Below are 57,671 nucleotides of genomic sequence, written 5' to 3' on the forward strand. Positions count from 1 at the left end.
CTATTACAACTGGGAAAGGCCACATCAAGGTATAGGCGGTAAAAAACCTATCGAAATGACCACCCTAAACAACATATCTTAAATCATCTGTTTGTCCTCGAATTACTAAACCCTTACAGCAATGACGGTAAAGAGGCTTTCTCGAAATGTCAACCCTCCAATCACTTCCAAGCCGTTGAATAAATCTTATCTTTGGAAAAAATTAATAATTATGTACGAATCTCTAAAGTACCTGCATTCGGGTTTCAGGTTTTTGGTATTGTTGCTGGTGGTGCTGGCTATTGTTCAATCGTTAGCCGGTTGGTTAGGCAAAAAAGCTTACACAGAAGGTAACCGCAAGATCAACCTGTTTGCCATGATATCGGTGCACACGCAACTATTGATTGGATTGGCGGTATACTTTGTAAGTCCTCTGGTGCATTTTGCCAAAACCACAATGAAAGACCCGCTTGCCCGTTATTGGACAGTAGAGCATATTTCTATGATGATATTTGCTATCATCTTGATAACCATAGGACACAGTAAATCAAAAAAAGCATTACTGCCCGAGGGTAAGCACCGTGCTATTGCCATTTTTTACACGTTAGCTGTTGTGGTTATTATCGTAGCTATTATACAGAGTAAAAGACCGTTTTTTGCTATAACAGGCCTATAAAACAATATTTAATTCGGCTTAACGCAGTTATACCGAATTATTGTGCTTTGGAAAAATAATTTCACAAATAATTTGCAAGCTCATATTTCTTCCTATATTTGCTACTGTAAATGACAACAAAATTAAATAACCTAACTTGGTGGCACCTTAACAATAAGGCAGCCCGGTAGGTTTATTGAATTAGAAAAGATTAAGCAATTATAAACCCTGATTTGAGACCCGGCGCCAACCACGCCGGGTTTTTTCGTTTAATTGATTTTTTTAGATACTAATGCAACAGTTTAAATTAAATACCACCTATAAAAAGCTACTGGCCGATACCACCACACCGGTGAGCATTTACCTGCGCCTGCGCGATATATTTCCCAACTCTTTACTGCTCGAAAGTTCGGACTACCACAGCCGCGATAACAGCCTGAGCTTTATTTGCTGCGAACCTATTGCGGGCATGGTGCTTAACAAAGGGGTGCTCACCCAGCAATTCCCCGATGGCAGCGAGGTGAAGTTTGACGAAGGGCAATTTAACCTAGTAGATGAGATAGACGCATTTTTAAAGCGTTTTGAAACCGATACCCTGCCCATTAAAATTATTTCGAACGGTTTGTTCGGCTATTTTACCCACGAAGCGGTAGAGCATTACGAAACCATCCGCCTTAAAAAGGTAGAGCATGATGCCCGGCAGATTCCCGAAATGCAGTACCATGTGTACCGGTACATTATAGCGGTAGACCATTTCAAGAACGAGCTGTATATTTTCCAGAACCAGTATGGCGACACTGCCGATGAGAAAGGCATCGAGAAAATGCAGTACCTGCTCAAGAACAAAGATTTTCCGGAGTATTATTTCCAAAGTAAAGACCAGGAGCAATCTAACCTGACCGACCAGGGCTTTATGGATATTGTGGAAAAAATGAAGCAGCACATTTACCGGGGCGATGTTTTCCAGATCGTACCATCTAGAGCCTTTTCACAGGCTTTTTCGGGAGATGAGTTTAACGTTTACCGGGCGCTGCGTTCAATCAATCCGTCACCATACTTGTTCTATTTCGATTATGGCGATTTCCGCATTTTCGGCTCATCGCCCGAGGCACAGATCACCATTAAAAACCGGGTAGCCAGTATCTTCCCAATAGCAGGAACCTTTAAGCGTACAGGCGATGACGAGAAGGATGCCGAAGCTGCCCGCGCCCTGGAGAATGACCCTAAGGAATCGGCCGAGCACGTCATGCTGGTTGACCTGGCCCGTAACGATCTAAGCCGCCATTGCCAGCAGGTAGAAGTGAAAGCCTTTAAGCAGGTGCAATACTACTCGCACCTTATTCACCTGGTATCGCATGTAAGCGGCGTGTTAAAGCCCGATGTTTCATCGTTCAAGATTGTGGCTGATACTTTTCCGGCCGGTACACTGAGCGGTGCGCCAAAGTTCAGGGCTATGGAAATTATTGATGAGAACGAAAACATCAAGCGCAGTTTCTACAGTGGTGCCATTGGGTACCTAGGTTTCAACGGCGATTTTAATCACGCCATTATGATCCGTTCGTTGTTAAGCAAGAACAACACGCTGCACTACCAGGCCGGTGCCGGCATTGTAGCCGACTCGGTACCCGAAAGCGAACTGAACGAGGTGAATAACAAAGTTGCCGCCCTGCGAAAAGCCATTGAGCTGGCGCAGGAAATTTAGGTTGCGAGGGGCGGGGATGAAAAAGGTGCGGGGAGCGGGGATGAAAGGTGCGGAGAGTGGAGGATGAAAGATGTGCCTGTCAGTCTGAGCTTGTCGAAGACTTAGCGCGAGTACAGGTCTTGGACAAACTCAGACAGACAAAAACCGGAACACGAAATTTAACTCTTATGATGCCCTTAATAAGGCAATTACTGAAAAAGTAATTTTTTGAAGTTTTTTAAAGTTTTTTGAATAAAATGAGTGATTTGATAAATAATAGTGAAGCAGGAAACTCCCCCTTCAGGGGGGCGGGGGGTAAAGTTTTGATCATCGATAATTACGATTCATTTACCTACAATCTGGTACATTTGGTGAACGAGTTGGGCATTGAATGCGAAGTTTGGCGCAACGACCAGTTTAAACTGGAAGATGTTGACAGGTTCGATAAGATCATTTTGTCGCCCGGTCCGGGCATTCCATCTGAGGCTGGTTTGCTGTTGGATGTCATCAAAACCTATGCACCTACTAAGAGTATTTTTGGCGTGTGCTTAGGGCAACAGGCTATAGCTGAGGCGTTTGGTGGTGAACTATATAATTTGAGCCGACCTATGCACGGTATATCAACCCCCATTAAAGTAACCGATGGAGAGGAGCAATTATTCAAGGGTTTGCCCGGCAACATCAGTGTTGGCCGTTATCACTCCTGGGTGGTTTCTGAAAAAGGATTGCCCGAAGTGCTAACCATTACCGCTATCGATGAAAAGGATAACTCAATCATGGCTTTGCGGCATAAAACGCTGGATGTTAGAGGAGTACAGTTTCACCCCGAATCGGTTTTGACAGAGTACGGTAAAGAGATGATGGGCAATTGGTTAGCCCCCCAACCCCCTAAAGAGGGAGTTGAATAGATACTTACACGTCATTGCTTCGTACCTCGCAATGACGTAAATTGCAATTTATGACAATCTTAGATCAAATAGTACAAAAGAAAAAGAAGGAAGTAGCTGCAGCTAAGCTCATTACCTCTTATATACACTTGGAAGAACGCGAGATGTTCGTGCGAGAACCCTTGTCGTTCAAGGAGTTCCTGCTCGACCCTGAACGTTCAGGCATTATTGCCGAATTTAAGCGTAAATCGCCTTCTAAAGGCATTATTAACGACCAGGTAAAGGTTAGGGATGTAACGCAGGGCTATGTAGCGGCGGGTGCTTCGGCCTTATCGGTATTAACCGACAGGCACTTTTTTATGGGTGCTAAGCGCGATCTGCTGGAAGCCCGCAAATTTAACAACATCCCTATCCTGCGTAAGGATTTCATGATTGATGAGTATCAGATCATTGAAGCAAAAACCCTGGGAGCAGACGTTATCTTGCTGATAGCCGCCATTTTAACGCCGGAAGAAGTAAAGCAGTTTGCTGCTTTGGCCAAAAGCATTGGCCTGAATACCCTGCTGGAAGTGCACAACCTCGAAGAACTCGAACGCAGCATTTGCGATAACCTGGATGCTATAGGTGTAAATAACCGCAACCTGGCCGATTTCAGCGTATCGGTAGATACCTCGTTCCAATTAGCCGGGCATATCCCCGCGGGTGTTCTTAAAATTTCGGAGAGCGCCATCAGCAATACGCATGTCATCAGGCAGTTGAAAGAAGCTGGCTTTAATGGTTTCCTCATTGGTGAGAACTTTATGCGTCAGCCCGATCCGGGTTTAGCCATGCAAGAATTTGTGAATGAGTTGCGCTAACCTGCTATAATGGCACCTCATGGCCTTGTTTGCCTGCAACTTAGCCGGTTTTTAGCAAGTTGGCATTTTGATTGTTAGATAACTGTTAATGAAACAAAAATTTTACGATACTGCGTTAAAGCAGGAAACCGCTGTACTGGTAGGTATTATAACTCCAGGACAAACCGACGAGCAAACCAAAGAATACCTGGAAGAGCTTGAGTTTTTGGTGGAGACTGCCGGCGGTAAAACAGTTAAATCGTTTACTCAACGTATGCAACGGCCGGAGCGGGCTACTTTTGTGGGTACCGGTAAGCTGGAAGAGATACAGGCTTACGTTAAAGCCGAAGAGATAGATATGGTGGTATTCGATGATGAATTATCGCCTTCACAATTGCGAAATATAGAAGCCGAGTTAGGCGTCAAAATACTGGACAGGAGTAACTTAATCCTCGATATTTTTGCCGGGCGTGCACAAACCGCGCAGGCTAAAACACAGGTAGAACTGGCTCAGTTACAATACCTTTTACCACGCTTAACCCGTTTATGGACCCACTTAGAGCGTCAAAAAGGTGGGATTGGTATGCGCGGACCTGGTGAGTCGCAAATAGAAACGGATAGGCGTTTGATTTTGAATAAGATTTCTTTGCTGAAAGAAAGGCTGAAAGAGATAGATAAGCAAAACGAAACGCAGCGTAAAAACCGTCATCAGTTAATACGCGTTGCTTTAGTAGGATATACGAACGTAGGTAAATCTACTATTATGAACATGATCTCCAAATCGGAGGTGTTTGCCGAGAATAAGCTTTTTGCAACCTTGGATACCACGGTGAGGAAAGTGGTGATTGAGAACCTGCCTTTTTTACTGTCAGACACGGTAGGGTTCATCCGTAAGCTGCCTCACCATTTGGTAGAATGCTTTAAATCTACCTTGGATGAAGTACGCGAGGCCGATGTACTGGTTCACGTAGTAGATGTATCGCATCCTCATTTCGAAGATCAGATTAACACGGTGAACGAAACGCTGAAAGATATTGGTGCCATTGATAAGCCGGTTATTACCGTGTTTAATAAGATGGATGCCTACCAGCCAACCCAAATTAACCCGGATGAGCCGGAGCAAATGCTAACGCTCGAAGAGTTTAAACATACTTGGATGGCAGCTAATAACAGCCCGGCTATCTTTATATCTGCATTGAAGAAGGAAAATGTAGATGAATTCAGAAAGTTATTATATGATAAGGTTGTAGCCTTGCATACGGTAAGATATCCGTACGATCATTTGTTATACTAAGCAATACCAGCCCCCTGAATAGTGATTACAAAAAAGCACTTCGTTAAACCCGGGATGCTTTTTTTATGGGATAAATTGCAGGTTATCGAAGAAATAGTTGAATCGAATTAGGCTTTAGATTCCGGAAAATTGAGGTAGAAGGTCGTACCCTCACCTATAACGGTTTCATACCATACCCGTCCGCCGGCATTTTCTATAGAGTTTTTTACAAAGGCCAGTCCTAAACCTGTACCCGAACTTTTAGTGGTAAAGTTAGGTTCAAAAATACGTTGGTGCAGGTTTTCGGGGATGCCGTTACCATTGTCCTGTATCTTCAGCAAAATGCTGTTGCGGTTAATGGTGTTGTTCACGTTAATGACGCCTAAACGCTCGGGAGGCATGGCCTCAATAGCATTTTTAAGCAGGTTGTTAAAGCAGCGCAATAGCTGGTCGCGGTCGGCATTAACCATGAACGGTGTTTCGGGCGTCTCATAATTGATCTGCACGTTTTCCATGTGCTTGAATATGGTAATGGCCTGGCCTAAAGTGTCGAACAAGTTTAAACGCTCCATCCGGGTATCAGGCATTTTGGCAAAAGCCGAAAACTCAGAAGCTATAGACGACAAGCTTTCTATCTGTTCCACAAACGATTTACTGAAACGCTCAAACTTTGTATCGAATTTTGGATCTTTATCCTTCCACGATTTTTCGAGCAGCTGTAAGCCCAGTTTAAGTGGCGTAAGCGGGTTTTTAATTTCGTGGGCTACTTGTTTGGCCATTTCGCGCCATGCGCTTTCCCGTTCTGATTGTGCCAGGCGGTTGGCGCTATTCTCCAGAGCCGCAATCATTTTATTATACTCTTTAACCAGAGCGCCAATTTCATCGTGCCTGTCCCACTTTATCGGCTCATTCTTTTTACCGTAAATGGTTTTGCTCAGGTTAAGCTGTATAAAGCTAAGTGGCGTAGTAATTTGCCTGGCTACTAACACCGCAAACATACCTATGGCCAAAAATATGAAGGCGTAGATGTTGATCATGGAGTTTAAGAACGACCCCATACGTTCATAATAATCGGCCTCGTTAGAAAAGTAAGGAAGCTGCAGAAAGGCTACAGTAACGTTGTTGGCATTGCGCACCGGCACATAAGCCGTTTTGTAATTCAATTCTCCAATACGCTCATTATTGATCAGGAGCGATTTTTGCAGCTTGCTCAGCATAATGTAAGCCTTGGCGTGCATGCGTTTGGCTAAAATACCATAGTCGTAAATTTTGGGCTGCGTTGAAAGTACAGCCACGCCATCGGTATTAAAGAGGATGAGATCGGTAGAAAAGTTTTCGGCAAAATTATTGAATTTCACTTGCGTATCTTCATCAATGTGGCCAAGTTCATCTAAAAAGCTGTTCTCAAATTTCGAAGCAATAGCCGTTACCTTATCACTGATCATGTCGTCTTGTTGATCCTGGTATTGAGCTTTAATGGATATGTAAGTAATTATACCTACCAAGGCCAGGGTAACCACAACAGCAAATATCATAGAAAACTGTATGCGGGTGCGGTAAAGTACATGCTCAAAGTGCAGCCCAAAGTTCCAACGGATGCTGTCGGTAGTAATCTTAATTAATGTAATACGGTTCCAGAGCCAACTGAACAATATTACAAATGCGCTGAATGCCAAGAGTACAATAAAGAAGAAGGTAAAGGAGGCTATATACGATAATGAGTTATTATCTACTTTGGATACCACGATAACCTTACGCTGGCTGGGCTGATAAACCAGGTGACTGTACCGGGTTAAACGCTGGTACCAGGGCTTGGTATCATCTTCCTGGTTGCTGTAAGTGGTTTTGAAAAAGTAAGTTTTAAGTTTGCCCTTAAATTCGGTATTGATAACGTTGTAATTATATTTTCCGTTTTGGCTAAGTAACCTATCATCGCTGTAAAAGGCGTACGAATAGTCTTTAAACCTTACATCAGGACTCAACTGGTTATCTACCAGTAATTCTGGAAAGTTACTATTAGAGTGTATAGGTTTTGATTTGAGCTCAACAATTACAGTACCCAAATTAGCGTCTTTATTGTAAACCGGCAGTATGGCAAAGTAGCTTTGAAAACCGAAACGTTCATTTTCGCGGTAGAAATAATTGGATAGCTTAAAGGAGCTTACAATCACCATTTCTTTAAATACATCCAGCACGTAATCATTTTGTGGAGATCGGGGCTGCCCGGCGGCATCAAATTCATATACCTTGCAATCGTAGTCAGAAAGGTAGCCGTCGAAATAAAGCTTTTTAAAGCGGTTTTTTAAGTAACCCGGGCTATAATCATTATCTTTAAAATACCTGGTAAGCACAGGATCGGCCACAATTTGCTTTTCAACCGTGCTGAAAATACGCTTTATCTTAGGGTTGTCTATGTTTTCGAGCTGGGAGATGAGTTGCTTGCGGGTGCCTTTTTCTTTAACCGATTCAAAGTAATTGAGCTTGATAGATGCTATCCATGCGCAGATCAGCACCATGGCCACAAAAGATACGGCATTAAGATCGCCGTGCTGGTAACGGTTGGCGTATACCCTTATAAACACCAGCAAAGCCCATAGCAAGTAAAATACCGTAAAGCTGTAAATAAATGATAGCCCTGTAACCAGCAATATGGCACTTATAAATATACCCAGCTTAACCCGTGGCTTTATGAGCAAATGGGTATCTACCGCCAAAAGTGTATCAACCAGTAAATAAAAAATGAGGAATCCAAAGCACGACATTAGTACGCCCAGCATACTGTATCCCGAAAGGTTAAGCACATTATTTACATCGAAGCTTATTTGCGATTGGATAACCAGCTTATTAAACAGGTGAATTAACAAGGTTGATACGGCAATAAGTAACAATATACCCCCCGAAAAAATAGCGTAACCAGCAACCGTTCCGGGAGTATGCCTGAGTATTTTATTGCGGTGATTGTAAATATAGACCACCAGCCAAAGCATGAACAAAACGTTGAGGCAAAAATCGCCCAGGGAAGGAAAGGTGTTGTTAAGCGAGTATAGACCCGGACTAAACAGATCTGAAACACCCCTGAAATCGGGCAAATGCAGGTATAGGTTAACCCAGCGGATAATAATGATACAAACCGCCATTAATGCAAACGACAGCAAAACCTGCCTTTGGTGCATAAAATAATTACATACACTGGTTACCAGCAGGCACAAGGTAATAAGTGCAGCAAGCCATAAACCCACTTCAATACCAAGGTTAGCATGGTCATGCGATTTAGGGTTGAGCTTTACCGAAAAAAGGTAGGTTTTTTGGAGATTATGTATATGGTAAACATCTTTATCGCCCAGGTCGGCAACTTCAAGGTTATTGTTGTTGAGCAGGCCCGGTTCGAAAGTGTTTTTAAGGTAATGGTTTTGGACTTTGAAATTGCTTTTTACAAAAATGAAGGCAAGGGCTGTAAAATTACCTTCGGTTTTGCGTATGGCTTCATAATAGCCATTATTGAGTTTTACAAACGATGCGCCTTCTTTATATACTTTGAAATTTTCGGGTATAACTTTGATGCCCGTCCAAAAGGCCAGTTTGTTGTTTTTGTAAGTGAGCAGCCAAATGCGCTTTTGTATGGTAACCTCTTCTATCTCGTTGAGCGCTTGCTGGTAGTTTTTATCGGGCAGGACTTTCAGGGCGGCAAAATGTTTTTCGCCAAATAATTTAGCTACTGCGGCTTCGCGCTTATTCAGGTTGCTCTCAAGCTGGCGGGCACTTTTTAAAAAACCATCATTGGGGGTGTGGCTGTTACGTAATACTATTGCCGTTAGCAGTAAGCTGGCAAACAGTAATGCCAATAGTATACGAATTTTAGCGTAGGTAGTCAACGTGGTAGCAGATGTATGTTTATTGCATCAAATATATCATAAAAAACAAAAGCCACTTTAGTTTGTGGCTTTGCAAAATAAAGCCCGGTACTCCAAATGAAACCGGGCATTATATATTTAAATTATACCGTTAAGCTTGCGGTTGCGGCAGCACGGTCTACCTTTTTAACCAAACCCTGCAACACATTGCCCGGCCCAACCTCGGTAAAAGAAGTGGCGCCGTCTTCAAGCATGTGCATTACAGTTTGGGTCCAGCGTACCGGCCCGGTCAACTGGGCAATTAAATTCTTTTTGATCAATGCGGCATCAGTATATGGTTTGGCATCAATGTTTTGGTAAATAGGGCAAACCGGCTCCTGAATGTTAGTATTCACAATGGCATGCTCCAGTTCTACCCGTGCCGATTCCATTAATGGCGAGTGAAAAGCACCGCCCACGTTTAATACCAACGCACGTTTTGCACCTGCAGCCTTCATTTTTTCGCACGCCAGCTCAACACCGGCAATAGTACCTGAAATGACCAGCTGGCCCGGGCAATTGTAATTAGCCGGTACAACTACTTCGCTTACCTGCTCACAAATATCTTCCACGGTAAAATCATCTAACCCTAAAACGGCCGCCATAGTAGAAGGTTGTATTTCGCAGGCTTTTTGCATCGCGTTGGCACGTGCGGCTACTAACTTTAAGCCGTCTTCAAAAGACAGTGCTCCGGCCGATACCAGGGCCGAAAACTCGCCCAAAGAATGACCTGCAACCATTTCGGGCTTAAACTCGTTGCCGGCTACCTTGGCTAAAATAACCGAGTGCAAAAATATGGCGGGTTGGGTAACGTTGGTTTGTTTAAGATCTTCGTCGGTACCACTAAACATCAAGTCGGTAATGCGGAAGCCTAAAATTTCGTTTGCCTGTTCAAATAACTGGCGGGCTTCGTCATGATTATCGTACAGGTCTTTACCCATACCTACAAACTGGGCACCCTGCCCTGGGAATATATATGCTTTCATTGTTAATTAGACCCCCCCAACCCCCTGAAGGGGGAGCTTTTTATACGTTCCCCCTTCAGGGGGTTAGGGGGTTTAGCTTAATTTGCTGGTGATCAACTGTAAAAATTCAGTTCTTGTCTTCTCTTTATAGAACTCGCCGCTAAAGGCCGAAGTGGTAGTTACCGAGTTTTGCTTTTGCACGCCGCGCATGCTCATGCACAGGTGGCGGCATTCTATAACCACACCTACGCCCAGGGGCTGCAAGGTGTCTTGTATACAATCCCTGATTTCGTTGGTTAAGCGTTCCTGTACCTGCAGCCTGCGCGAAAACACATCAACAATGCGCGGTATTTTACTTAAGCCCACCACATGGCCGTTAGGAATGTAAGCTACATGAGCCTTACCAAAAAACGGCAGCATATGGTGTTCACACATAGAGTATACCTCAATGTCTTTCACCACTACCATTTGGCTGTATTCCTCCTTAAACATAGCCGAAGTCAGGATCTCTTTGGCGTTGAGATCGTAGCCTTGGGTAAGATAAAGCATGGCTTTGGCCATACGCTCGGGGGTTTTTAATAAACCTTCACGGGTAGGGTCTTCGCCTATATGTTCTAAAACCTGGTGGTAGTTGGCCGATAGGCTGGTGATGAGCTCCGGGTTGTACCGGTCTATCTTTTTGTAACCGTTTATCCCTGCATCGCGGTCGGGCAGGTTATCGTCGTCGTCAATCATAGTATGCGTTAATCGCCAAAGTATTCGGCACTATTATTTTCGGTTTCAAATAATCTAACGGAGTGCAAAAACACACCATCGTATGCCTCGATAGGTGCCTTTAGCTGGTTAAATATTTCTATACACAAGATTTCGGTGGAGGCCATTTTGCCCTGCATAAAGTCTACATCCTTATTCAGGTTTTTATGATCCAGCTTTTCAATCACGTAATCGTTTATAATTACTTTGAGCTCTTTAAGATCAATTAAGTAGCCTGTGGCATGGGTAATTTCGCCTTTAACGGTTACAAACAAATTATAATTATGGCCGTGCCAGTTGGGGTTGGCACATTTTCCAAAAACTTCCTGGTTTTTTTCAGCGCTCCATTCTTCCCGGTACATCCGGTGTGCGGCATTAAAATGTTCTTTGCGCGTAATATGAATCATCATAACAATTATTGGGTGCAAATATACAAAACAAAAACAGGCAAGTTGTTTTATCTTAGCCAGTATGAAGATATTAGTAGTGGCCGCAACGAGGGAGGAGATAGCCGGCGTTTTAGGGTGCGGGGTGCGGGGTGCGGGGATCGAAGTGTTTGGATTAGGAAGTAAAGTATTTGGTGAAGAAAGCAGGATTTCGGAGCACCCCGAAGCTTCTCCGCACCCCGCACCCCGCTCTTCGCACCTCGATCCCCCCACCCCGCACCCCTCACCTAAAATCCTCATCACCGGCGTGGGCATGGTGGCTACAGCTTTTGCGTTGGGCAGGCATCTGGCAACTCATCAGTACGATTTAGCCATTAACCTGGGCATTGCCGGGAGCTTTGACCGTAACATTCCTCTTGGTACGGTGGTAGAGATTACCGAAGATACTTTTACCGAGTTGGGTGCCGAAGACGATAGCCGTTTTATTACATTGGATGCCTTGGGCTTTGGCCAAACTAAATTTACCGCCACTGCTAAATTAGCTGATTACTATACTAACGATAAGCCATGGAAGGTAACCGCTGCTACGGTAAATACGGTACATGGTGAAGAAGCATCAATAGCGAAACTGCACCAGCGCGCTGCACCACAACTGGAGAGCATGGAAGGTGCGGCTTTCTTTTACGCCTGCCAACAGGCGGGTGTACCGGCGTTGCAAATCAGGGCGGTGTCAAATTATGTAGAAAAGCGTAACCGCGATGCCTGGAAAATAGGGCTGGCCGTTAAAAATCTGAATACCTTTGCGGAGAGCTTGTTAAGTGGTTTAGGGAGCGAAGATTGAAGGTACGAAGAGCGGGGTTTAAAGCCGGACGTTCTGTCTTGATGTATAATCCCCCGCTCCCCGAACCTCTTAACCCTAAAACCAACAAACTATGAAATTAACACTCGGCTTTTCGCCCTGCCCTAACGACACGTTTATTTTTGATGCGTTAATTCATCATAAAATTGATACCGAAGGTTTAGAATTTGAGGTGTTTTATGATGATGTGGAAACGCTTAACCATAAAGCCATACACGGCGAGCTGGATGTAACCAAGCTAAGCTATCATGCCTTTGCTTACGTAGCTAACCAATACGTATTGCTTGATGCCGGCAGTGCCCTGGGCTTTGGTGTTGGTCCGTTGCTAATCTGTAAAGGCGATGAACAAAAGGCTTACGAAGACCTGAAATCTGAAAACCGCACCATCCGCATAGGTATACCGGGTAAATATACCACGGCTAATTTCCTTTTGAGCCTGGCTTTCCCTAATGCGGTGAATAAACAGGAGATCGTATTCTCAGATATTGAACAGGCTTTGCTGGATGATAGGATTGAGGTGGGATTAATAATTCATGAAAACCGCTTTACTTACCAGGACAAAGGGCTTAAAAAAATATTAGACCTGGGCGATTACTGGGAAAAAGAAACCGGCTGTGCCATCCCCTTAGGCGGTATTGTAGCCAACCGTAAATTACCGTTAGACGTGCAGCACAAAGTTAACCGCGTACTGCGCCGCTCGGTAGAGTTTGCCTTTGCCAACCCAAAATCAGGACTGGAGTTTATTAAACAGCACGCTCAGGAAATGAGCGAAGAGGTAATGTACAAGCACATAGACCTGTATGTAAACCAATATTCGCTCGATTTAGGCATAGAAGGTAAAAAAGCAATTCAATTACTGTTTGATACCGCAAAGGAAAAAGAGATCATTCCCGAAATTAAACACGAATTGTTTTTAACGCCGCTGGTTTAAAACTCAACGTGTGCCCTTATGGAGAATACATTTACCGGCCCCCTGTCTTTATTGTAGGCAGGGTTAGCTATAAATTGGTAGTCGGGCGTAAGCCATAATTTCTTTTGATAGGCGTCTATCTTGTAGTAGAGCTCGGCAATCATCTCCGGGCGGTAGTTTAACCTGCCATCGCCAATAATAAAACCATAACCGCCGGCCTCTAAATAATTACGGTGCGGGCCCGAAATGCCGTTGCCTACAAACGCCAGGCCCAATTCGTCGTTACTGCGTTTCCATGAGTTGCCTTTTAATACGCTGCCAAAGCTTAATGAACGGTCAATTTCGGTGAAAAACCAGGTTTCTGTATGGCCATCGTTATAACTGGCCTTTGCAAAAATGCCCAGGCTTGGGGTAATATACTGTTCGGCATTAATGCCAAAGCCCCATTTGCTATGACCATAGTAATTTACGGCATCAATATCGGGTGCTGCAGGGTTGGTGCTCACCGCCTCGCGGTAGTTGCCCATTTTGCCCTTGTTGTAAAAGCCAAGTATCCTTAGCGTACCATTTTGATTGTTCAACAGATAGCGACGTTCGTATTCGAGCGTTTGCGTATTGGCTTTGCTTATTTTTTCATCTAACACCGAGCCGTTGGCTTGGGTGGGTACCATAGTAAAAGCGTAGCGCAGGGTCCAGTTAGGCTGGCCTAATTCGGCAAAGAGGCCCATAATGTAACCGCGCGTGTTAGCCGGATAATCCCATGCACCATTGCTCATGAGTGACCAGTTCATGAACTGGGTACGAGGGTCATGGCTAAAGGTATTGCCATCAAAAAAGTCGCTCATGCCAAATTTACCCGCCGTAAGCGACAGGTAGCGTTTGCTGCGGGTCCCGGCCAGTTGATTGGCTTCATCGTCAAGCGTGTCGCGCCCGGTTCCCCATTCAAAGTTTTGCGTTAAATAAAGGCGGGCTATATAAATTTTAGGTTCGGCACTGCCTACCCTGAAGGTTTCGCCATTTGGAAAGCCGGCCACACCCAGGGTTTGGCTAAAACCTGCACCGCCTGACATTTCGGGGTTAAAGTAAGCCTCTGCACCTTTCCAAAGGCGGGCACCGCCAAATAGCGTAGTGGTTAATGAGGATGCCGTTTCGTGGGTTTTTAACAAGCTGTTTTGGCCGGAGTACGCGGCGCTAAAGGCAGGCTTGGTTTGCGTAATAATTGTTTGCTGAAAGTGCAGGTTAAAGCGTTGTTGTTTAACCGTATCGGTTTGGGCATGCGCGGCCGTGGCTGCGCCCAAAAGCAGTAGAAGTAAAAAGTGTGGTTTCATGCGTAAGTACAAAACTTTATGTAAATGTAAAGCATTTACATAAAGGCTTCGGTCGCTCAGGCAAAGTCTAATCGTATTCTAATACAGCGAAGTAATGGTCGTGACTTTAAGGCGCTAAGCTCGGCCTTCCCATTCGGCATAAAACTGGTCTAAAAAGGTTTCCATAAACGCATGCCGTTGTTCGGCCAGCTTTTGCGCAGTGGCCGTGTTCATCTTATCTTTTAATAAAAGCAGCTTTTCGTAAAAGTGGTTTATGGTAGGGGCGGTAGTGCTCTTATACTCCTCTTTAGTCATATTAAGATTTGCGCTAACCTCTGGGTTATGCATTTCGCGACCCTTAAACCCGCCGTAGTTGAAAGCGCGGGCTACGCCAATAGCACCAATGGCATCCAACCTATCGGCATCCTGCACCACATCCAACTCTGGTGAGCTGAACTTTTTACCCTCGAAACTGGCCTTGAACGACATATGCCTGATAATTTGCGTCACATGCTCAATCACATCGGCATCAACGCTTTGGCTTTGCAAAAAGCTAATAGCCGTACGCGGGCCAATTTCTTCATCGCCGCCATGAAATTTAGCGTCGGCTATGTCATGTAGCAGGGCGGCCAGCTCTACTATCAGCATATTGGCAGGTTCGGTTTGGGCAATGAGTTTGGCATTGTTCCATACCCGTAAAATGTGCCACCAATCGTGCCCGCCTTCGGCGTTTTGCAAGGTTTGGCGCACATAGGCAGCCGTATTTTCGATAAGTAGTTGGGAATTCATGCTGTTATATTTTGCTCGTTGGAGGCAAATATAACAGCATGAATTTAATTATGCGCTCACCGATGATGAACCTACCAGTTGCAATACTTCGGCATCATCGGCTTTGATCAATTCAATCAAATCAACCTCGAGTACCTGGGCAATTTGATAAAGGCGCTCTAAGGTTATTTTGGTATAACCTAATTCAATTTTACTGTAGGCATTTTGAGAGATATTAAGCTTCATGGCCAAATATTCTTGGGTGTAATTTAAATGCTCCCTGATCTTTCTAATATTTACAGCAACAGATTTAATCTTGTTATTAATTATTTCCTTACCCATGTCATCAATCTATATTAATGACATTACTTACGAGGTAAAACAACGTGCGGTTTTAAGAAGATAATTTTATTGATAAAATATTAAATAAATTAACTCAAAAAGTAATTTAGTGCTGATTGTTAGTAAGTTGTAATAATAGCCGGCAGTAAAGTGGTCATATCAAGGGGTACCGGGTTGCTGGCCCAAATGGGTTTGCGTTGGCGGTACGAATCGTAAACCTGCTTTTGCGTGGCAGCACTGGCCTTGCCATCGGGCATAATGAGGTTTACAGTGAAAGAGATCACAAAATCATGCAGTTTTTCATCATCTGGAATGATCCATTTGCGGTCCGATTTCTTCAACGCATCAATAAAAGGAACGGCAATGGTATAATCATCGGCGTAATACACCACAATTTTTTTGATGGCTCCTTTAGGATCGGCAGTGAATTTTAAAACAGCAGTGCCGGTAGCCTTGGTTTTTTTTAGCTCTTCGGGAATAACAACGTTCTTTTTAAAAAAGTCCATCATTACATCCTTACCTCCCTGAAAAGGAAAAGCCATAGTTTGCTGCGCACGGCTGTAGGCGGCCGTTAACAATAAGGCCGCCATAAAAAGTAAACGTTTCATTTATTCTGTTTTAGGTTCGCGTTTGCTGCCTTCGTAAATAGTATACTCTAATAAGCGGCAGTCTAGCTTACCGTTGTAAAATTCAATGCGGCGGGTAGCGGCCAGTCCAATACGTTTGGCCAGGTCGGGGTTACCGGTAAACACATAACCACGGTAACCTTTACACTGCTGCTTCATAAAGTCGCCTATGCGGGCATAGGTACCTTCCAGCTTGGTATGTACACCCAGGCGTTCGCCATACTCAGGGTTAAACATAATTACGCCTTTTTCTTCGGGCACTACGGTATCGGCAAAATCACAAACATCAAAATCAATCAAATGTTCTACACCGGCAGTGTTGGCATTTTTGCGGGCAATATCCACGGCATCGGCCGATATATCGGTGGCAATGATCTTAAAGTTAGTCACCTTTTTAGCTTTATCTTTCAGTTTACGGCGCTCGGCAAAAAATACTTGCTCATCGTAACCCATTACGTGCATAAACCCATAGTTCATCCTGAAAAGGCCCGGGTGCTTATCGGTAGCTAACAACGCGGCCTCAATAGCCAGGGTGCCCGAACCACACATGGGGTTAATAAAGGTGCTTTGCCTGTCCCAACCGGTTGCCATAATGGTAGAGGTAGCCAGGGCTTCCAACATAGGAGCCTTACCAGGTATTTTACGGTAACTGTGTTTGGCCAGGGTTTCGCCGCTGGTATCTACAAAAATATCGGCTTTATCGTCTTGCCAATATAAGTGAACTACCGCTTTATTTAATTCGGGACCGGAGTTTGGGCGTAAGCCTTTTTGTGCTTTAATGCGGTCTACAATGGCATCTTTTACCTTTACGTTGGCATACAAAGGGGTGAGAATATGCTCATTGTTTACATTAGAGGTAATAGAAAAATAGCCGCTAAAATCTATCAGCTTTTCCCATTCTAACTGTACCAGTTCGTTATATAAACGTTGCGGATCGGCAGCCTCAAAGCTGTGCAGCAGGTACAAGATCTGGCTGGCGCAGCGCAGGTTTAAATTGAGGGGGATGCAATCATTGATGGTACCCAGCAGTTCAACACCGGTTTGAAACGTGCGGGTAACTTTATAGCCCAGGGCCTCTACCTCTTGCTGCAGGTAGCCCGAGAGGCGCTTGTTGCAGGTAATTATGATTTTACTTTTGTCTTGAAAAACATTCATGTGGCTGCAAATTTATGAATTAAAAAATGCCCGAAATACAATCTTACTTATTAACTTTACGTTTTACAACTTAGATATGGATATTAAAGGTAAAGTACACGAAGTAGCTCCAACCCAACAGGTTACTGAGTCGTTAAAAAAAAGAGAACTGATTGTTGAATATATTGAGAACCCGCAATACCCCGAATATTTAAAATTTGAGGCTATTCAGGATCGTTGCAATTTACTGGATAACGTACGTGTAGGCGACGACGTAGAGGTTTTTTTTAACCTGCGCGGCCGCCCATGGACCGATAAAACCGGCAAAAAGAGCTATTTTAACTCTATGCAGTTATGGAAAATTAACGTGTTAAGCGGCGGCGCCAGCAGCGCAACCCCAGAGCACGCATCACCTGTAGATATTAATTCTGCACCGGATGATGATGATTTGCCGTTCTAAATAGGAGTCAAGAGTACAGAGTCAGGAATACAGACTTAGATAAAAAAGCCATCTAAAATTAATTTTAGATGGCTTTTTTATTATGCAAGCGTTAAGGTGTCTTGACTCCTGACTCTATACTCCTGACTCTCTTCCTTACTCTTTCACAATTCTCTTCACTGCAGTTTTACCGCCTTGCTTCACTACTAAGTAAAACACACCGTTCAATCCCCAGGTAAAGCTTTTGTTGAATGCTGCTGTAGTGGCTTTTTCTTTCCAGATGATTTTGCCATCGCTATCGGTCAGTTGTACATCGGCAGCGGTTTTTGCCGGGAGGGTAAACGCTAAAGTGGTTTTACCGGCCGAAAACTGCGGCGTAAGCGTTAAATCCTGCAAATCCAGATCGCTTTTTTCTACACCCGACACTTTTTTGGCCGCTTCTGTAAAGGCCTCGGTTACGTGGTAGCTAACATGGGTGCTTATGCCGTCTTTATCGGTATTGTTGTAGTCAAAGTTTTGAGTATTGCCCATGCGCCTTATATGAAGCGGGCTGTTATTAAAGCGCAATGCGCCAAGCTGTCTGTCATGCGTGCCATCAGCTATCCTGAATTCCATATCGGGCAGGTTTCCCATACCATTTATGTTATCGCCTCTAAACTGATCAAGATTTAAAGGTAATCTGCCTTTGTTGACCGAATCGCGCTTATAGGTGTATACACGTACGCCAGAACTATCAAGATCAGCAAAACTAAGTTGCAGGTTTTGAAGGCGAGGGCCTTTTGGTTTTACCGTTTTGTTTATTTCGGTTAAAGCTTCCTGCTTTTCAGCGGGTTTCATGTCCTTTAAATTTTTGCCGTTAAAAGTGGTGTCGTTATTATGGATGGAAATATTTACCTCTTTATGCTTTTGTGCAAACAGCAGTTGCGGCAGGGCAAGGGCTACCACTATACCCGCTGTAAACAGCACTTCGAAACTGGAATTAAATAAACGCTTTTTCATGTTTATGATGTTTAAGTTGAGCAATAAGTAAAGGTAATTATTGTTAATAATCAATAGGTTATAAAGCGGTTCTCAAATTTGTTAAAAATTGTTAAAATGGTGTGCTCCGCCGTATTTTAAGTTAATTTTGTTGAAGCATGAAGAAAAGGAGTATAGGTTTAATTATGAGCTTAATGGGTTTTGCCCTGTTAGGGGTAATAGCCATGCAATACTTTTTTCTGCGCCAGTCATACCAGTTGCAGTCCGAATTATTTGACCGCGATGTGCACGAGGCGCTTAATACCGTAGTATCAAAACTTACCCGGCAGGATGCCAACCAATTTTTGAACAAAAAGGCCGACAGCGTTAAAATAAGCGCGAGCCGCTTTGAGATCAGGATAACCAAAAAAGCACCCAAAGTTACAACGCCTGCCGTGGCCGCTCACCAGCCTACCCATGCAGAAATACGCAAACTGCACGACCGCCGCATAGCCCAGTTAAAAGACAGCCTGCAACGCATTATTTTGCGCGCCAAGGTTGACGAAGAATTGTACGGTACCACGCAGGAGGATATGGTTAACGTACGTTACCGCTTTGAAGAATATACCGACGATTTTGGTAACGTACACCAGCGGATACTGCCGCCAGAGGTTACAAACGTAACCGGCAACGCGGCAAATAAGCGCAAAGGCAAGGTGAACAAATATGATACATCATACTATTCGTACCCCGATCCGCAGCTTGGCCGCCAGGTAGTGGCCGTTACCACCATTAACCCTATTTGGCAGCGCGAGCATAACCGTAAGCTTAAACAGCAGCGTGCCCGTCAAATAAAGGAAATGCTCCGGGCCGATTCGCTTGCCCAGCTTCAGCATATAAGCACCAGCACTACGGTGATGGAAAACCTGGCCGAAGAGTATAAAAAAGCCGATCAGCCTTTAAAAAACCGGATCAATACCTTATGGCTCGATTCGTTGCTGCGCTTTGAACTGGCTAATAAAGGTATTACCCTGCCATTTAGTTACGAGGTAAGCACTACCAATAACGATTCGCTCATATTTTCTAAGGCTTATGATATGATGGGGCAAAAGCCCGTTTTCAATGTATCTGAAACTTACCGCACCCCCATATTTACCCAGGATGTAATTAACGATCCGGGCCGTTTACAGGTTTATTTTCCCGATAAAAATTCGCACATTATTAACACCATGACCTATATGCTGTCTATCAGCGGTGGGTTGTTGCTGGTGCTGATCTTTTGCTTTGGTTATACCATTTTTTCTATACTGCGCCAAAAGAAGATCTCGGAAATGAAAACCGATTTCATCAATAACATGACGCATGAGTTTAAAACGCCGGTATCTACCATTATGATAGCCAGCGAGGCGTTGAAAGACCAGGAGATCATTGCCGATAAGGCCCGCGTTGCCCGTTTGGCTAACATTATTTATGAGGAGAATGAGCGTTTGGGCAGCCACATTGAACGCGTATTAAATATTGCCCGTATTGAAAAGAACGACTTTAGGCTGGATAAAAAGCCGGTGGAGGTGAACGAACTGATTACAGACGTGCTCGACAGTATGCAGCTTAAACTGCAAAAGAACAACGCCGAGGTTGATTTGCACCTGGATGCCGATTACGATGTAATTGAGGCCGACGAACTGCATTTCTCAAACGTAATTTATAACCTGGTTGATAACGCCATTAAATACAGTCGCGAAAATCCGCATCTCACTATATCTACCTTAAATAAGGGCAACCAACTTATTATAAGGGTTGCCGATAAGGGTATAGGCATGAGCCGCGACCAGCAGGCTAAAATATTTGAGCAGTTTTACCGCGTACCCACCGGTAACCTGCACGATGTAAAGGGCTTTGGCCTGGGGCTGAGCTACGTGAACACTATTGTGAAGCGGTTAGAGGGAATGATTAGTGTACGCTCTGAAAAAGAGAAAGGCTCAGAATTTGAACTGAAATTCAACGTAACTGCATGAAAAAAATATTACTGGTAGAAGACGACCCTAACCTGGGTAACCTGTTGCAAGACTACCTGCAGCTGAAAGGTAAGTTTGAAGTAGTGCTGTGTACCGATGGCGATGCCGGTTTAAAAGAGTTTACCAAAAGCGAGTTCGACCTGCTTATTCTGGATGTGATGATGCCTAAGAAAGATGGATTTACTTTGGGTAAAGAAGTTAGGAAAATGAACCAGAACGTGCCTATTATTTTTGCCACGGCCAAAGCCATGATCGAAGATAAAACCCAGGCCTTTGGTTTAGGCGGCGATGACTATATTACCAAGCCCTTTCGTATAGAAGAATTGCTGCTGCGTATTAATGCCCTGCTTAAACGTACGGCAGCAGATGGCGATAAGGAAGAACAAAAGCCAACCCAGTTCAAAGTTGGCAAATACGATTTCGATTTTACCTCGCAGGTTATCAACTCTGATAGTGGCCAGCAAAAGCTTTCTACCAAAGAAGCCGCCCTGCTGCGCCTGCTTTGCCTGCATAAAAACGAAGTGCTTACCCGCGAAGAAGCCTTGCTTAACATCTGGAATGATGATAACTACTTCAACGGCCGCAGCATGGATGTTTTCCTGAGTAAAATTCGCAAGTATTTAAAAGACGACCCGCGTGTAGAGATCATTAACGTGCATGGCAGGGGTTATAAGTTGCTGGTTAATTAGTTTTGTCAGTCTGAGCTTGTCGAAGACCTATACGCTTTGCTAAGTTTTCGACAAGCTCAAACTGACACGTTGGACATAAGGTTTACTATAATTAAAAGTAGATTGTAAGCTTAGATATATCTAAATATCTCTTTTTAATGTCCTTTTAAGTCTAAATTCTATTTTCAGAGGTGTATTCACTGCATCTTTCTCAAATCCATAACCATTGCGCCTGTTTGTAACAAATAAGTTAGGTAAAACTGCGTTTTTGTGCGGTTTTAATTGAATAAGTTTGCGGTAACGCTAATTAACTTATTCAAAATATGAAAAAAACCTTACTTTTTTCGTTGTTAACCGCTGGTATAAGCCTTTCGGCAGCAGCACAAGAAGTGATTGACCAGGCCGCGGTTCAAAAAATACGCGAAGAGGGACTTAATCGCTCCCAAGTGATGAAAACCGCTTTTTATTTAACCGATGTAGCCGGTCCGCGTTTGTCGGGCTCACCGGGTTTAAAAAACGCACAAAACTGGGCAGTAAAAGAATTGCAAGGTTACGGACTGGTTAACGCCAAGTTAGAGCCCTGGGGTAAGTTTGGTAAAGGCTGGCAAGTGAACAAAAACTATGCGGCTATTACGGTGCCTTACTATCATGCTATTATCGCCATCCCTAAAGCATGGACCAGTAGTACTAAAGGCCCTGTAAAAGGCGATGTAATGCTCATCAAAATAGATACCCTTACCGATCTGCCTAAATATAAAGGCCAGTTAAACGGCAAAATTGTAATTATAGATAATAATGCACCTGCGCTGGTGCGCAGCAAGAACCCCGATCTTTCCCGCTATACCGATGAAGAGCTGGCCAAAATGGCTGCTACCACACCGCAACCTGCAGGCGGTCGCGGACCACGGCCGGCCGGTAACCCGCAAATGGCCGCCTTTATGGCTGCCCGTGCCAAGGCTGCAGCTATGCGTGGTGCCATTAGCTCATTTTTACAACAAGAGAACGTGGCTTTAATACTAAGCCAGGGCCGCGGTACCGATGGTACCGTATTTACCACCAATGGTGCATCATACGCCGATACGGCCAAAACGGCCTTGCCCGAGTTGGAGACCAGTGGTGAAGATTTTCTGCGTATAGTACGCTTACTGCGTGCCGGCCAAAAAGTACAAATGGAGGCCGATGTGCAAACCCAGTTTTTCACCAACGATTTGCAAGGCTATAACGTAATTGCCGAAATACCCGGCACCGACAAAAAGCTGAAAGAGCAGGTGGTAATGATAGGCGGTCACTTTGATTCATGGCATGCAGGCACTGGCGCTACCGATAATGCCGCAGGCAGCGCCGTAATGATGGAAGCCATGCGCATATTAAAAGCTACCGGCTTTAAACCAAAACGTACTATCCGTATTGCTTTATGGAGTTCAGAAGAGCAGGGCTTATATGGTTCACGTGGTTATGTAGCAGCTCATTTCGGTAAAAAAGATTCATTAAAGGCCGAGCAATCTAAAGTATCTGCTTACTATAACCTGGATAATGGTACCGGTAAAATACGCGGTGTGTATTTGCAAGGTAACGCAGCTGTTGGCCCAATTTTCCAAAGCTATCTGGAGCCCTTTAAAGATTTAGGTGCTACCACGGTTACCATCAGCAATACCGGCGGCACCGATCACCAGTCGTTCGATGCGGTGAACATCCCGGGTTTCCAGTTCATTCAGGATGGTATGGATTACAACACCCGTACCCACCACAGCAACCAGGATACTTACGATCGCCTGGTAGAGGATGACCTGAAACAAGCAGCTACCATCGTAGCTTCGTTTGTTTACCATACCGCACAACGTGCCGAAATGCTGCCGCGCAAAGAGGCGCCAAAAGCTACCGGCACCAACTAAGATTTTTTAATTTTTATTGTGATTTTGAAAGCAGGTAATCCGCAAGGGATGCCTGCTTTTTTGTTGTGCGGAAAAATGAAGAAATATCTAATTTTTTGGAGATAAAGTGTAATTGCGTCAACAAATATGTAATGCTTTAAACCTTAAATAATGTTGCCTGCGCCAAAAACATAAAAGGTGTAATAATATTTATAGCTTAGTTCCATCAACAATTATATTAGATTGAATCTCTTTTTATACATCTACGCCTCGCTTGTTTTTTGCTTTACCTTGTTGCCATTAGTAAGAAACGATTATTGGATATTCAGGGTATTTGATTACCCTCGTTTACAAAAACTCGTGCTGGTAGCGCTGTGCCTATTTTTTTGGGTAACTTACTTTTCGGGCCCATCGCTTAACTATTGGGTAGGGATAGGTGTATTAAGCGTTATCATTGTTTATTTAATTGTACTTATACTGCCATTTACCCCCTTGAGTAAAAAGCAGGTACTCAATGCTGTTGACGATTTGCCCCAGCAGGGCATTGCCATCATGATCTCCAACGTGTTCGAAGATAACCTGAACACCCGCGGTTGCCTAGAAGAAATACATAAAGCTGATCCTGATCTATTGATCCTGCTTGAAACCAACAAGCGCTGGGAGCAGGAAACGGCCTCATTAGCAAATGATTACCCGCATTTTGTGAGGGTGCCTTTAGAGAACACCTACGGGTTGTTGCTGTATTCTAAGTTACAGTTAGAAGATACGCATATTAAATACCTGGTACAGGATGATATTCCTTCCATTCATACCAAAATACGCTTACGTAACGGGCAGCAGGTTCAGCTTTTTGCCGTACACCCTACGCCGCCTGTTCCACAGGAAAATGTACGGTCTACCGAGCGTGATAAAGAACTATTGCTGGTGGCCGATTTGGCCAAGGCATCCAAACTCCCGGTTATTGTAGCCGGCGATTTGAACGATGTGGCCTGGAGCCATACCACCGAATTGTTCCTGAAAATGAGTGGTTTGTTAGATCCCCGCCGTGGTCGTGGCTTTTTTAATTCATTTCATGCACATTACCCTTTCTTAAGGTTCCCGTTAGATCATGCTTTTTCCTCCGAGCATTTTAAGCTGAAGGAAATCAAGCGCTTATCTAATTTCGGATCCGACCACTTTCCTATATACTTAAAGCTGCAATATGAAGCCCAGGCTGCAGCTCAGCAGGAGCCCATGCACCCTGACATCGACGAGGTGGCCGAAGCGCAGGAGAAAAAATCGAAATTGTAATACCCCGAAGGACAATAACATAATGGAGACACAGATTTTAAAAAAGTGCTTATTAATATTTGCTGGCTTTTGCGCATTGTCGCTATTACACAGCAGTAAGAGCTTAGCGCAGGATGCATTGACGGATAGCAGTAAATCAAAATTTACAAACATTCAGGTGCTGCCTCAGTTTCCGGGAGGTACTCAAGCCTTGCATGATTTTATAGCCAAAAATGTTATTTATCCAAAAAAAGCGCTTAAAAAAGACATTGAAGGACAAGTTGATGTAACATTTGTTGTAGAAAGGGATGGTTCCTTATCTCATGTGAAAACTGTTGGTAATCCCAATCCATTATTGGTTCGTGAGGCAGTCAGGTTAATTAAATCTTCACCTAAATGGTCGCCCGGTATGCAAGATAATAGAACAGTGAGGGTTCAGTATACAGTGCCAATTGTTTTTAGGTTACAGTAATTGTAAGCGCTAATCATTACTCAATTTATGCAAAAAATAGTTGTATTAACCGGCGCAGGCATCAGCGCCGAAAGCGGCCTCAAAACCTTTCGCGATAGCGACGGCTTGTGGGAAGGCTATAATATTGAAGATGTAGCCACGCCGCAGGCTTGGGAGCGTAACCCAGCCTTAGTTCAGCAATTTTACAATGAACGTCGTAAATCGGTTTTAGAGGCCAGCCCCAACGCGGCTCATTACGCATTAGTAAAGCTGCAGGAAAAGTACGACGTTACCATCATTACCCAAAACATTGACGACCTGCATGAGCGTGCCGGTTCAACAAAGGTGGTGCATTTACATGGTATCATTACCCGCTCACAATCGAGCCTTAACGCCGAGTTTACTTATCCTATTAACGGGTGGGAAATTAAGATGGATGAGGTATGCGAACTGGGGTCGCCATTAAGGGCGCATGTGGTGTGGTTTGGCGAAGATGTTCCCATGATAGAAACTGCTGCCCGGCTGTGCAGCACTGCCGACATTTTTATGCTGATAGGTACCTCCCTGGCCGTTTACCCTGCCGCCGGCTTAATTAATTATGTGCCTTCGCCGGTTACGAAATATATAATCGATCCGCATATTCCTTACCTGCAAAGCAACCGTAACATCAGGGCTATAGAACAAAAGGCTACGGTTGGGGTGCCTGCGGTAGTAGCGCAACTATTGGAGGCTGTATGATCTGTATAAGTTCCGGTAGTACAACAGTGAATATGATATAAAAACCATGTCATTGCGAGGAGCGGTAGCGACGTGGCAATCTCTTTATGCTTTGTTACCTAGCGTCGGAGATTGCCACGCTACGCTCGCAATGACATGATGTGAAAAATGGCTTCTATCCGCTTACTCCAGATCCACCCGCTGATGCTGGTACGGGATCTCCACATTTTCAAATCCTTTTTCTTTCAGGCGCTCGGCAAATTTTTGCTGGGTTTCATATTCGCCATGCACCAAGAAGATCTTTTTTACGTTTTTAGGGTCTTGACAGGCTAAAAAGTGCAGCAGGTCTTCATAATCGCCGTGGGCGCTCATGCTTTTAATTACCTGGACTTCGGCTTTTACATCGTACTCATCGCCAAAAATATGTACCACCTTATCGCCGCGGGTTAACCTGCCGCCCAAAGAGTTAGGTTCGCAGTAGCCCACTATCAGTATAGTATTCTTCTCGTTATTGATGTTATTGCGGATATGGTGCCTTACCCGCCCTGCCTCGGCCATGCCAGATGAAGAAATGATGACCATAGGCCGGGTATCGTCGTTTAGTGATTTTGATTCCTCGGTAGATTGTACAAAGTGGAGGCCTTTAAACGCAAACGGGTCCTTGTCCACTTTCATGATCTCGGTTACCAGGTTGTTGTACACCTCGGGATGATCTTTAATTACCTGGGTGGCTTTGTCGCTCAGCGGGCTGTCTACATAATAATTTACATCGGGTAGTGTGCCTTTTAATTCCAGTCCGTTAAGTGCAAATAAAAGCTCTTGTGTACGGCCAACGCTAAAAGCCGGGATAATTACCTTACCGCGCTTTACCACGCAAGTTTGGTGAATAATTTCGCGCAAGGCTTCTTCAATAGGTTCCAGGTCTTTATGCAGCGAGTCGCCGTAAGTAGATTCCAGTAGAATATAATCGGCCTGCGGAAAGGTTTGCGGACTGCGCAAAAGCAAATCTCCGTAACGGCCTACATCGCCGCTAAAAGTAATGGTGGTATGCTTGCCATCTTCCAAAACGGTTAAGTGGATGGCCGCACTGCCTATTACGTGGCCGGCATCGGTAAAGGTGAATTTAATACGCGGGGTAATCTCGTACTCCTCGTTATAGTCTACTATTTTAAACAGGCGCAACGCTTCAATAGCCTGCTCTTCGGTATACAGGGCCGATGATTGCTCACCGCCGTTTTTATGGTGCTTGTTAGCATATTCGGCATCTTGTTCCTGTATCCGGGCCGAATCCATTAGTAAAATACGCGCCAGTTCCATAGTTGGGGCGGTACAGAATATTTGACCATTAAAACCCTCGGCCACCAGTTTAGGAATAAGCCCGCAATGGTCAATATGTGCATGGCTCAGTATCACATAATTTACTTTAAGTGGGTTAAAGCCAAAGTGGTCGTTAAGGTCTTCGGTTTTATCGCCCAGACCCTGAAACATACCGCAATCGAGTAGTATATTGGTTCCGTCGTTTAATTGTACGATGTGTTTACTGCCGGTAACGTTGCGGGCTGCGCCGTGAAAGGTAATATGCATGTAATTTTTATCTGTGTGTTAGGTAAGCAAACAACGGCTTTTTTCTGTGAAATGTTCGGCAAGGCAAAAAATTTGTTTGACTAAGATATTAGTTGTAGCTTTAGGTTTTATTAACTGGCAGGCGGATTTTAAATGTAAACCAGCCTATTATCAACGTTCGACACTATGGAAATTAAGGAGCTAACCCGTGCAGAAGAGCAGCTGATGCATGTGCTTTGGCAAATCAAAAAAGGATACGTTAAAGATGTGATTGAATTGCTGCCCGAGCCTAAGCCGGCTTATAATACCGTATCAACCATTATTCGGATTTTAGAAACCAAGGGTTTTGTAGGGCATACCGCTTATGGCAAAAGCCACGAGTATTATCCTTTTATAAGTAAAGATGAATACCAGAATTTTGCATCGGACAAGCTGCTTACCGGCTATTTTGATAACTCGGTAAAGCGCATGTTTTCGTTTTTCGTACAAAAGGAAAAAATAAATGTGAAAGAGGCCGATGAGATCATGAAACTGATAGAAAAGTTTAAAGACCAATAAACGTATACTTTATGACCTGGTGGCATTACTTATTGCTGAGTAACCTATACCTGATATTGTTTTTCGGGTTTTACGTGTTGCTTTTACAGCGCGAAACGTTTTTTCAGCTCAACCGCATTTACCTGGTAGGTTCGGCGGTAATGTCATTTTTAATTCCCCTTATTCAGCTCGATTGGGTAAAACAGTGGTTTATTACCCAAAAGGTGCAGCAAACCATTTATAACGCAGCGCCCGTTATGGTTTACCATATTAAAGCCGTGCAGCCGCAACACTTAACCATGGGGGAGGTAGTTGGCGGCATTTACGCAGCAGGTATTGTGGTATTATCGGTTAAACTCATTTGGCAGCTGTTTACATTGAGCAGGGTATTACGCAATAAGTTGCCGGTAACCTCTGCCTGGTCGTTCTTCAAAAAAATTAATGTTGATGCTCAGCTTCAAAACTATGAGGCAATTGTGGCACATGAGGAAGTGCATGCGCGCCAATGGCACTCGGCCGATGTATTGCTAATAGAGGTGATCATGATCCTGAACTGGTTTAACCCGGTGGTATATTTTTACCGCCGTGCTGTTAAGCACATACACGAGTTTATTGCCGATAGGGACGCCCTGAAAGCAGGCGCCAGCAAAACCGATTATGCCATGTTGCTGCTGAGCCAAACCTTTGATGCACCAGTGCATCATTTGCTTAACCCGTTTTGGGGTGGCAGTATTTTAAAAAAACGCCTGCAGATGATGCAGAAAAACAAATCGCATTACAGCGCGCTGTTTAAGTACGGCTTTTCGGCACCGTTGTTTGCTTTGATGCTGGCCTTGTCTTCAGCCACCATCAACAACAGCCAGGTGGTAAAAGGCATCCGAAAGGAGGCCGAGCAAATGTTTGCCATAAAAGCCCCGGAAATTGCGGACGTAATACTTGAACCATCCCCAAAAAAGGTGCAGCCGAAACAGCCTGAAGTAATTATGGGGGCGCAGCCCCGGTTCAATATCAATACCGATCTTATTGTGAACGATGCACCACGCGCTGCCGGCCCGGAGGCATTGCCCAAAGCAGATAGCCTGGCCGACAATACACACAACGAAGCATTTAACACTGTTGAAAAGTTGCCGCAGTTTCCGGGTGGTACAGAAACGTTTTACAGTTTTATTGCTAAAAACCTGCGCTACCCCGCAGATGCTTTGGATAAGAACGTTAAAGGCCGTGTAAATGTAACCTTTGTTGTAGAGCGCGATGGCTCTTTGAGCGATATGAAAACGCTGTCCAATCCTCCTGCTATGCTTGGTAATGAAGCATTGCGGGTGATGGCACTTTCACCCAAATGGATTCCGGGTGAACAAAACGGGAAACGGGTTGCTGTGCGGTATACTTTGCCTATTGTATTTACGCCCGATGGTAACCGTACCGACAGCACGGTTACAGTGCAACCACGTCGTTTAGTTTTGAAAAGCGTGAGCAATTTCAAGTTCACTCCTGATAGTTCAGATCAGGCCGCACCTAAAAATAATGTATTGGTGCTGGCCGGTAAAGACAATAAGCTGGTTACCGCTAACGTGGTGTTCCTGGTAGATGGTAAAGAGGTGCCACGCGAAAAAGCGCTTGCCGGGCTTAACCCAGTTAAGATAGAAAGTATATCTGTTTTTAAAAACAACCCAACACGCAGCATCTTCGGTAAGTTATACGATAAAGATGTTGTTGTAATTGCAACCAAGAAATAGTTCTTAAACCTTCACATAAAGTTAAGCCGGCCATTGCCGGCTTTTTTTGTTTAGGCTAAAAAGTGTATTTCATATTAGGAAAATTTAGCGCCGTAAATAGGTGTTTAAACTTGCATAAGTGACCTCACGTGCTTTATTTCAATTTGTTTTAAATTAATGTCAAATTATTAACTTTTATATTATAAATAATTATACCTATAGTTATTGGTAATTAGATAGCTTTAAACGCAAATAATTTTATAAATATTGTAACCTGGTGAAAATTATTACCGTATAAATCTACATGGTTAAAATAAAAGCCGGCCGGCATTAATTAACCAACTGTTAAAAGTAGTGTATTTAAAATCCGGATTTTTTCTGGTTTGATCCTGATGCATCGCCCCTAAGATGCAGTAAGGATTGCTATGCACTGCCCATAATGGTTGCCCTAAGTAATTTAAACTATTGATTTGTATGAAAAAGAATGTCACCAGTCTTCTGATGGTCGGTGTTGTGATTGTGTCGGCCTGCAAAAAAGAGGTTTTAACACAAGACACGCCGGTACCTGAAGAGGTAGCTAAAGTAATTGATGTACCCGCGGCACCGTTTGTACCAGGGTTCAACTACAACACCACACGCGATGTGCAACTCAACATTGTACTGCGTGCTAACAACGATGCGCCGCTGGCCGGCGTAGTGGTAAGTGTTTATTTGCCCAATGCCGCAGGCGAAGCCGTATTTAAGGGTGTAACCGACAAGAATGGCATGTTGAAAGGCAAGCTAACCCTTGCCGGGTCAATAGACCAGGTAGTAATAGACCCCGCTTATATTGGGTTAATGCGTAATGCTTTGGCTTCCATATCAACAAGTAATACCGTAAATGCCATTATAGGTGGTGTAAACGGTTACGGTGGGGATGTAGTTGCTGAAAGCGTTGTGCCACAGTCGGTTGCTTCATCGTCGCATCAAACCAATGCGCTTTTGGCAACCAGCTATGCTTATCCAACGGGTTATACAGCTTCCAACAGTTTTGTAAATACCGCTACGTATCCAAAGGCACTTGGTCGGCCCGTGTATCTTGATGCTACGTCAGATGTACTCGATGCTTCTTTGCTTTCATATATCAACGCGTCATTACCCGAAAATCAACCATTAACTACTACGCACCCTGCTTATTTTGCAAGTACTGCTGCTTCAACGTTAACCGTTACCGCAAAAACAGATGTGTATGTAACTTTTGTATCAGAAGGAGCCAGTAATATGAATACGCTTGCTTACTATACTTACCCAACTAACGATCCGCCATTGGTGGGCGAAAGCTTGCTGCCTGTGCTGGGTGGCATAGGGAACATAACTTACGTATTTCCCAATGCTTCGGCAGTGGGATCGGCAGGTGGTTTAAAAACCGGCGACCGGGTTAAGATCGGTAACTTTTCGGCAGGAACCAGTATAGGATTTGTACTCATCCAAAACGGCTGGAATGGCAGTGGTGTAACTACATCGGGCAAAACAAAATTTTATTCTGGCGATAACATGAACGCAAGTAAGAAGAAGCAGGCTGTTTTATTGTATGATGATGTACATAAAAAGTTCATTTCCAGTTTTGAGGATATTGACCGTTCGCTAACAACTACCGATAATGATTTTAACGATCTGGTATTTTACACCACTTCTTCGGTAGCAGACGCCATATCGACCACTAATGTAGCAACCATAGACAGAGGTGGCGATACCGACGGTGATGGCGTGCAGGATGCGCAAGATATGTTCCCTAATGATGGAACGAGAGCTTTTGTAACCTATTATCCATCAGCAACTGCAACCGGTACCATTGCCTTTGAAGATCACTGGCCAAGTATGGGCGATTATGACATGAACGATTTGGTGGTAAGCTATAAATATGCCTATGAGGTTAATGCACAAAATCAGGTAGTAAACCTCAAAGCCTATTATACTGTACTAGCTGCCGGTACCGGTTACAAACATGGTTTTGGAGTAGAATTGCCCGTACCTGCATCGGTAATAAAATCGGTTACGGGGCAAAGCTTTATGAGTAACTATATTACGATGGCGGCTAACGGTGTTGAGGCGGGTCAGGCTAAAGCGGTTATTATTCCATTTGATAATTATGCCGCTATGATGCCAGGAGCAGGGAGTGCTACGCTCATTAATACCATGAATACGCAGTCCAAAATGGCTTCGCAAACGGCATCTTTAACAATAGCCTTCAATAGTCCGGTTACGATGGCCAGCCTGGCGGTATCTTCATTTAACCCGTTCCTTATTGCCAATTTAGAACGTGGACGTGAAGTGCACTTAATGGGTTACAAACCCACCAATAAGGCCGATATTAAGTTGTTTGACACAGCAGATGATGCCACCGTGCCTGCCAGGAACAAATATTATGTTTCGGTAGAAAACAAGCCCTTTGCTCTTATTTTCAACAGCAGCTTTAGTTATCCTACCGAAAAAACAAGTATTGATAAAGCCTACAAGCAATATAATACTTGGGCTTTTTCTAATGGCGGTACTTATGCCGATTGGTACAGCAACATTGCCTCAAGCTACAGAAATCCAATCTACATATACAATAAATAAATATAAAATGGCGTAGTGCACGGCGTCGTAATACTTAATACCCCCTAAGCTTTAACTCAATAAAAACGAGCTATACTTTTTTAATCAATTAATTAATTTTTATGAAATCAAATTTTACTTATGCGCTTTTAGCAGCAGTGGTAGCACTTTCTGCCTGCAAGAAAGACAACAACCAGCCAACCACCGAGGTGGTTCCGGGTAACAAAATTGCCCCCGATGGCTTTACCTTCAGCACAACAAAAAACGTAACGCTGAATTTAAGCCTTAAAACTAACAACGACCAGCCCATTGCCGGCGTGGTGGTTAACGTGAACTTGCCTACGGGGCAAACCATTTTCAGGGGCCTTACCACAAGCAGCGGTGTGTTGCAAGGTACGGTTACAGTGCCTACTTCAGTATCACAACTGGTAATTGACCCAGCTTACGTGGGTGTTATTCGTAATGCGCAGGCTAAAATTACAGCAAGTAACACCATAACAGCCACATTGGGTGGTAAAGATGGTTACAGCGGCGATATTGTTGCCGATCAAATTAACATGGTAGCATCAAAAGCGGCATCGTCCACAAAAACTAACGGTTTGGTTTTGACCGATTATAGCTATCCAACCAGTTACTCTTCAAGTAATGCTTTTATAAATACAGCTACCTATCCTAAAAATTTAGGCAGGCCGGTATATTTAGAAAGTGCTGCTGATGTAATTGATGCATCTTTACTGTCTTATATTAATGCATCGTTGCCTGAAGGTAGTAAGGTGCAAGATACACACCCGGCATACTTAGCCAGCACAGCAACATCAACCATTAATGTAACCAAAGCTACCGATGTGTATGTGACTTTTGTGTCTGAAGGTGCGCAATACCAAAGTACACTCGCTTACTATACTTACAAAACAGGTTTTCCACCGGTATTTAACGTAGTAGGTACTTTAGCCGGAGGCATTGATAAAATTACTTACGTGTTTCCTAATGCCTCGGCTTACGGATCGGGTGGTGGTTTGAAAGCTGGCGATAAAGTTAAGATAGGTAATTTTGCAGCAGGTACTTCAATTGCTTTTGTATTAATGCAAGATGCCTGGACCGGTAGCGGTGTTGCCACAGGCGGCCAAAAGTTCTCTACTGATGCGGGCTTTAACCCAGAATTGTTGTCGCCGTCATTAAGGAAACATACCGTAACGTTATATGATGATGTACATAACGCGTTTATTACAGGTTTTGAAGATTGTAACCGTCAAACACCTGCTACTAACGTTAACGGTTACGCAGCAGATGATGACTTTAACGATTTAGTGTTTTATACCACAACTTCTGTAAATGATGCTATTTCTCAGGATGGTGTGCCTGCAGTTGATAAAGGCGGCGATACCGATGGCGATGGCGTTCAGGATGTACAGGATGCTTTCCCTAACGATCCTACACGTGCTTATATTACTTATTACCCATCATCAAGCACTTATGCCAATATTGCTTTTGAAGATAACTGGCCTAAAAAAGGCGATTACGATTTGAATGACTTAGTGGTTAGCTACCGTTATACCTTTACCAACAATGCCAGTAACCAGGTGGTTGATTTGAAGGGTGAATATAGTGTGGCTGCATCGGGTGCATCGTTCCACAACGGTTTTGGCGTACAACTGCCGGTAAATGCTTCGGCGGTAAAATCGGTAAGCGGTCAAAGAGCTATAAGCAACTATATTAGTTTAGCTGCTAATGGTGTAGAGGCTGGTCAAACCAAAGCGGTAATTGTACCATTTGATAACCATGAAGCATTGGTTAAAAATCCTGACGGTGCTTACTTTATTAATACCTTAGCTACTAAAGATAAAGTAACCAGCAGTGTGGCTACGGTAAACATCAGCTTTACTTCGCCGGTTGCCGCTTCATCTCTGCAAGTGTCTGCCTTCAATCCATTCCTAATCAGCGATATGCGCCGCGGCTATGAAATTCACCTGCCGGGCTTTGCACCAACCGATAAGGTTACCAAATCGTTATTCGGTACCGATGATGATGCCTCGGTAGAAGCAAGCGGCAAATACTATGTATCTAAAGAGAACTGGCCATGGGCTATCAGCTTCAGCGGTGCTTACAGTCATCCGTTCGAGTTGCAGCCAATTAACAGTGCTTACCTGCGTTTTGGCGAATGGGCTTCATCGGGCGGTGTAAACTTTACCGATTGGTATAGCAACACTGGCAGCGGATACCGTGATGCTTCCAAAATTTATAACAAGTAAAATTCAATTTAAGAATGTACTTATAACCTACATTTTTGAGGTTTTTTGAAATAAAAGGTAATTGTATCAACTTTAAAAACACAAAAGCCGCTTAATTATCAAGCGGCTTTTGTGTTTTATAAATGGATGGTTATTCAATAACCGTAACCTTAAGCATATTGGTTTTGCCTTTAGCAATAATAGGTATAGAAGCGGTATTGATTACCACATCGCCACGTTCTATCATGCTCTCACCAATAAGGATGTTGTTTACATCATTAATGGTTTTGTCGGTGCTTTCTAACTCATCGTAGAAGAAAGCACGTACACCCCAAACCAGGCTTAATGCGTTAAGCAATTGCCTGTTTGGTGTAAAGATATAAGTGTTGGCCTGAGGGCGATGACTTGAAATTTCGAAAGCTGTGTAACCTGTACCGGTCATAGATACGATACCCACTGCATTGGTGTGCTGCGCTAAGTGTACTGCCGACTCGCATACCGCATTACTTAAGTAGTTTGGATGTAATGGGTCGGTAGTGTCTTTAGGGGCGTTAAACGGATAGCCACGTTCTTCTACGTTACGCACAATTTTTGCCATCGTTTCAATAACGATCAGCGGAAACTCACCTACCGAAGTTTCACCGCTCAGCATCACAGCATCGGCACCGTCTAATACTGAGTTAGCTACGTCGTTCACCTCTGCACGGGTTGGGCGGGGGGTAGTAATCATGCTTTCAAGCATCTGCGTAGCTACAATAACCGGTTTAGAAGCGGCACGGCATTTACGGGCAATCATTTTTTGCAGTAATGGTACTTCTTCTAAAGGCATTTCAACACCCAGGTCACCACGGGCTACCATCACACCGTCGGTAGCTTCAATAATAGCATCAATATTATCAATAGCCTCAGGTTTTTCAACCTTGGCAATAACGCGCGATGCTTTACCGCTGCGTGCAATAATGCGTTTTAATTCTACAATGTCTTCGCCGGTACGAACGAACGATAAACCTATCCACTCTACATCATTTTGCAAAGCAAACTGCAGGTTGGTTAAATCTTCTTCGGTTAAGCTGGGGATAGATACCTTGGTATTAGGCAGGTTAACGCCTTTACGGGAGGTTAATATACCACCGTGGATAATTTCGCATAGTACTGTATCCTTACGGTTAGTCTCAATTACCTTTAATTGTAATTTACCATCATCCAACAAAATAATCTCATTGGCTTGCACATCCTGAGGGAAGGTATCGTAAGTGATGTAAATGTTGTTTTCATCACCAATAGCTTCATGGGTAGTAATGTTGATGTGTTTGCCATTCACCAAATGAATGCCACCATCTTTTACTAAACCAATGCGGATTTTTGGTCCTTGCAAATCGGCCAGTATGGCGATGTTGGTTTTGTACTGCTCGTTAATTTCGCGGATCAGATCAATAGTTTTCTGATGATCTTCGGGCCTGCCGTGCGAAAAATTAAGGCGGCAAACATTAACGCCGGCCTTCACCATAGCCAGTAATACATCTTTTTTAGCAGATGCAGGGCCCATGGTAGCCACAATTTTAGTTCTGTTATAAGATAATTTCATATGTTGGTTTTATCTGGTCGTGGTATGTTAACTAAGTTTAAAGTAATTAAGTGTGTAAAGAATACACTTTTAAAATTTCCGCTAAAATAAAAGATTTTCGCGTGATTTTATCTTTTTAGGTTCAATCTTTACGGCGGCCATTATTTCGGGTATTCTGTTGAGGGCGCTTATGATGTTATTCAGGTCGGTATCATCAATAAAATTCTTGATCATAAAAAAGTAGTCTACCTCGCGCATTTCGGGTATTAAAAGGCCTTCAGAGCCCTTGTTGGCAATAAAATAGAAATCGGTTTCGGTGGTTTCCCACTGATAATGGTAGATAGAAAAGAAGGCCGGCTCGGTAATTAACTGAAAAATATCTACGGCTAAGTCTGGTATTTTCTTGAAATTAAAGTTGAGATACTTATTAATAAAGTGACAAACCCGGTAGTCTTTTAAGGGGGTGTTGATCGCGATCAGTACAAAGTCCAGATCTATCTCAAATTTTAAAACCTTTTTGGTCAAAATGAATACATATATTTGAGCTGGTAAAAATACAAAAGAGAAACCGTAGTGGTAAAATTTTGTTGTACCAAATGCATGGATTTTAGATTTGATATTTAACTAAATTTATTTTTCTTTGCACAGAATTTTTATTTAATCATTTAACATAGATTATTATGTCTGATATCGCTTCAAGAGTAAAAGCAATCATCGTGGAAAAATTAGGTGTTGACGAAAGTGAAGTTACACCTGAAGCAAGTTTCACCAACGATTTGGGTGCAGACTCTTTAGACACCGTGGAATTGATCATGGAGTTTGAAAAGGAATTTAACGTAGCTATTCCTGACGATCAGGCCGAAACTATCGGTACAGTTGGTCAAGCTATTGATTACCTGGAAAAAAACGTTAAGTAGGACTCCCTCAGCAATAATAGATGGAGTTTAAACGAGTAGTAGTAACCGGGCTTGGTGCACTTACTCCTATTGGTAATACCGTTTCAGAGTACTGGAACGCGTTACTAAATGGGGTGAGTGGTGCTGCCTTTATTAAAAGTTTTGACACCACGCACTTTAAAACAAAGTTTGCGTGTGAGGTTAAAAATTTTGATGCCGATGCTTTTCTGGGACGCAAAGATGCCCGCAAGCTCGATCCTTTTGTACAATATGCTTTATATTCTACAGAAGAGGCGGTTAAAGATGCAGGATTAGATTTTGATAAACTGGATACCAGCCGTATTGGTGTGATTTGGGGTTCGGGTATTGGAGGCTTAAAAACATTTTTGGATGAAGTAGTAAACTTTGCCAAAGGTGATGGTACGCCACGCTTTAACCCTTTCTTTATTCCAAAAATGATTGCAGATATAGCCCCGGGCCATATCTCAATTAAATATGGTTTAAGAGGACCAAACTTTACTACGGTATCGGCTTGTGCTTCATCCAATAACTCATTAATTGATGCCTTTACCTATATTCGTTTAGGCAGGGCTAACATGTTCATCAGCGGTGGTTCTGAAGCCATTATTAACGAGGCTGGTATTGGTGGTTTTAACGCCATGCATGCCCTAAGCACTCGTAATGATGACCCGGCAACGGCTTCGCGGCCGTTTGACCTTGACCGCGACGGCTTTGTGGCTGGCGAGGGCGCAGGTACCATTATACTGGAAGAACTGGAGCACGCCAAAGCACGTGGTGCAAAAATTTATGCCGAAATGATGGGCGGCGGCATGAGTGCCGATGCTTACCACATGACGGCTCCGCATCCCGAAGGTTTAGGTGCAGCCCTGGTAATGAAAGCAGCTTTAGAAGATGCTAACATGCAGCCATCGGATATTGATTACGTGAACGTTCACGGTACATCTACACCAATTGGCGATCCGCAGGAGGTGAAAGCTATACAACAGGCTTACGGCGACGAGTTATATCGTATCAATATTAGCTCTACCAAATCAATGACCGGGCATTTGCTTGGTGCAGCTGGTGCGGTTGAAGCTATTGCTGCTATTTTAGCAGTGCAAAACGATATTGTTCCACCTACCATTAACCACTTTACCGACGATCCATCTTTTGATCCGCGTATAAACTTTACGTTTAACAAAGCTCAGAAACGTGTGGTTAGAGCGGCACAAAGCAATGGTTTTGGCTTTGGTGGCCATAACGCGTCTGTAATATTCAAAAAATACGAAGAATAAAATTCGTTTTTAATGCCTATCAGCCGGTTATATAAGCTTTATTTATCGCCTCACCGTAAATACGTAAAAACATTAAAGAATTTGCTCGGCTTCGTGCCGGGCAATTTGTCTTTATACCGGTTAGCGTTTAGGCACAAGTCTGTTGCGCAAGCCATAAAAAAGGGTGTTAAAAATAGTAACGAGCGTTTAGAGTTCTTGGGCGATGCTGTTTTAGGCAGCGTAGTTGCCGAGGTGCTCTTTAAAATGTACCCGTATGAGGATGAAGGTTTTTTAACCGAACTCCGTTCTAAAATGGTGAACCGGAACAACCTTAACCAACTTGGCCGCAAACTGGGGTTAGACGGCTTAATACAGTACGATAACCGCATGGTAAACTCAACCCGCCAGGGTTCGTTACTGGGCGATGCTTTTGAGGCGCTGATAGGTGCCGTATACCTCGACAAAGGGTACGATTTTACCAAAGGTTTCCTCATTAACCGTATTATCAAATCACACATTGATATACATACCCTCGAACAAACCGAAACCAATTTCAAGAGCAAGCTTATAGAGTGGTGCCAGCGCCACGGCAAAGATGTATTGTTTGAACTGGCCCAAAACCAGGATGGTGAAAGCAGCAAGCTTTTTACCATACAAGTAAACATCGACGGCGATATTATGGGTTTAGGCAAAGAATTCAGCAAGAAAAACGCCGAAAAACTGGCCGCCGAAAAAGCTTGCGAAGCGCTGGGGATTTAATTCAGGTTTAAGGAAGTTTACTATAGCTCGTAAACCCTAGATTATTTTTCATTATCAGATATTTGTTAGAGCATTCTGCCCCGATAATAGCCTTAAATATAGAATCTGTTTCTGTATCTTTAAAGAGCTAAGCCCTTTAATAGCTTTTAATTAAACACGTAGAATGTTTTTAGAAATGTGGGTGTTTTTGATGGGCAGAGAAAACAGTCTGCAGAGGGCCAAATTTTTATCGCATGAAACAACCTTTACTTCATTATTTGTTCATAGGATTATTAGTCCTCCTTTCTTCAGCTTGTGAGAAAGAGGCCTCTATAACACCCGTGGTTTGGAGTAAACCTATTACCGGGGCAGGAACCGGGAGCGGAACGGGTACCGGTGGAGGTACTACTACACCGGGAACTAATAATACAGGCTACCAACCATTCAATAGCGGCTCATACTGGAAATATGTAACCACAGGGAGCATTACCGATGAGCAAACGCAAACCCTAACAGGTAAAGCGGCCAGCATCAACGGTAAAACCTATTATGAAATGAGCCAAATCTCCAAAACTTTGGGTACCAGTTTAGGTTATTTTAATGCAGATAACGGTGTTTACAAGGTAAGGGCCTCTACCTATATTGACGGTGTTACTGTAGAACTTACTTACCTTGATGCCAATAAAGCAGTAGGTGAAACCTGGACTGCACCTATGACCGATAATGGACAAGTGAATGGTGTTCTGGCCCGTATTTTAGGCAAAATTATTGAAAAAGGCATTAGTCATACCGTATCAGGAAAAAGTTATAGCGATGTAATTCATACACAGGTAGACGTGCAGTACGATATGGGGGGCTTTGGTACTTACAGTACTTACGACATGTACATTGCCAAAGGTATAGGCATTATTGAAACGAGCAATAGCGTGTTTGGTCAAAAGTTTTCAGACGTTAATCTGGTAGAATATAGCATTAAATAGCTCTTATTATATGGCAGAAAATAAGCAAGCATCAGTCTTGAGTCATGTATCGGCAGCTTTGTAAACGCTGCGCCATAAATTCAATTCAACAACTGCCAGCGCACCATCATAGCCCAATTATTGCGCTGCCTAGGGTATGAATAATATTCGTTTAAGCGTGCTTGATCAGTCGCCGGTGCGTAAAGGCGTAACTGCCGCGCATGCAGTGGCCGAAACTGTGGAACTGGCTAAACTAACCGATAAATTAGGTTATACCCGCTTTTGGGTATCTGAACACCATAACACCGGCAGCCTGGCCGGCTCTACCCCCGAAGTGTTGATTGCCCATTTGGCCGGACAAACGCAAAGTATGCGTATAGGTTCGGGAGGTATCATGATGCCTAACCACAGTACACTTAAAGTTGCCGAAAATTTCAGAATGCTGGAAGCTTTGTTTCCTGGTCGTATTGATTTAGGCATGGGCCGTGCACCCGGTACCGACAGGTTAACCGCCAGCATACTTAACCCATCAAACCAATTTCGTGAGCAAGATTTTGTGGAGCAACTGGCCGACCTCCAAAATTATTTTAACGACACGGCCGAAAACGGCCCGGTGGCCGCCAAGATCAGGGCTATACCGCAAGTAGATACCATACCCAACATGTGGTTGTTGAGCAGTAGCGGACAAAGCAGCTTGTTTGCCTCACACTTTGGCATGGGCTTTACATTCGCTCACTTTATTAACCCGGCGGGCGGCTCACAAGCCGTAGAGCTGTACCGCAGCAGGTTTCAACCTTCGGCCGAATTATCGCAGCCCGAGGCTAACGTAGCCATATTTGCGTTTTGTTCTGAAGATGAAGAAAAAGTTAGGCAACACCTGGCTGTAATGGATTATCGCTTTTTGCAATTTGAAAAAGGTGGGCCTATTTTACCTTTAACTTACGAGGATATAAAGGACACTACTTATACGCTGCCTGAGCAGGAGCGCATTAAATATAACCGCAGGCGCGTAATAGCAGGCACACCCGAACAAATGAAGGATATCATTACCAGGCTGGCCAATACCTATAAAGTAGATGAAATTATTTTGGCAACCATAGCCGAAGATTTTGACGACCGCCTGGAGTCTTACCGCTTATTAGCCCAACAATTTGAATTGCAGCCGCAAATATTGAACGAGAGCCATGCTGTTGCTTAATTATAATTTAATACTTCATATTCAAAGCCGGCTCGGTTATGAGCCGGCTTTTATTGTGGATAACTGTTAACATGTTGGATATTAAATGTTACCTTTGCCCAACAAAATTCAACCTTGAATTACTTATAGCAATTATTACTGTAACCATATAAGTTAATCGTGATTATAATTATTTTCTTCTTTGCCCACTGGTTTTTATCCCTGTTCTTTCAAACATTTTATTTACACCGGTACGCCGCTCATAAAATGTATAGTACGCCTAAATTTACCGAGCGTGTTTTTCATTTTCTTACGTTTGTGTGTCAGGGATCCTCGTTTTTAAACCCGCGCGCTTATGCCATTATGCACCGTGAGCACCATGCTTACAGCGATACCGAGAAAGACCCGCATTCACCACACTTTTTTACCGATGTATTTCAAATGATGTACCGTACGGCTATCAGTTTCCGTTTGTACGAGAAACGGGTAAAAGAGCCCGATGCACAATTTAAAGGCAATTACCCTGAATGGCGTTTGCTGGACTACTATGGTTCGCATATTATTACCCGCATAGGCTTTGGCATACTTTATATAGCTTTTTACGCTGCATTTGCTACCGCATGGTGGCAGTGGCTGTTGTTACCTATCCAATTTATTATGGGGCCACTTCACGGTGCTATTGTAAACTGGTGCGGACACAAGTACGGTTATAGCAATTTCGACAATGGCGATAAATCTAAAAACACCACCCCCTTCGACTTTTTAATGCTGGGCGAACTGTTTCAGAACAATCACCATAAACGCCCCAATAGCCCTAACTTTGGAGCCCGCTGGTTTGAAATTGACCCTGTTTACCCGGTCATGAAAGCCCTGCACTGGATGCACATCATCAGGCTGAGGAAACCTTCGCTTGCTTAAGATAGAATCAAGAGTACAGAGTCAAGAATACAGATATAAAGCCGTTAGCAATAACGGCTTTTTTGTTGACTGGTTTTGGGTTGTAACATCTGTATTGTTGACTCTGTACTCTTGATTCTAAAAAACTATCTTTGCCACTCATAAACAAACTACTATGAGTGTATCGGTATTAGCTCAAACTTTGAAAGGTTCTGAGATCATCAAAATAGGTAACGAAATTAATGAGTTAAAACGCCAGGGACAGCAAATTGCCAACCTCACCATTGGCGATTTTGACCCTAATATTTACCCCATCCCCAGCGAATTGCGCGATGGGATAATTGCCGCTTACCAGGATAATCAAACCAACTATCCACCGGCCGATGGCATGCTCGATCTGCGTAAGCAGGTATCGGCTTTTTTGGCAGAGGAGCATGGCATCCAGGTAACCGCTAATGAAGTATTGATCTCGAGCGGTTCGCGGCCTATTATCTATTCTATATTTTTGGCTTTGGTTGACAAAGGCGATAAGGTTATCTATCCTTTACCTTCATGGAACAATAATCACTACTGCCACATTACAGGTGCTGAAGAAATTCAGGTGCCTACCACTGCTGAGAACAACTTTTTACCCAAGGCTGCCGATATTGCACCGCATTTAAAAGGAGCAACGCTACTATGCCTTTGCTCGCCGCAAAACCCAACCGGTACCATGTTTGAAAAGGCTGACCTGGAAGAAATTTGCGACCTGGTAATTGCCGAAAATGCAAGCCGCCAGCCGGGCGAAAAGCCGTTGTACATTATGTATGATCAAATTTATGCCATGCTGACCTTTGGCAAACAACACGTAGATCCGGTTACTTTACGCCCCGAACTGAAAGATTATACCGTATATATTGATGGTGTATCAAAATGTTTGGCTGCTACCGGCGTGCGGGTAGGCTGGGGTTTTGGCCCCGAGAATGTGATCTCCAAAATGCGCTCCATTGTGGGCCATATGGGTGCTTGGGCCCCTAAAGCCGAACAAGTAGCCACCGCTAAGTACTTGCAGCAAGACGAAGCCGTGCACGGCTATCTTAAAAACTTTAGTGGACGCATTCAGGAAGTATTGAGCACCTTGTATCAAGGCTTTCAGCAATTAAAGGCCGAAGGCTTTGCTGTAGATGCCATTGAACCTATGGGCGCTATTTATTTAACCGTTAAAGCTGATTACATTGGCAAAACCACACCAGAGGGCGAAGTGCTCAATTCATCGGCCGACATTAACTTCTATTTGATCAAAACTGCTAAAGTAGCACTGGTACCATTCTCTGCATTTGGCACCGGCGATGATGTGACCTGGTTCCGTGCATCGGTAGGTACTTCAACGCTGGAAGACATTCAAGCCATGATACCACGCATCCGCGAAGCGTTGAGCCAATTGAAGTAGGTTGCTGTTTCATTTCACTAAGACGCCTTTGTCATGTTGAGCTTGTCGAAACATTAGCCGCTTTGCTAAGTATTCGACAAACTCAGACTGACAGGGAATATTATAATAAAAATTGCACTATTGGTAAGTGCCATTTAGTTTGTTCATCTCAAAATTAGCACTATGCCTGCCGGAACGTTATACCTGATCCCCGTGCCACTTGCCGAAGATGCGGCGGCCCAATCTTTTACGCCTTACCTGGTTAATGCCATAAACCACTTGAGCGAGTATATTGTGGAAAATGAAAAAACTGCCCGAAAATTTTTAAAACAGGCCGGTTTAACCATTCCGCAGAGCCAGTTGGTGATTTACGATTACGGCAAGCACCAGCGCAATACCGATCTTAAAGAATTTTTTACCGGCCTGTTAGCTGGTAAAGATACCGGTCTCATGAGCGAAGCAGGCTGCCCTGGTGTAGCCGACCCTGGTGCCGATATTGTGGCCGAAGCTCACAGGCTTGGCATTAAAGTGGTACCCTTGGTTGGCCCAAGCTCTATTTTGCTGGCGCTGATGGCATCCGGTTTTAACGGACAAAGCTTTACCTTTCATGGCTATTTACCTATTGATAAAGAACAGCGCAGCAAGCGTATTAAAGAACTCGAAAGCCAGGCCGAACGCTTGAACCAAACTCAGTTATTTATCGAAACGCCTTTCCGCAACGATTCCTTACTGGCCGAAATATTGAAAAGTTGTAAGCCAACTACCCGCCTGTGTATTGCCTGTAATTTAACTGCGGCCAACGAGTTGGTACAAACCAAAACCATAAACGAGTGGAAAAAGCAAATCCCCGATCTGCGCAAGCAACCTGCCATATTTTTGCTCTACAAATCTTAATAAAGCTCCCTTAACTCAGTTTTTGTAAGCATATTTGAGTTATATGACACCCGTTCCTCCAGGCCCAGCGCAGGTATTGATTGTAGGTGCCGGTCCATCTGGTTTAATGATGGCTGCGCAGTTGCTGCGCTATGGCATCCAGCCGGTAATTATTGATAGCAAGCAGGGTCCAACACATCAATCTAAAGCTTTGGCCGTACAGGCTCGCTCGCTGGAAATCTACCGGCAGTTAGGCATCATTGATACGGTGATTTATGGGGGTAAACAGGTCAAAGGGATAAATTTTCATTACGATGGTGAAGAGCAGGCAACATTTGCCATCGACAATATAGGAATTCATATTACGCCTTTTCCTTATGTGCATATTTATGAACAAAGCAAGAACGAGCGGGCTTTACTCGGCTATTTAACCCAGCATAGCTGCCCCGTATATTGGAACACTACCTTAGTTTCGCTGCAACAAGGTACGGGCGTGGTCAATGTAACCCTGAATAATAAGGAGCAGGAATATAGTTTACTATGCAACTGGCTCATTGGAGCCGATGGTGCACACAGCGCTGTGCGTAAAACCTTAAATATCCCGTTTACCGGCGATACATATCCGCACACGTTTTACCTGGCCGATTTGGTTTTGGGGCAAGACAGCGATTTTATGAACATGCACCTGAGCCAAAAAGGCTTTGTTGCATGTTTCCCTATGCCCGAGAAAAATGCATGCCGTGTGGTGGGCAATCTTACGGCAAAACTCGCTAATAAAGAAGAATTGACGCTTAATGATGTACTGCCCTCCTTACAAAAGATAACAGGCAAGCCTTTGGAAATAGCACAATGCAATTGGTTTACCACTTACGGCCTGCACCACCGCATGGCCGATAAGTTTAGCCAGGGCCGCTGCTATTTAATTGGTGATGCTGCGCACATCCATTCGCCGGTTGGCGGGCAGGGTATGAACACCGGTTTGCAGGATGCTTACAACCTATCGTGGAAACTGGCAGGCGTAATTAACAAGCGTCTCAAACCAAACATATTAGGCACTTACGCGGCCGAACGCATGCCGGTGGCTAAACAACTGCTTAAAACTACCGACAGGGCTTTTAATGTTATTATGTCGCGAAGTATATGGGCCGGTTTGTTTAAAAAGTGGGTACTGCCTGTACTGCTTAAACAAGCCTGGCAAAGCGACAAGCTAAAGTTCGAGTTCTTCAAGCGTATATCGCAAACAGGCATCAACTATCCTCATAGTCCGTTGAGCTTGCATTTAAGTCAACTTAAAACCATCAGGGCCGGTGATAGGTTGCCCTACCTCAAAGTATTTGACGAGAAAAAGCTGCAGGAAACCGACCTGCATGCTTGGTGCAGCAAGCCCGGCTTTACGCTCATTACTATGGGCCTTTTGCAGGAATTATACTTGTTTAGCCTGGCTAAATGGATAACCCAGAACTACAATGGCTGGCTTAATTTCTTTCATCTGCCGTCCTCAGTTAAAAACCAAAAGGTGTTTGATGCTTTCGACATTAAAGAGGGGCAGAACAAAACCATCATTGTACGCCCCGATATGCACATAGGGTTTATTAACGATGTGGTGGATCTGGAAATGATGAAGAATTATTTGGAGAATGTGGTGGGGAGCCCCTCCCAATAGCCCCTCCTAAATCCTCCCCGGTAGGGAGGACTTTAAATATTGCAGGATAGATAAAAGCCCTCCCTCCCGGGGAGGGTTGGGAGGGGCTTACCCGTGTATCGTTTCTCCTTTGCCGTAGTTTTGAATTACTTGTGCTTCGTAGGCTAAAAAGGCAGCCCAGCGGGCGTCTACATCAATAGTGCCGGCATGTTTTTTAGCTAAACGGATAAACATGCTGTAATGCGTGGCTTCGCTTACCATCAGTTCGTGGTAAAATTTGGCCAGTTCCTCATCGTTAATATTTTCAGATAATACCTTAAAGCGTTCGCAGCTGCGAGCCTCTATCATGGCCGAAAACAGCAGCCTATCTATCAGTTGATCTATACGGCTGCCGCCATGTTTCAGGAACTTGAAAAGTTCGCCTACATAACTGTCTTTACGTTCTTTACCTAACACATACCCACGCGCTAAAATAATGTTATGTACCAGCCTGAAGTGCTCCATTTCTTCTTGTGCCAAGGCAATCATTTCCTGTACTACATCGCTCAGGTTAGGGTTCTGAATAATTAAAGTAATGGCATTGGTGGCTGCCTTTTGTTCGCAATAAGCATGGTCGGTCAGGATCTCTTCAATGTTACTTTCTACAACGTTTTTTACCCAACGCGGGTCGGTAGGTAATTGTAGTTTCAGGATGGTTTTCTCGCTCACAAGAGCAAAGATAGTGAAGATAGAGTACAGAATATAGAGTCAGGAATACAGACTTTAACTTCTGAATTAGATGTAGCGAATTACCATATTGGCACCGCCTCCCTTTTTATCATAGTAAGCGCCAATTTCGCCCTATGGATAATTTCTGTGAACACCAACTTCGATTGTAAGCCAGTTTTCATATAGGGCATATTTTTGCAGTTCTTCCTTTTCACTCCATGCATCCCAGGAAGAAGGCTCATAAGTTTGAAACTGAAAGCTAAAAGAGATACTTTTCAGCCTTTCGCCCAAAAAAGCCAGATCAAACTTAAAGTACTTATCCTGTATTTTAACGTTTTCAAGCTGATAATGCATCCACCCGTTTTTCAGATCTAAAAATTTCACTTCCTCGTGCTTAAAGTAATTGAAAAGTTGAGACGGAACTGTTTGTACACATAGAATGAGGTTTTCGGATAGTATTATTTGCCCTTTTAATAGATCAAACCCGGGCATTACTATCGGTACAAATTCTTGCTCTCAATAAATTTCAATACGGCATCTGGCACAAAGTACTGTACGTTTTTTTTATCGGCAATAGACTGGCGAATGAAGGTGGCGGAGAGTTCCATGAGCGGGGTCATGGTGATGGTTACGGAGGGGTGCGAGGCCAGTTCGGCATTTTCGTAACCGGGGCGTGGGTACACAAACACTTTATAATCGCGCAAAATGAGCTTATAATTTTTCCACTTATGCAGGCCGGCAAGGTTGTCAGAACCCATAATGAGCACAAACTCGTGCTGTGGGTATTGCGCGGTTAAATGAGTCAACGTATCAATAGTGTAAGAAGGCTGTGGAAGCTTGATCTCTACATCGCTTACCTCGAGGTTGTCGGAGTTGTCAGTAGCCAGGCGGGCCATCTCCAGGCGGTCGTACGTGTTAATTAGCCCGCCGTATTTTTTAAAAGGATTTTGAGGCGTAACCACCAGCCAAACCTTATCCAGGTCGGTATGGTTAGCCATGTAATTGGCAATGATGAGGTGCCCAATATGAATGGGATTAAAAGAACCGAAAAGCAAGCCTATTTTCATGTGTTTCAGTTTGCAGTTAAGTTACTAATAAAATGCGTTGTAAACAATTGTGAATAAAGGCAAAGCCTAACTCACTAAGCTTTTAAAAAATCTCCAACCAGTTGTTCCGCCTCTTTGCAGGCCGTTTCCAAGTCGTAGTTTTTCAGGATCACGTCAAATTTAGGAGCGTAGTTTAGTTCCTTTTCGGCTTTTTCAAAGCGTTCCTGTAGTTTTTCTACACTATCGGTTCCACGGCCGGTCAGGCGTTCTTTTAATACCTCTAACGATGGAGGTTGTACAAATATAGCCAATGCCTGGTCCTGATATTTGCGCTTTAAGTGCAGGCCGCCTTCTACGTCAATATCAAAAATAACGGTTTTGCCTTTAGCCCATATGCGTTCAATCTCCTGGCGCAGGGTACCGTAAAACGTACCGGTATATACCTCTTCAAACTCTACAAATTGCTTTTTGGCAATACGGTGCAAAAACTCTTTAATGGTAATAAAGTAATAATCTTTAGCATGCACTTCATCTCCGCGGCGCTCGCGGGTGGTGGCAGATATAGAAAATTCAAGTTCGGGAAACTTGGTAAGCAAATGATGTACGATGGTGGTTTTACCAGCGCCTGAGGGAGCAGAAAAAATAAGCAGTTTACCCATTTTGTTTGGTGAGTGGTTGATTAGGTGAGTGGTTGATTAAGTTTTCAAAAACTACTTAACTCAATCAACCGCTTAACTGCTCAACTATAATACATTCAATAATTGTTCTTTTATTTTTTCCAGTTCTTCTTTCATGCCTACAACCAGCTTTTGCATGGCGGCATCGTTAGCTTTAGAACCCAGGGTGTTGATCTCGCGACCAATTTCCTGCGATATAAAGCCCAGCTTTTTACCGTTGGCATCTGCGCTTTGCAGGGTTTCTAAAAAGTAAAGGCAATGGGTTTTTAAACGCACCTTTTCTTCGGTTATGTCCAGCTTATCTATGTAGTAAATAAGCTCTTGCTCAAAGCGGTTTTTGTCAATATTGTCGCTGCCTACGGCATCGGCCAGGTATTGGTTTAAACGTTCGCGTATAAGGGGTATGCGCTTTGGCTCTTCTATCTCCACCAGTTCGAGGTTGGTCATAATGGTTTTGATACGGCCGGTTACTTCCTGCTGCAATACGTTACCTTCATCGGCCCTAAACTGCTGAAAGTTGGTTAAAGCCTGTTTAAAGGTATTGTCTACCAGCTTCCACTCATCTTCGGTAATGGTGTCTTCAGCATATTTCACTACCTCTGGCAAACCTAAAGCTAACTGCAGCAGATTACCACCGGGCTCGTTCAGTTCATCGGCCACGGCCTTTAACTGGTCGTAGTAATGTTTAAGGAGTTTGGCATCAATACCGGCTGCTTTAACTGCTGAGCCTGCTTGCTCCACGTTAATGCTCAGGTTTACTTTGCCGCGTTCAATTTGCTTATTGCACTCGGTACGCAACTGAAATTCTTTTTCAGAAAAAGCTTTGGGAATCCTGAGCGAAAGTTCGAGAAATTTGCTGTTCAGGGATTTGATCTCAACGGTGTACTTGGTGCTGCCCGAATCGTGCGTAGCAATTCCATACCCTGTCATGGATTTTATCATGTGCAAAGATAGAAATTTGGTTGATTAGTTCATGAGTTGATTTGTTGATTGGTTAGTGAGCCCTTTAAAGCTTAACCTTTTTTAACAAATGGCTGACTGTGTTAATGCGTAACTTTACAGCCAAATATGATTTTATTGCGACGGCTTTTACAGGTAACACTTTTTACAACAGGAACAATTTTGTTACCTCTGGCTGCCTTTTCGCAAAGCTTAATTCCTATTACGGGCATTACTTATAATAACAAAACATCGGGCCGGGTGGCGCAGGTAACTATTACTAACCTGCAGCACCCCCTGGTAGTATTTAGCAACGATGTAGGGAGTTTTAGCATTAGCGCTGCGCCTACCGATACCCTTTTATTTGCCAAGCCCGGTTTTACTGAACAGCGGCTGGTGGTTAAAGAACAACAGCAAATATTAGTTTACCTGGTACCCGCCCTGCAACTGGACGAAGTGCAGGTTAAAGCCAAAACCCGCAAGCAGGAGCAGCAGGATGTACTGGATGTATACCGAAGCAAAGGGTTATATTACGATGGAAAACCGCCTGCATTGTCTTTCCTGGCATCGCCGCTTACCAGCATTTATGAGTTGTTTGGAAAAGATGCCAGCAGGATGCGTCGGTTTGCCAGCCATATGAAAGTTGAGAACCAGCAAACCGAGGTAAATAAGCGCTATACGGTTGACCTGGTAAGGCGCATAACTAAACTACCCGATGATGAAGTGCGGCGTTTTATGCTGGCCTATAGTCCGCCTTACCCCGAAGTGTTGAAATGGAACGATTATGAAGTGATCCAGTTCATAAACCGCTCTATGGCTGGTTATAACCGGGCTAAGAGCATGCCGCCTTTGCCTAAATTGACAACGCCTGAGTAAAGGCTGTAAAAAGCACCGATCATTATCCCGGTTTTTTTCCGTTATAAAACCGTTTTCTTATAGAAGATTGGAAAACGGGGTGCTATATTATTTAATACTGTAGTCGATAATTTTTGCAGTGATGATATCGCTGCCATCATTAATATCGGCCTGAACTATGCCAATGCCTTTGGCCACATACATATCATTAGTTATAGTACCAGGTAAGCCAAAAACGGTAATGGTCATGATTATTTGCGTGTGAATTACGCTGGTGTATACCTTGCCCAAAATGGTTTTCGAAATGTCCTTTTCAAGAATTTTGCCGGTGTAGGTGCCGGTAACCAGAGGGTTGCTGGCAACGGCCTGTCCGCTCCAGGTATAACCAACGGCTTCGTTATCATGAAGGTAAACAAACTCGGTTCCTATACCATCCGCATAATTTTGCGTGTTGGAGATGTAAATATTATTGCCCTTGTAGTAATAGCTGGTGTCTAATACTGCGCCCGTTTTTTCAATGATCTCGAAAAAGGTTTTAGCGTCAATAATTTTAGTTTTCCCTGTAATGGTGAGCGTGCTTGTGTCTGTTTTGCCCTCTTGTATGTTTTGATAGCGCCAGGTAGTGCCTGTGGTGAGGGGCTGGTAGTCTGTAGAGCTAACAGGTGGAGTAGGCGTGGTGCCACCACCCGTGCCAGTGCCTCCGCCAGTACCAGTGCCGGTTAGTGGTGTGCTTGACACCTGTGGGCTAACAGTGGCTTCTTTATTGCAAGAGGAGAAAAATACAGCTAAAAATATAGCGCCTATCAGAGTCGGTATTGATTTCATAAGATAGGGTAAAGATAATTAAATGTCTATAAAGCAGTATGTTAAAATAGCAGTATAATTTTCCATCTACTATGATGCATTAAACTGAAGAAATCTGGTTGGTTTTTATAGGACGCAGTCCAAAAAGCAGTAGCGCTTTTTTATAAAACTATTGATAATCGCAATGCTGTTTCGCAAAAGTATAACTAAAACTTATAGAGCATATTATTATTTGATACTGATACAAGTACTTGTTTGTACAGCTACATTTGTATGTATAGTTAGAAGCTATAAATAAATCTAAGCGAATATTAAATTCTGTAAACCTGAAATCAATTATGGAAAAAGATCCTAACAGCATTGGTAAATGCCCATTTCCTCACGGAGCCGTAAAACATAGCATTGGCGGCGGTGGTACACGTAACAGTAACTGGTGGCCCAATCAGTTAAAACTAAATATATTGCGCCAGCAGTCGTCTTTATCAAACCCCATGGATAAAGATTTTGACTATACCGAGGCCTTCAATAGCCTTGACCTGGAGGCTTTAAAACAAGAGTTGCATGCATTGATGACCGATTCTCAAGATTGGTGGCCTGCAGATTTTGGCCATTACGGCGGTTTGTTTATCCGCATGGCCTGGCACAGTGCCGGTACTTACCGTGTAACTGATGGCCGTGGCGGCGGTGGCGCAGGTTTGCAGCGTTTTGCGCCGCTCAACAGTTGGCCTGATAACGTAAGTTTAGATAAGGCCCGCCGATTGCTGTGGCCCATTAAACAAAAATATGGCCGTAAAATATCATGGGCCGATTTAATGATTCTTACTGGTAACGTTGCATTAGAATCTATGGGCTTTAAGACCTTTGGTTTTGGCGGCGGCCGCGAGGATGTATGGGAGGCCGATGAATCGGTTTACTGGGGTTCGGAAACCACCTGGCTGGGCGGCGATCTGCGCTATGCCCATGGCTCTCCTGGTGTTGAAGGTGGTGGTGTGCTGGTATCGGATGATAATGCTGATGGCGATGTACATACCCGTAACCTTGAAAAGCCGTTGGCAGCTGTGCAAATGGGGTTAATTTACGTAAACCCCGAAGGGCCGGATGGTAACCCCGATCCGCTTTTATCAGCTAAGGATATTCGCGATACTTTTGGCCGTATGGCCATGAACGATGAAGAAACTGTAGCTTTAATAGCAGGCGGACATACATTTGGAAAAACTCACGGCGCCGCACCATCAGACCATGTGGGTAAAGAGCCCGAGGCATCAAGCATCGAGCAACAGGGCTTTGGCTGGAACAATAGCTACGGCTCGGGCAAGGGTGCAGATACCATTACCAGCGGACTGGAAGTGACCTGGACCACAACACCAACGCAATGGAGCAATAACTATTTTGAAAACCTTTTTGGTTTTGAATGGGAATTAACTAAAAGCCCGGCCGGTGCGCACCAATGGGTAGCTAAAAATGCTGAAGCCATTATACCAGACGCTTATGATACTGAAAAGAAGCATCTGCCTACTATGTTAACTACCGATATTGCTTTGCGGGTAGACCCTGCTTACGAAAAGGTATCCAGACACTTCTTAGAAAACCCGGACGCTTTTGCTGATGCTTTTGCCCGGGCATGGTATAAGTTAACGCACCGCGATATGGGTCCCAAAGAGCGCTACCTGGGCCCTGATGTACCGCAGGAGGAGTTGCTTTGGCAAGATCCTATCCCTGCCGTAGATCACGCGCTGCTTGAGGAGAGCGATGTAGACGTTTTGAGAGAAAAGATTTTAGCATCAGGTTTAACTGTTTCAGAACTGGTTTCTATCGCCTGGGCTTCTGCCTCAACGTTCCGTGGGTCTGATAAACGGGGTGGTGCTAACGGCGCACGCATTCGCTTATCGCCTCAAAAAGACTGGAAAGTAAACAATCCGGTGCAACTGCAAAAGGTATTGAATGTGTTAGAAGGCATACAGCACGAGTTTAACAATGGGCAAGAAGGCGGCAAGAAAATTTCCCTGGCCGACATTATTGTGCTGGCTGGTGCAGTAGGTGTTAAAAAAGCAGCTCAGGATGCCGGTCATAATATTACGGTTCCTTTTGCTGCCGGCCGTATGGATGCTTCGCAAGAGCAAACCGACGTAGAGTCATTTAGCTACCTCGAACCAATTGCCGATGGCTTCCGTAACTATGGAAAATCTAAACCACCGGTATCAACCGAAGATTTTTTAATAGACAAAGCGCAATTACTTACGCTTACCGCGCCGGAGTTAACGGTGCTTATTGGAGGTTTACGCATGCTGGGTGCCAATTATGATGGTTCTTCACATGGTGTATTCACGGCCAACCCTGGCCGGCTTACTAACGATTTCTTTGTAAACCTACTGGATATGGGAACTGCCTGGAAAGCAGTGAATGGCGATATTGAAGTCTATGAAGGCCGTAACCGCAATACCGGCGAATTAAAATGGACGGCCACCCGTGCCGACCTGGTATTTGGCTCCAACTCCGAATTGCGCGCCATTGCTGAAGTTTACGCAAGTGCTGATGGCCGCGAAAAATTTATTAATGATTTTGTAGCTGCCTGGACCAAAGTTATGGAACTCGACAGGTTTGATCTGCCATCAAAACGTTAATCCTTCCATTCAGAAATTTCCATATGAATTGAAAACAGCCCATAGCATACCAAATGTTACGGGCTGTTTTATTTGCATCAACCTTACTCGTTCAGCGCTTAGTTCCTAAGGTTCTCCCAACAGGCGATTACGATAGCTTACTAATATAACTGCTTGATATCTTATTATCTTTAGATATATATACTTTATTAATAATGTGTAAGTCATCAATGTGGTATATATCAAGGTAAATCTCCAAAAAATATCTCACAAACCACTTGTAAATTAAACAAATACCCATATCTTTGCAGTCCCGAAATTACGGGGTATAGTAAACTGTTTAATATAATTTAATTTAAAGCAAGTGAATACGTTAAGTTACAAAACTGTCTCGGCCAACAAGGCGACTGTTAACAAACAATGGGTTGTTGTTGACGCACAAGGCGAGATTTTGGGGCGCTTAACCTCTAAGATTGCAGCAATCATCAGAGGTAAACATAAGCCAGGCTTCACCCCAAACGTAGACTGCGGTGATAACGTGATCGTTATTAATGCAGACAAGGTAAAACTGACCGGAAACAAATTTGCCGCCAAGCAATATGTTTCTTACACTGGTTATCCAGGTGGTCAGCGTTTCATTTCTCCTAAGGAGTTAATGGCTAAATTCCCTGAGCGCGTAATTGAAAAAGCCGTTCGTGGTATGTTACCTAAAAATCGTTTGGGCCGCGCCATTTATGGCAACCTGCATGTATACGCAGGCGCAGAGCATCCTCATGCCGCACAAAACCCTACACCATTAACTTTTTAATTTTAAAGGAGAAAAGAAAAAATGCCAACAACTAACACTTCAGGCAGAAGAAAAACAGCTGTTGCACGCGTTTACTTAAACGATGGTGCAGGCGCCCTTACCGTTAACGGTAAAGATTACAAAGAATATTTCCCAACTTTACCTTTGCAATACGTTGCTACCCAATCATTACTGGTATCAGCTTCTGAAGGTAAATTTGACATTATTGCAAACGTTGCCGGTGGTGGTGTAAAAGGACAGGCTGAGGCCGTTCGTTTAGCTATTGCCAAAGCTATTGTTGAACTCGATGCTGAAAAGAAACCTGCATTGCGTGCTAAAGGCTTAATGACTCGTGACCCACGTATGGTGGAGCGTAAGAAACCAGGCCGTAAGAAAGCACGTCGTAAATTCCAATTCAGTAAACGTTAATATTTTAAGGAGGACACAACAATGGCAAGAACAACATATCAGGATTTACTGGATGCAGGTGTACACTTTGGTCACCTTACCCGTAAGTGGGATCCGAAAATGGCTCAGTACATTTTCATGGAGCGCAACGGTATCCACATTATCGATTTAAATAAAACCTTAACTAAGGTTGAAGAGGCTGCTGCCGCTATAAAACAAATTGTAAAATCAGGCCGTAAGGTTTTGTTTGTTGCTACCAAGAAACAAGCAAAAGACATCGTTGCCGATTATGCAAAAACTGTAAACATGCCTTTCGTAACCGAGCGTTGGTTAGGTGGTATGTTAACTAACTTTGCTACTGTACGCAAGTCAATCAAAAAGATGTCTAACATCGATAAATTGACTAAAGATGGTACTTACAGCAACCTTTCTAAGAAAGAGCGTTTGATGATTCAGCGTGAGCGTATTAAACTGGAAAGCTTATTAGGCGGTATTGCCGACCTTAACCGCTTACCAGCCGCTTTATTCCTGATCGACGTTAAGAAAGAGCACATCGCAGTTTCTGAAGCATTAAAGTTAAACATCCCAACCTTTGCAATGGTGGATACTAACTCTGATCCTTCAAACATCGATTTCCCTATCCCGGCAAATGATGATGCTACTAAATCAATCTCTTTGGTAACCGGTATCATTATCCAGGCTATACAAGAAGGTTTAGACGAGCGCAAACGCGATAAAGACGACGAAGCTGAAAAAGAAGGTGCAGCTGCTAAAGCTAAAGTTGACGGTGGCGAAGCTACCGAAGGCGGCCGCAAAAGAAGAGGCGCTGTAACTGCTGATGCCGTAGAAGCTGCTGCTACTACCGAAGCTCCTGATAACGTAACTGATAGCTCAGCTACTGAAGGCCAGGGCGCATAAGTAAAATAATTTTTTAAGTTGTCAGTTGTAAGTTGCAGGTATTAGTACCGCCAATTTGTAATTGACAACTTTTAATGTATAAAACAGATTATTAATTTTGCTGTGGATTGTTTTACAACTCACAACATACAACACATAACTCAACAATGTCTACAGTACAAATTTCTGCATCAGACGTAAACAAACTGCGCCAGCAAACAGGTGCAGGTATGATGGATTGCAAAAAAGCCCTGACCGAAACTAACGGCGACTTTGAAGCAGCTATTGACTTTTTAAGAAAAAAAGGCGCTAAAGTAGCTGCCAGCCGTCAAGACCGTGAGTCTAACGAGGGTGTGGTTATTGCCCGTACTTCAGAAGATGGCAAACGCGGTGTAATTATCGAGTTAAACTGCGAAACTGATTTCGTAGCTAAAAACGCAGAATTTATTGCTTTTGCTAATGCTATTGCTAACGAAGCTGTACAAGCTTTACCCGCAACTGCCGAAGAAGTAAACGCTTTAGAAATTGATACCGAAGTTGGCCGTGTTACTATTGGTGAGGCTACTACAGCCATGACTGGTAAAATCGGTGAAAAAATTGGTGTATCTAAATATGCCGTTTTAGAAGGCGAAAAAATTGTTGCTTACATTCACGGTAACTTTCGTTTAGGTGTATTGGTTGGCTTAAGTGCTAACTTTGCAGGTGCCGATGAAGCTGGTAAAGACGTGGCTATGCAAATTGCAGCCATGAACCCTGCCGCTTTAGATAAAGGTGATGTTGATGCAACTATCATTGAGCGTGAAATGGAAATTGCTAAAGAGCAGATCCGTGCCGAAGGTAAACCAGAAGCCATGGTAGAAAAAATTGCTGCCGGTAAACTGAACAAGTTCTACAAAGACTCTACGTTATTAAACCAAGAGTTCGTAAAAGATTCTTCTAAAAACGTTGCCCAATTTTTGGACAGCGTAGAAAAAGGCCTTACAGTAACCGCATTTAAGCGAGTAGCTTTAGGAGCATAATTTATTATCCCCGCCTTTTAAAGGCGGGGATTTTTTTTGCCTTTTAATTTTTTTTGCCCGTGTTAACAGCTTTATACAATACTCAAATTGTATCCAACGGTAACATTACCGAAGGCAAGGCTGTTATTTTAAAAGAGGATAAAATCTTATCCGTTGTTACCCTTGCTGATATTCCTGTCGATGCTGAACGTATTGACCTAAAAGGCGCTTACCTGGCTCCCGGATTCATCGATTTGCAGATCTATGGAGCAGGCGGCGCGTTGTTTGGCAGCTTGCCAAGCGCAGCTGCTTTAAAGCAAATGGAGCTTACCCTGTTAGACCAGGGATGTACCGGCTTTTTCGCAACCGTAGCCACTAACAGTGATGAGGTGGTGCTGGCCGCCATTGAAGCTGCTAAGGTATACCGCCCAAATGCCATAGGCAACTTTTTAGGCTTACACTTGGAAGGCCCCTACATTAATGCCTTGCGCAAAGGTGCGCATCCCGAAAAGTTCATCAAAAAAGCGACGCTTAACGAAGTAAAGCACTGGATTGAGGTAGCCAAAGGGGAGATTAAGATGATTACTCTGGCACCCGAATTACAGGATGACGAAGTGATCAGTTACCTTAATAAGCAAAATATCATCCTTTCATCGGGGCATAGTAATGCTACTTATACGCAGGCTAAAGCGTATCTCAATAATACCATCCAGGCGGTCACTCATTTATATAACGCAATGCCGCCCATGCATCACCGCGAGCCGGGTATTATTCCGGCTATATTTGAAGCTAAACCCTATACCAGCATAGTGGCCGATGGCATACACGTTGATTTTGCCATGATTGCATTGGCCAAGCGCGAATTAGGCGACAAGCTATTTTTGATTACTGATGCCGTAACAGCAGCAACCGAGGGTAATTACCCGCATCAGCTTCAAGACGATAGGTATGTAATGCCCGATGGCACTTTATCCGGCTCGGCAATAACTATGCTCAAAGCTGTTAAAAACTGCGTAAATTATGCTAATATCGGTTTGCCCGAGGCGGTTAACATGGCATCGCTTTACCCGGCACAATTGGCAGCGTTGAAAACGAAAGGAAAAGTAGAGGCCGGATATGACGCGGATTTAATTATTTTTGATGCGGAATTTAATTCTGGATTTACAATTTATAAAGGCAAAAACATAACTAAACATATTTAACCAGTTACTACAATTACTCATCTGCACACATGAAATACAAAAGAATCTTACTGAAACTAAGCGG

Annotated in this window: 54 protein-coding genes (1 of these 54 running past the window's edge); 35 read left to right on the forward strand and 19 right to left on the reverse strand. The window is 43.8% G+C overall.

Features of this window, described 5'->3' with window-relative positions:
* The first annotated feature begins 211 nt into the window (after positions 1-211).
* From IEV61_RS17720 to hflX, 5 genes are all read left to right on the forward strand, one after another.
* Positions 212-655 (forward strand): cytochrome B, encoded by a 444-nt coding sequence (locus IEV61_RS17720; protein ID WP_188418396.1) that lies wholly within the window; start codon positions 212-214, stop codon positions 653-655.
* Between the two features lie 271 nt (positions 656-926).
* The gene (locus IEV61_RS17725) at positions 927-2,336 is read left to right on the forward strand and encodes an anthranilate synthase component I family protein (protein WP_188418397.1); all 1,410 of its coding nucleotides are present in this window, start codon (positions 927-929) and stop codon (positions 2,334-2,336) included.
* Between the two features lie 236 nt (positions 2,337-2,572).
* Positions 2,573-3,223 carry an anthranilate synthase component II gene (locus tag IEV61_RS17730; RefSeq protein ID WP_188418398.1) on the forward strand — a complete coding sequence of 217 codons (651 nt, stop codon included), beginning with the start codon at positions 2,573-2,575 and terminating at the stop codon, positions 3,221-3,223.
* A 50-nt stretch (positions 3,224-3,273) separates the two neighbouring features.
* Positions 3,274-4,059 (forward strand): indole-3-glycerol phosphate synthase TrpC, encoded by a 786-nt coding sequence (trpC, locus tag IEV61_RS17735; RefSeq protein WP_188418399.1) that lies wholly within the window; start codon positions 3,274-3,276, stop codon positions 4,057-4,059.
* A gap of 88 nt (positions 4,060-4,147) precedes the next feature.
* Entirely contained in the window at positions 4,148-5,332 is a 1,185-nt protein-coding gene (hflX, locus tag IEV61_RS17740; protein ID WP_188418400.1) for a GTPase HflX, read from the forward strand.
* 107 nt (positions 5,333-5,439) lie between these two features.
* Here the strand turns inward: hflX and IEV61_RS17745 are convergent, their stop codons facing one another.
* From IEV61_RS17745 to IEV61_RS17760, 4 genes are all read right to left on the reverse strand, one after another.
* Complete coding sequence (locus IEV61_RS17745) at positions 5,440-9,153, reverse strand: sensor histidine kinase (RefSeq protein ID WP_188418401.1); 3,714 nt, start codon at positions 9,151-9,153, stop codon at positions 5,440-5,442.
* Between the two features lie 152 nt (positions 9,154-9,305).
* Positions 9,306-10,187, reverse strand: coding sequence for an ACP S-malonyltransferase (gene fabD / locus IEV61_RS17750; RefSeq protein WP_188418402.1), 882 nt, complete (start codon positions 10,185-10,187; stop codon positions 9,306-9,308).
* Positions 10,188-10,259: 72 nt separating this feature from the next.
* Positions 10,260-10,901, reverse strand: coding sequence for a GTP cyclohydrolase I FolE (gene folE, locus IEV61_RS17755; RefSeq protein WP_188418403.1), 642 nt, complete (start codon positions 10,899-10,901; stop codon positions 10,260-10,262).
* Positions 10,902-10,909: 8 nt separating this feature from the next.
* Positions 10,910-11,326 (reverse strand): 6-pyruvoyl trahydropterin synthase family protein, encoded by a 417-nt coding sequence (locus IEV61_RS17760; RefSeq protein ID WP_188418514.1) that lies wholly within the window; start codon positions 11,324-11,326, stop codon positions 10,910-10,912.
* Between the two features lie 64 nt (positions 11,327-11,390).
* Here IEV61_RS17760 and mqnB point away from each other — a divergent pair, with 64 nt between their 5' ends.
* Both mqnB and IEV61_RS17770 read left to right on the forward strand, forming a co-directional pair.
* Positions 11,391-12,146 (forward strand): futalosine hydrolase, encoded by a 756-nt coding sequence (gene mqnB, locus IEV61_RS17765; protein ID WP_188418404.1) that lies wholly within the window; start codon positions 11,391-11,393, stop codon positions 12,144-12,146.
* A gap of 91 nt (positions 12,147-12,237) precedes the next feature.
* On the forward strand, positions 12,238-13,095 hold the full coding sequence (locus IEV61_RS17770; RefSeq protein ID WP_188418405.1) for a menaquinone biosynthesis family protein: 858 nt from the start codon (positions 12,238-12,240) through the stop codon (positions 13,093-13,095).
* Here IEV61_RS17770 and IEV61_RS17775 read toward each other — a convergent pair.
* The 5 genes from IEV61_RS17775 to IEV61_RS17795 form a co-directional block, all read right to left on the reverse strand.
* Positions 13,092-14,402 carry a carbohydrate porin gene (locus IEV61_RS17775; protein ID WP_188418406.1) on the reverse strand — a complete coding sequence of 437 codons (1,311 nt, stop codon included), beginning with the start codon at positions 14,400-14,402 and terminating at the stop codon, positions 13,092-13,094. The genes IEV61_RS17770 and IEV61_RS17775 overlap by 4 nt on opposite strands.
* Positions 14,403-14,516: 114 nt before the next feature.
* Entirely contained in the window at positions 14,517-15,170 is a 654-nt protein-coding gene (locus IEV61_RS17780; RefSeq protein ID WP_188418407.1) for an HD domain-containing protein, read from the reverse strand.
* 48 nt (positions 15,171-15,218) lie between these two features.
* Positions 15,219-15,491 carry a helix-turn-helix domain-containing protein gene (locus tag IEV61_RS17785; RefSeq protein WP_188418408.1) on the reverse strand — a complete coding sequence of 91 codons (273 nt, stop codon included), beginning with the start codon at positions 15,489-15,491 and terminating at the stop codon, positions 15,219-15,221.
* A gap of 119 nt (positions 15,492-15,610) precedes the next feature.
* Positions 15,611-16,099 carry a hypothetical protein gene (locus tag IEV61_RS17790; RefSeq protein WP_188418409.1) on the reverse strand — a complete coding sequence of 163 codons (489 nt, stop codon included), beginning with the start codon at positions 16,097-16,099 and terminating at the stop codon, positions 15,611-15,613.
* Positions 16,100-17,272, reverse strand: a complete 1,173-nt coding sequence (locus tag IEV61_RS17795) for a THUMP domain-containing class I SAM-dependent RNA methyltransferase (RefSeq protein ID WP_188418410.1) — start codon at positions 17,270-17,272, stop codon at positions 16,100-16,102.
* Positions 17,273-17,348: 76 nt separating this feature from the next.
* On the opposite strand from IEV61_RS17795, the gene IEV61_RS17800 reads away from it, so the two are divergent.
* Entirely contained in the window at positions 17,349-17,711 is a 363-nt protein-coding gene (locus IEV61_RS17800; protein ID WP_188418411.1) for a DUF3127 domain-containing protein, read from the forward strand.
* A gap of 135 nt (positions 17,712-17,846) precedes the next feature.
* On the opposite strand, the gene IEV61_RS17805 is transcribed toward IEV61_RS17800, so the two are convergent.
* Positions 17,847-18,689, reverse strand: a complete 843-nt coding sequence (locus tag IEV61_RS17805; protein WP_188418412.1) for a T9SS type A sorting domain-containing protein — start codon at positions 18,687-18,689, stop codon at positions 17,847-17,849.
* 137 nt (positions 18,690-18,826) lie between these two features.
* Between IEV61_RS17805 and IEV61_RS17810 the strand changes: the two genes are divergently transcribed.
* The 6 genes from IEV61_RS17810 to IEV61_RS17835 all read left to right on the forward strand — a co-directional run bounded on the left by IEV61_RS17810 (position 18,827) and on the right by IEV61_RS17835 (position 25,659).
* Entirely contained in the window at positions 18,827-20,662 is a 1,836-nt protein-coding gene (locus tag IEV61_RS17810; RefSeq protein WP_229747196.1) for a sensor histidine kinase, read from the forward strand.
* The gene (locus IEV61_RS17815; protein ID WP_188418413.1) at positions 20,659-21,351 is read left to right on the forward strand and encodes a response regulator transcription factor; all 693 of its coding nucleotides are present in this window, start codon (positions 20,659-20,661) and stop codon (positions 21,349-21,351) included. The genes IEV61_RS17810 and IEV61_RS17815 overlap by 4 nt, the downstream gene beginning before the upstream one ends.
* A 302-nt stretch (positions 21,352-21,653) precedes the next feature.
* A complete protein-coding gene (locus tag IEV61_RS17820) occupies positions 21,654-23,222 on the forward strand; it encodes a M28 family metallopeptidase (protein ID WP_188418414.1) in 1,569 nt (522 codons plus the stop codon).
* 273 nt (positions 23,223-23,495) lie between these two features.
* A complete protein-coding gene (locus IEV61_RS17825) occupies positions 23,496-24,491 on the forward strand; it encodes an endonuclease/exonuclease/phosphatase family protein (protein ID WP_229747197.1) in 996 nt (331 codons plus the stop codon).
* A gap of 22 nt (positions 24,492-24,513) precedes the next feature.
* Positions 24,514-24,942, forward strand: coding sequence for an energy transducer TonB (locus IEV61_RS17830; protein WP_188418416.1), 429 nt, complete (start codon positions 24,514-24,516; stop codon positions 24,940-24,942).
* Positions 24,943-24,969: 27 nt separating this feature from the next.
* Positions 24,970-25,659: an SIR2 family NAD-dependent protein deacylase gene (locus IEV61_RS17835; protein WP_188418417.1), complete on the forward strand. Its 690-nt coding sequence runs from the start codon at positions 24,970-24,972 to the stop codon at positions 25,657-25,659.
* A 162-nt stretch (positions 25,660-25,821) separates the two neighbouring features.
* On the opposite strand, the gene IEV61_RS17840 is transcribed toward IEV61_RS17835, so the two are convergent.
* A complete protein-coding gene (locus tag IEV61_RS17840; protein WP_188418418.1) occupies positions 25,822-27,222 on the reverse strand; it encodes an MBL fold metallo-hydrolase RNA specificity domain-containing protein in 1,401 nt (466 codons plus the stop codon).
* Positions 27,223-27,387: 165 nt separating this feature from the next.
* On the opposite strand from IEV61_RS17840, the gene IEV61_RS17845 reads away from it, so the two are divergent.
* The 4 genes from IEV61_RS17845 (at position 27,388) to IEV61_RS17860 (ending at position 34,279) form a co-directional block, all read left to right on the forward strand.
* Positions 27,388-27,759, forward strand: a complete 372-nt coding sequence (locus IEV61_RS17845) for a BlaI/MecI/CopY family transcriptional regulator (RefSeq protein ID WP_188418419.1) — start codon at positions 27,388-27,390, stop codon at positions 27,757-27,759.
* An 11-nt stretch (positions 27,760-27,770) separates the two neighbouring features.
* Positions 27,771-29,474 carry a M56 family metallopeptidase gene (locus IEV61_RS17850; protein WP_188418420.1) on the forward strand — a complete coding sequence of 568 codons (1,704 nt, stop codon included), beginning with the start codon at positions 27,771-27,773 and terminating at the stop codon, positions 29,472-29,474.
* Positions 29,475-29,927: 453 nt separating this feature from the next.
* Entirely contained in the window at positions 29,928-32,051 is a 2,124-nt protein-coding gene (locus IEV61_RS17855) for an LruC domain-containing protein (protein ID WP_188418421.1), read from the forward strand.
* A gap of 101 nt (positions 32,052-32,152) precedes the next feature.
* Positions 32,153-34,279, forward strand: coding sequence for an LruC domain-containing protein (locus IEV61_RS17860; protein ID WP_188418422.1), 2,127 nt, complete (start codon positions 32,153-32,155; stop codon positions 34,277-34,279).
* 130 nt (positions 34,280-34,409) lie between these two features.
* Here IEV61_RS17860 and pyk read toward each other — a convergent pair whose 3' ends face one another.
* Both pyk and IEV61_RS17870 read right to left on the reverse strand, forming a co-directional pair.
* Complete coding sequence (pyk, locus tag IEV61_RS17865; RefSeq protein WP_188418423.1) at positions 34,410-35,843, reverse strand: pyruvate kinase; 1,434 nt, start codon at positions 35,841-35,843, stop codon at positions 34,410-34,412.
* A gap of 81 nt (positions 35,844-35,924) precedes the next feature.
* A complete protein-coding gene (locus tag IEV61_RS17870; RefSeq protein WP_188418424.1) occupies positions 35,925-36,347 on the reverse strand; it encodes an IPExxxVDY family protein in 423 nt (140 codons plus the stop codon).
* Positions 36,348-36,502: 155 nt separating this feature from the next.
* On the opposite strand from IEV61_RS17870, the gene IEV61_RS17875 reads away from it, so the two are divergent.
* The 9 genes from IEV61_RS17875 to IEV61_RS17915 all read left to right on the forward strand — a co-directional run bounded on the left by IEV61_RS17875 (position 36,503) and on the right by IEV61_RS17915 (position 45,707).
* Entirely contained in the window at positions 36,503-36,739 is a 237-nt protein-coding gene (locus tag IEV61_RS17875; RefSeq protein ID WP_188418425.1) for an acyl carrier protein, read from the forward strand.
* A 20-nt stretch (positions 36,740-36,759) separates the two neighbouring features.
* Positions 36,760-38,013, forward strand: a complete 1,254-nt coding sequence (gene fabF / locus IEV61_RS17880; RefSeq protein ID WP_188418426.1) for a beta-ketoacyl-ACP synthase II — start codon at positions 36,760-36,762, stop codon at positions 38,011-38,013.
* A 12-nt stretch (positions 38,014-38,025) separates the two neighbouring features.
* The gene (rnc, locus tag IEV61_RS17885; protein ID WP_188418427.1) at positions 38,026-38,751 is read left to right on the forward strand and encodes a ribonuclease III; all 726 of its coding nucleotides are present in this window, start codon (positions 38,026-38,028) and stop codon (positions 38,749-38,751) included.
* 233 nt (positions 38,752-38,984) lie between these two features.
* Positions 38,985-39,710 (forward strand): hypothetical protein, encoded by a 726-nt coding sequence (locus IEV61_RS17890; RefSeq protein ID WP_188418428.1) that lies wholly within the window; start codon positions 38,985-38,987, stop codon positions 39,708-39,710.
* Between the two features lie 136 nt (positions 39,711-39,846).
* A complete protein-coding gene (locus IEV61_RS17895) occupies positions 39,847-40,887 on the forward strand; it encodes an LLM class flavin-dependent oxidoreductase (protein WP_188418429.1) in 1,041 nt (346 codons plus the stop codon).
* Between the two features lie 159 nt (positions 40,888-41,046).
* Positions 41,047-41,784, forward strand: coding sequence for an acyl-CoA desaturase (locus tag IEV61_RS17900; protein WP_188418430.1), 738 nt, complete (start codon positions 41,047-41,049; stop codon positions 41,782-41,784).
* A gap of 154 nt (positions 41,785-41,938) precedes the next feature.
* The gene (locus IEV61_RS17905; RefSeq protein WP_188418431.1) at positions 41,939-43,192 is read left to right on the forward strand and encodes a pyridoxal phosphate-dependent aminotransferase; all 1,254 of its coding nucleotides are present in this window, start codon (positions 41,939-41,941) and stop codon (positions 43,190-43,192) included.
* Positions 43,193-43,354: 162 nt separating this feature from the next.
* The gene (locus IEV61_RS17910) at positions 43,355-44,065 is read left to right on the forward strand and encodes an SAM-dependent methyltransferase (RefSeq protein WP_188418432.1); all 711 of its coding nucleotides are present in this window, start codon (positions 43,355-43,357) and stop codon (positions 44,063-44,065) included.
* 43 nt (positions 44,066-44,108) lie between these two features.
* Positions 44,109-45,707: an FAD-dependent monooxygenase gene (locus IEV61_RS17915; RefSeq protein ID WP_188418433.1), complete on the forward strand. Its 1,599-nt coding sequence runs from the start codon at positions 44,109-44,111 to the stop codon at positions 45,705-45,707.
* A gap of 87 nt (positions 45,708-45,794) precedes the next feature.
* On the opposite strand, the gene IEV61_RS17920 is transcribed toward IEV61_RS17915, so the two are convergent.
* The 5 genes from IEV61_RS17920 to IEV61_RS17940 form a co-directional block, all read right to left on the reverse strand.
* On the reverse strand, positions 45,795-46,394 hold the full coding sequence (locus IEV61_RS17920; protein WP_229747198.1) for a MiaE family protein: 600 nt from the start codon (positions 46,392-46,394) through the stop codon (positions 45,795-45,797).
* 132 nt (positions 46,395-46,526) lie between these two features.
* On the reverse strand, positions 46,527-46,886 hold the full coding sequence (locus tag IEV61_RS17925) for a hypothetical protein (RefSeq protein WP_188418434.1): 360 nt from the start codon (positions 46,884-46,886) through the stop codon (positions 46,527-46,529).
* 2 nt (positions 46,887-46,888) lie between these two features.
* Complete coding sequence (gene nadD / locus IEV61_RS17930) at positions 46,889-47,461, reverse strand: nicotinate (nicotinamide) nucleotide adenylyltransferase (protein ID WP_188418435.1); 573 nt, start codon at positions 47,459-47,461, stop codon at positions 46,889-46,891.
* 74 nt (positions 47,462-47,535) lie between these two features.
* Positions 47,536-48,099 (reverse strand): guanylate kinase, encoded by a 564-nt coding sequence (gene gmk / locus IEV61_RS17935; RefSeq protein WP_188418436.1) that lies wholly within the window; start codon positions 48,097-48,099, stop codon positions 47,536-47,538.
* Positions 48,100-48,183: 84 nt separating this feature from the next.
* Positions 48,184-49,059 carry a YicC/YloC family endoribonuclease gene (locus IEV61_RS17940; protein WP_229747199.1) on the reverse strand — a complete coding sequence of 292 codons (876 nt, stop codon included), beginning with the start codon at positions 49,057-49,059 and terminating at the stop codon, positions 48,184-48,186.
* A 126-nt stretch (positions 49,060-49,185) separates the two neighbouring features.
* Here IEV61_RS17940 and IEV61_RS17945 point away from each other — a divergent pair, with 126 nt between their 5' ends.
* The gene (locus tag IEV61_RS17945) at positions 49,186-49,932 is read left to right on the forward strand and encodes a hypothetical protein (protein WP_188418437.1); all 747 of its coding nucleotides are present in this window, start codon (positions 49,186-49,188) and stop codon (positions 49,930-49,932) included.
* An 87-nt stretch (positions 49,933-50,019) separates the two neighbouring features.
* Here the strand turns inward: IEV61_RS17945 and IEV61_RS17950 are convergent, their stop codons facing one another.
* Entirely contained in the window at positions 50,020-50,736 is a 717-nt protein-coding gene (locus tag IEV61_RS17950; protein ID WP_188418438.1) for a hypothetical protein, read from the reverse strand.
* A gap of 317 nt (positions 50,737-51,053) precedes the next feature.
* Between IEV61_RS17950 and katG the strand changes: the two genes are divergently transcribed.
* From katG to pyrH, 7 genes are all read left to right on the forward strand, one after another.
* Positions 51,054-53,336: a catalase/peroxidase HPI gene (gene katG / locus IEV61_RS17955; RefSeq protein WP_188418439.1), complete on the forward strand. Its 2,283-nt coding sequence runs from the start codon at positions 51,054-51,056 to the stop codon at positions 53,334-53,336.
* Positions 53,337-53,679: 343 nt separating this feature from the next.
* On the forward strand, positions 53,680-54,123 hold the full coding sequence (gene rplM / locus IEV61_RS17960; RefSeq protein WP_188418440.1) for a 50S ribosomal protein L13: 444 nt from the start codon (positions 53,680-53,682) through the stop codon (positions 54,121-54,123).
* Between the two features lie 21 nt (positions 54,124-54,144).
* Positions 54,145-54,531 carry a 30S ribosomal protein S9 gene (rpsI, locus tag IEV61_RS17965; protein WP_188418441.1) on the forward strand — a complete coding sequence of 129 codons (387 nt, stop codon included), beginning with the start codon at positions 54,145-54,147 and terminating at the stop codon, positions 54,529-54,531.
* Positions 54,532-54,552: 21 nt separating this feature from the next.
* Positions 54,553-55,428, forward strand: coding sequence for a 30S ribosomal protein S2 (gene rpsB, locus IEV61_RS17970; RefSeq protein ID WP_188418442.1), 876 nt, complete (start codon positions 54,553-54,555; stop codon positions 55,426-55,428).
* Positions 55,429-55,574: 146 nt separating this feature from the next.
* Complete coding sequence (gene tsf / locus IEV61_RS17975) at positions 55,575-56,426, forward strand: translation elongation factor Ts (protein WP_188418443.1); 852 nt, start codon at positions 55,575-55,577, stop codon at positions 56,424-56,426.
* Positions 56,427-56,485: 59 nt separating this feature from the next.
* Complete coding sequence (gene nagA, locus IEV61_RS17980; protein ID WP_188418444.1) at positions 56,486-57,607, forward strand: N-acetylglucosamine-6-phosphate deacetylase; 1,122 nt, start codon at positions 56,486-56,488, stop codon at positions 57,605-57,607.
* A 29-nt stretch (positions 57,608-57,636) separates the two neighbouring features.
* Positions 57,637-57,671, forward strand: partial view of a UMP kinase gene (gene pyrH / locus IEV61_RS17985; protein WP_188418445.1) — the beginning only. It continues 670 nt past the right edge of the window; only the first 35 of its 705 coding nucleotides appear in the window; its start codon is at positions 57,637-57,639; its stop codon lies beyond the right edge, outside the window.

This window comes from Mucilaginibacter galii (assembly GCF_014635825.1).
GTDB classification, from domain to species: domain Bacteria; phylum Bacteroidota; class Bacteroidia; order Sphingobacteriales; family Sphingobacteriaceae; genus Mucilaginibacter; species Mucilaginibacter galii.

Excerpts from the sequence above, each read along its gene's own strand:
- IEV61_RS17720 (WP_188418396.1), top strand. The coding sequence starts at position 212 with ATGTACGAATCTCTAAAGTACCTGCATTCGGGTTTCAGGTTTTTGGTA.
- IEV61_RS17725 (WP_188418397.1), top strand. The coding sequence starts at position 927 with ATGCAACAGTTTAAATTAAATACCACCTATAAAAAGCTACTGGCCGAT.
- IEV61_RS17730 (WP_188418398.1), top strand. The coding sequence starts at position 2,573 with ATGAGTGATTTGATAAATAATAGTGAAGCAGGAAACTCCCCCTTCAGG.
- trpC (WP_188418399.1), top strand. The coding sequence starts at position 3,274 with ATGACAATCTTAGATCAAATAGTACAAAAGAAAAAGAAGGAAGTAGCT.
- hflX (WP_188418400.1), top strand. The coding sequence starts at position 4,148 with ATGAAACAAAAATTTTACGATACTGCGTTAAAGCAGGAAACCGCTGTA.
- fabD (WP_188418402.1), bottom strand. The coding sequence starts at position 10,187 with ATGAAAGCATATATATTCCCAGGGCAGGGTGCCCAGTTTGTAGGTATG.
- folE (WP_188418403.1), bottom strand. The coding sequence starts at position 10,901 with ATGATTGACGACGACGATAACCTGCCCGACCGCGATGCAGGGATAAAC.
- IEV61_RS17760 (WP_188418514.1), bottom strand. The coding sequence starts at position 11,326 with ATGATTCATATTACGCGCAAAGAACATTTTAATGCCGCACACCGGATG.
- mqnB (WP_188418404.1), top strand. The coding sequence starts at position 11,391 with ATGAAGATATTAGTAGTGGCCGCAACGAGGGAGGAGATAGCCGGCGTT.
- IEV61_RS17770 (WP_188418405.1), top strand. The coding sequence starts at position 12,238 with ATGAAATTAACACTCGGCTTTTCGCCCTGCCCTAACGACACGTTTATT.
- IEV61_RS17775 (WP_188418406.1), bottom strand. The coding sequence starts at position 14,402 with ATGAAACCACACTTTTTACTTCTACTGCTTTTGGGCGCAGCCACGGCC.
- IEV61_RS17780 (WP_188418407.1), bottom strand. The coding sequence starts at position 15,170 with ATGAATTCCCAACTACTTATCGAAAATACGGCTGCCTATGTGCGCCAA.
- IEV61_RS17785 (WP_188418408.1), bottom strand. The coding sequence starts at position 15,491 with ATGGGTAAGGAAATAATTAATAACAAGATTAAATCTGTTGCTGTAAAT.
- IEV61_RS17790 (WP_188418409.1), bottom strand. The coding sequence starts at position 16,099 with ATGAAACGTTTACTTTTTATGGCGGCCTTATTGTTAACGGCCGCCTAC.
- IEV61_RS17795 (WP_188418410.1), bottom strand. The coding sequence starts at position 17,272 with ATGAATGTTTTTCAAGACAAAAGTAAAATCATAATTACCTGCAACAAG.
- IEV61_RS17800 (WP_188418411.1), top strand. The coding sequence starts at position 17,349 with ATGGATATTAAAGGTAAAGTACACGAAGTAGCTCCAACCCAACAGGTT.
- IEV61_RS17805 (WP_188418412.1), bottom strand. The coding sequence starts at position 18,689 with ATGAAAAAGCGTTTATTTAATTCCAGTTTCGAAGTGCTGTTTACAGCG.
- IEV61_RS17810 (WP_229747196.1), top strand. The coding sequence starts at position 18,827 with ATGAAGAAAAGGAGTATAGGTTTAATTATGAGCTTAATGGGTTTTGCC.
- IEV61_RS17815 (WP_188418413.1), top strand. The coding sequence starts at position 20,659 with ATGAAAAAAATATTACTGGTAGAAGACGACCCTAACCTGGGTAACCTG.
- IEV61_RS17820 (WP_188418414.1), top strand. The coding sequence starts at position 21,654 with ATGAAAAAAACCTTACTTTTTTCGTTGTTAACCGCTGGTATAAGCCTT.
- IEV61_RS17830 (WP_188418416.1), top strand. The coding sequence starts at position 24,514 with ATGGAGACACAGATTTTAAAAAAGTGCTTATTAATATTTGCTGGCTTT.
- IEV61_RS17835 (WP_188418417.1), top strand. The coding sequence starts at position 24,970 with ATGCAAAAAATAGTTGTATTAACCGGCGCAGGCATCAGCGCCGAAAGC.
- IEV61_RS17840 (WP_188418418.1), bottom strand. The coding sequence starts at position 27,222 with ATGCATATTACCTTTCACGGCGCAGCCCGCAACGTTACCGGCAGTAAA.
- IEV61_RS17845 (WP_188418419.1), top strand. The coding sequence starts at position 27,388 with ATGGAAATTAAGGAGCTAACCCGTGCAGAAGAGCAGCTGATGCATGTG.
- IEV61_RS17850 (WP_188418420.1), top strand. The coding sequence starts at position 27,771 with ATGACCTGGTGGCATTACTTATTGCTGAGTAACCTATACCTGATATTG.
- IEV61_RS17855 (WP_188418421.1), top strand. The coding sequence starts at position 29,928 with ATGAAAAAGAATGTCACCAGTCTTCTGATGGTCGGTGTTGTGATTGTG.
- IEV61_RS17860 (WP_188418422.1), top strand. The coding sequence starts at position 32,153 with ATGAAATCAAATTTTACTTATGCGCTTTTAGCAGCAGTGGTAGCACTT.
- pyk (WP_188418423.1), bottom strand. The coding sequence starts at position 35,843 with ATGAAATTATCTTATAACAGAACTAAAATTGTGGCTACCATGGGCCCT.
- IEV61_RS17875 (WP_188418425.1), top strand. The coding sequence starts at position 36,503 with ATGTCTGATATCGCTTCAAGAGTAAAAGCAATCATCGTGGAAAAATTA.
- fabF (WP_188418426.1), top strand. The coding sequence starts at position 36,760 with ATGGAGTTTAAACGAGTAGTAGTAACCGGGCTTGGTGCACTTACTCCT.
- rnc (WP_188418427.1), top strand. The coding sequence starts at position 38,026 with ATGCCTATCAGCCGGTTATATAAGCTTTATTTATCGCCTCACCGTAAA.
- IEV61_RS17890 (WP_188418428.1), top strand. The coding sequence starts at position 38,985 with ATGAAACAACCTTTACTTCATTATTTGTTCATAGGATTATTAGTCCTC.
- IEV61_RS17895 (WP_188418429.1), top strand. The coding sequence starts at position 39,847 with ATGAATAATATTCGTTTAAGCGTGCTTGATCAGTCGCCGGTGCGTAAA.
- IEV61_RS17905 (WP_188418431.1), top strand. The coding sequence starts at position 41,939 with ATGAGTGTATCGGTATTAGCTCAAACTTTGAAAGGTTCTGAGATCATC.
- IEV61_RS17910 (WP_188418432.1), top strand. The coding sequence starts at position 43,355 with ATGCCTGCCGGAACGTTATACCTGATCCCCGTGCCACTTGCCGAAGAT.
- IEV61_RS17915 (WP_188418433.1), top strand. The coding sequence starts at position 44,109 with ATGACACCCGTTCCTCCAGGCCCAGCGCAGGTATTGATTGTAGGTGCC.
- IEV61_RS17925 (WP_188418434.1), bottom strand. The coding sequence starts at position 46,886 with ATGCCCGGGTTTGATCTATTAAAAGGGCAAATAATACTATCCGAAAAC.
- nadD (WP_188418435.1), bottom strand. The coding sequence starts at position 47,461 with ATGAAAATAGGCTTGCTTTTCGGTTCTTTTAATCCCATTCATATTGGG.
- gmk (WP_188418436.1), bottom strand. The coding sequence starts at position 48,099 with ATGGGTAAACTGCTTATTTTTTCTGCTCCCTCAGGCGCTGGTAAAACC.
- IEV61_RS17940 (WP_229747199.1), bottom strand. The coding sequence starts at position 49,059 with ATGATAAAATCCATGACAGGGTATGGAATTGCTACGCACGATTCGGGC.
- IEV61_RS17945 (WP_188418437.1), top strand. The coding sequence starts at position 49,186 with ATGATTTTATTGCGACGGCTTTTACAGGTAACACTTTTTACAACAGGA.
- IEV61_RS17950 (WP_188418438.1), bottom strand. The coding sequence starts at position 50,736 with ATGAAATCAATACCGACTCTGATAGGCGCTATATTTTTAGCTGTATTT.
- katG (WP_188418439.1), top strand. The coding sequence starts at position 51,054 with ATGGAAAAAGATCCTAACAGCATTGGTAAATGCCCATTTCCTCACGGA.
- rpsI (WP_188418441.1), top strand. The coding sequence starts at position 54,145 with ATGCCAACAACTAACACTTCAGGCAGAAGAAAAACAGCTGTTGCACGC.
- rpsB (WP_188418442.1), top strand. The coding sequence starts at position 54,553 with ATGGCAAGAACAACATATCAGGATTTACTGGATGCAGGTGTACACTTT.
- tsf (WP_188418443.1), top strand. The coding sequence starts at position 55,575 with ATGTCTACAGTACAAATTTCTGCATCAGACGTAAACAAACTGCGCCAG.